The sequence below is a fragment of the Butyricicoccus sp. AM27-36 genome, from assembly GCF_003480945.1.
Classification (GTDB): Bacteria; Bacillota; Clostridia; order Oscillospirales; family Butyricicoccaceae; genus Agathobaculum; species Agathobaculum butyriciproducens.
Genome location: NZ_QUJR01000001.1, coordinates 171,596 through 229,266, shown reverse-complemented (window position 1 = coordinate 229,266; position 57,671 = coordinate 171,596). Strand labels below are relative to the sequence as shown.

The following is a 57,671-nucleotide window of genomic DNA, read 5'->3' as shown; positions in this document are numbered from 1 at the left end:
GAATTTGCCGGGCGCGTTCAACCGCCTCCCGTCCGTTCGCAACTCCCTCGATGAGTGCATCTGCGCCAAGCAAATCGCGCATCTGTCCGCTCAGATTCTGCAGGCTCAGCGGTTCGTCCTCCGCAATCAGTACCTTCAACATATATGCTCTTCCCCTTTCATGCGCAGTATGATGCGGGCGGTCGTGCCCAATCCGGGACAGCTTGCAATGCGGAAGCTGCCGCCGGACAGCGCAATGCGTCCCGCGATATTCTGCAGGCCGATGGACCTGTGTCCCTCGGCGGTGTTCTGTTTCATTTTGCTGCGCGAGAAGCCGCCGCCGTTGTCCGTAATCTGGATGCGGCAGCCTTCCGGTGCAAGCTGCGTCACAATGCGGATGCGGCCGCCCGCACTGCGGCTGCGCATACCATGTACAATGGAGTTTTCCACAATCGGCTGCAGTGTGAATTTCGGCAGTTCACAGGCCGCACAGCGGCTGTCGCAGTCCATCTCGAACGAAATGCGTTCACCGAACCGCAGCTCCTGCAGGGAAATGTAGTCGCGCAGCAACGCAAGCTCACGGTCGAGTGTTACCACGCTGTCGTCATGGTCGAGCGTGTAGCGGAAGAAGTTCGCCAGCCGCACCACCATGTCGCCGGTGACGGTCGCCTGCTCGATTCCGGCCATGTTGGCCACGCTCTGCAGCGTGTTGAACAGAAAATGCGGGTTGATCTGGCTCTGCAGCTGTGCAAAGCGGCTCTGCTCGATCAGCTGCCGCAGGCGTGCTGCCTCGCTCTCCTGCTGACGCAGGGATTTTTCCAGCTGTGCTTCGCTTTCCAGTGCGTGGATCGTCCGCGCGATCTGGTGCTTGAGGTGGTTAAACGAGTCAGCGAGCATACTGATCTCGTCCGAGCGTGCAAAGTTGAAGTCCTCAATGTCATATTCGCCATCCGCGACGCGGCGCGCACCGCGGCTCATCTGCTGCACCGGCAGCAGCAGGCTGCGTGCGTAGTACAGCATCGCGCCTGCAAACAGCACACTGCCGATCGCGGCTACGATGGTAAATACCATGTTCTGCGAGGTACCTCGCTGACCGAGGACCAGATAACCCTCGCGTCCCTCCATCAGAAAGGCCGCCGTCAGCTGGTCGGTGTATTGCGTCAGATAGCTGCCCTGTGTACGCAGAGCTTCGTAGTTCACCGCGTCAAATGTGCCGCCATGCAACTGCGCGATGAACGTCTCCTGACGGACTCGATAGCTTTTCATCGTGCGGTCGATGACCTGCTTGAGCACCTCGCTCTGCATGCTGCCGTCAGTCTCTGCGCTGCGCAACCGCTCCCACGCACAGGCGGTGTCCTGCACGGCGTCCGCATATTTGTCGATCGTATCGGACCCGGGCGCCGCAAGCGTCAGTTCGCTCAGAAGCGCATTTTCCTGCTCCATGGCGTTCATGTAGTCCGTGCAGCGTGCATATTCGGACAGGATATCATTGCTTTTCTCGCGGTAATCGTAAAAATCGTTCATTAACAGTCCCACCACCAGCAGAATGGGAATGACGAATGCGCAGCTCAGCACGATCGCCTTGTTCACAATAGACAGACGCACCCACCATTGACGTACTCCGTGCACAGGCCCACCTCCTTTGTCAGATTTTATCATAAGCCAATTGATAAGCAATGTAAACCTTTTATGGACAAAAAATGTAAAAAAATCCGCCGTACCGGCGATGTGCAAAGAAAAACGCAGGAAGGCATCCCTAACGGACGCTTCCTGCGTTTCCTATTCAGTCTGATCCAGCGGCTTCCTTGTCGAATAACGCAATGAAAATGAAAGCGTTACGGCGACAGCTTCTCCCGGAGCATCGTGAGCAGCTGCTGCATATCGAACGGCTTGGAAAGATGGCCGTTCATGCCTGCCTTCTCTGCGTTCTGCTTGTCCTCATCAAAGGCGTTCGCCGTCATGGCGACAATGGGCAGACCCGCCTTTTCGGCATCCGGCAGAGCGCGGATGGCACGCGCGGCCGCATAACCGTCCATGACCGGCATCTGAATATCCATCAGCACCAGATCATAGTACCCGGGCGCGCTCTCGCGCACCTTGTCTACCGCGACCTTTCCGTTTTCCGCCGTGTCCACCTCGAACCCGCCTTCCTCGAGCATCGTCACCGCGATTTCGCGGTTGAGGGCGTTATCCTCGACGACCAGCAGCCGTTTTCCGGCGAAATCCGCCTTTTTCTCCGTCTGCTCCGCAGGCTCTGCCGAAAGAAACGGCTCAGCCAGTACGCGGCGCAGCTCGGACATGAACAGCGGCTTGGCGCAGAACGCGGTCACGCCTGCGGCCTTTGCCTCAACCTCGATATCCGTCCAGTCGTAGGCGGTCAGGATGATGATTGGGGTGTTGCTGCCGATCAGCTTGCGGATGCGGCGCACGACCTCAAGGCCGTTCAGATCGGGTATCATCCAGTCGATGATGAAGACATAGAAGCCGTCGCCCTGCTCGATCGCGTCCTGCGTACGGACGACAGCCTCATGTCCCGAGGTCGTCCAGTCCGACCGCATGCCGATCATTCGCAGCATTTTGCTGACATTCAGACAGGTGTCGGTGTCATCATCTGCCACAAGCGCGCGCAGACCCTCAAGCTGGGGGATACGCTGCGGCACGGTCTGCTCTCCGCTGATAGGAAAGCGCAGGGAAACTGTAAATTCCGAGCCCTTCCCCGGCTCGCTCTCGACCGAAATATTGCCGCCCATCATATCGACCAGATTTTTCGTGATCGCCATACCGAGGCCGGTTCCCTGAATTTTGCTCACGGTTGAGGTCTCCTCGCGCGCAAACTGCTCGAAGATATGCTCCTGAAACGTCGAGCTCATGCGGATGCCGGTGTCACGGATATGGAATTCATAGTCCGCACTGCCATGCGGCGCGGTCTGCTTCTGAACGATGCGCAGGGTGATCATGCCGCCTACCGGGGTGAACTTGATGGCATTGGACAGGATGTTGAGCATGATCTGGTTGAGGCGCATGGGGTCGGCAACCACATTCTCGTCCTCCACATCGACCATGTCGATGAAAAGCGAGATGCGCTTGGCTGTGATGCTCGGCTGGATGATATCGCGCAGGTCGTGCACAAGCTCGGGCAACTGTACCGGACGCAGCTCGAGAGAAACCTTGCCGCTCTCGATGCGGCTCATATCGAGCACATCGTTAATGAGCGAGAGCAGATGCTGGCTCGCCGTTGCGGTCTTTTTCAGGTAGTCGAGCACCTGCTCGCGGTTGTCGATATGGGTGGCCGCAAGCGAGGTGAAGCCGATGATCGCGTTCATCGGCGTGCGGATGTCGTGCGACATATTGAACAGAAATTCGCGCTTGGCGCGGTTTGCCGCCGTTTCCTGACGGATGGCGCGTTCAAGCTCGGCGTTTTTCTGCTCAAGCGAGGTTTGATATTCCTTTTCGAGCGTTTTCTGCTGCTGGAGGAAGCTCTTTTCCGTGCCTCGGCGCACAAACAGAAGCAGCGTCAGAACGATCGCACAGGCGAGGAACGACACAGCCAAATTGACCGGCGTGTTCGTGTAGAGCAGTCTGCCCGGGACATATATATAGTAGTAGAAGTTGCGCCCGTGGCTGTACATGCCGTAGTATCGGGTCAGTCCCCTGCGTCCGGCATAGACCAGCCGGTCGGCATGGCCGCTCGAGCGGATGCGGCGGAGCAGATCATTTTCCGTGGTATCCGTACCGATGAGGGACAGATCGTCCGACGCGGTTACGCGGTTGCCGTCCGACAGGAGCACGGTTCCCGTGGTCTCGGCGTCGTAGCCATCGAGCAGATTCTGCACGGAGAGTACGGATTTCTTTGCGAACGCCGCCCCGGTGTGCCGCCAGCCAAGCACCGCGCCGCGGTCGTCCGAACAGCTGCGCACGGCAACGTCGGCAAACGAGCCGTCGGTCAGCTGCACGCGCCGAACATAGGTGCTCTGCGGATGACCGATCACAGCGAGCACGCGCTCGGCTTCCAAATCGGTTTGCAGGCGGGTATAGCCGATGCCGTCCGTGCTGTACTCGCAGATCAGCCTGCCGTTCGTGTCCAGCACCGAAATGCCGGTCAGCCCCAGCCGCTCCGCATACTGCCGCAGCTCATCCTCGCCGCAGTCAAGCGTCACGCCCTCCAGTTCCTGAACGGCGGTCGTTCCGCGCACGAGCGCCTTGGCCACGGCGGTCTCGTTATACTGCACATAGGAGGAGGACTGCTCCTTTACAAAGTCGATCAGTTCGGTCATGCGCTGCTCGCAGTCCCGCATATCCGCGTGCCGGGACAGCAGGAATACCGCGCCGAGGAACAAAAGCCCCGCTGCGAAGCACAGGCACCAGAACGTCCTTCGTAAGACAATGCGTCGGGAATTATTGTTCAAGCTGCTCCACCTCCAGACTGTGTGCGGGAACCTCGAGATATTTTCCGACCAGCTGTTCCATACTGCCGTCCTCGCGCATCTGCGCGACAACCTCGGTCAGCTGCGCCGCAAGACCGCGTGTGTCGTGCCTGGAAAACGCCACGCCGATGCCGGTCGTCAGCAGCGGTTCATCCAGAATGCGGAAGTTCGCGCCGTAGTCCTTCATATACTGCCGGATGGCCTCCTCGTGTCCTGCTACTGCGTCCACATAGCCGCAGTCCAGCATGGCATACTGCACACCGCGGTCAGCGAGGCTGATGATATTTCGGAAGGCCGGGACGTTTTCGCCTCCGCTCAGAAAGATCGCCTCCGGCTTGCCGGTAGCCTGCACCGCGATGGTCTTTCCGGCAAGATCGCTCATTTGCTCGATGCCGCTCTGCGCGCCGACGGCAATGACCTGACGGCTTACCAGATACGGTCCCGCCCACTGATAATCGTTCTCGCGGCCGTCCATGGAAAAGCAGCCCCAGATGCAGTCAATTTCTCCGTTATCGACCAGCTCGGTCTTTTGTTCCCAGTCGATCGTGGTGAATTCCGCGCGGTATCCCATGCGGCGGAATGCCTCCTCCGCAATATCCACGTCCAGACCGGTAATGTCGCCGTTATTATCCATATAAACATAAGGCGGATAGGTGTCGCTGCCGACGGTAATCGTCGGAAGTGCGCTGTCGGATGCCGCCTCCGAGGCGCAGCCGGACAGCAGACCCGCCGTCAGCATGGTCAAAAGCGCCAGAGCGCATCTTACCCGTTTGTGTCTGTTCATACCGATGATGGTGTCCTCTCTCTTGTTCGTTGTCTGTGCCGCAGGTCGGCATAATTTATCTTTTATTATAACATGCTGCCGCGCTCCTGCACAACAGAAATTTCCGCCGTTGGCGCTGACGGAAGTTTTCCTTTATTCTGCATCGCATTGGTAGTATAATATAATTGTGCAACCGGTCAAATTCCGGTAAACAAAGGGAGGGAGAGCGACCCGGCTGCGGTCGAACGACTATGAACCGACAGAAAATTCTGATTGTTGATGACTCAGAGCTCAACCGAGAAATGCTCAAGGCGATTCTCGGTGAGGAATATGACTACGCAGAGGCAGAGGACGGCGCGCAGGCCCTCCTCATGATCCAGCAGGATATGCACATCGACCTGCTGCTGCTGGATATCAATATGCCGAAAATCGACGGCTTCGGCGTGCTCGAGCGCATGAATCAGTTCCGCTGGATCGAGGAGCTGCCAGTCATCATGATCTCCGCCGCCGAGGACCGCGCGGTTATCGAACGCTGTTACAGCCTTGGCATTACCGACTATATCCGCCGTCCGTTCGACTCCTTCATTGTGCAGCGCCGCGTCAAAAACACGCTCACGCTCTACGCCAACCAGAAGCGGCTGATGGGCATGGTCTCCGACCAGATCTATCAGAACGAGAAGGACAGCCATGTCATGATCGGCATCCTCAGTCATATCGTCGAGTTCCGCAACAGCGAGAGCGCACAGCATGTGCTTCAGGTGCAGACCGTGACCGAAATGCTGTTGCGCAAGCTGACCGAAAAGACCGATGTATACGGTCTGACCGAGGACAAGATCCGCCTCATCACCACCGCGTCCGCCCTGCACGACATCGGCAAGATCAGCATCCCCGAGAACATTCTGAACAAGGCGGGCGCACTGACGCCCGAGGAATTCAACATCATCCGCACCCATCCCGCCATCGGCGCATCCATGCTCGAGGGGCTGACGCAGTACCGCGCCGAGCCGCTGGTCAAGGTCGCCATCGAGATCTGCCGCTGGCACCACGAGCGCTGGGACGGCGGCGGCTATCCGGACGGCCTGCTCGGTGAACAGATCCCGATCTCGGCGCAGGTAGTCGCACTGGCGGACGTATTTGACGCGCTGACCAGTGACCGCTGCTACAAAAAGGCATACACCCACGACACCGCCATCACCATGATCCTCAACGGAGAGTGCGGCGCGTTCAACCCGATGCTGCTCGACTGCCTGCAGGAGATCAGCATGCGCCTCCGAAGCGCACTGCCGACGCTTGCCGCCGATCAGGTGCTCCGCCGCGACGCCAAGCGCCTGTCTGCCGAGCTGCTGCAAAAGAGTGCTGTACCGCACAGCGACCGCGCCCAGCGCGAGCTGAATTATGTCAAGGAAAAGCTGGATTTCTTTGTCTCCTGCTGCGGCGATGTGCAGTTTGAGTATGACGTTCCTGCCGGTACCATCATAATAGCCGACCGGAGCCGTCCGCGTCAGCAGCAGTGCACGATACTGGACGTGCATGAAACGGACAGCCTCCGACTGCTGCGGCCGGCCGATATTGCGCGGCTCAGAGCCGCTCTCAGGGCCACAACGCCCGAGAACAACGAGCTTTCGCTCAGCCTGCTTCTGCCGGTCGGGCGCAAGCAGCACTGGCACAATATCCGGATGCACACGCTCTGGTCGCCGTTCTCCCCCGGTCACTATGTCGGCGTGATCGGCTGTCTGACTGATGCACAGAAGGTGCAGGGCGGCTATGCGCCCTTCCGCTGCACAGGCAAAAGCGTAACGGACGAGCCGTCGATCACCAACGATATCCAACGTCTGAGCACGGTCTTTGATGTCGTCCGTCTGGTTGACCCGACGAAATACGCCGTGCTCGATCTCGATGCGGACGGCATTCTGCACCGCACAGGCGAGCGCTGCGCCGCGTTCTGGGATAACGATGCGGGCTGCGCCAACTGCATCTCCGCACGGGCGTTTGCTGAGCATACTACGCTCAACAAGCTCGAATTTACACGAAATGAGATGTATTTCGTCATCGCCAAGTATATTACGATCAACGGCACGCCCTGCGTGCTCGAGCTGGTCTCGCGGCTCAACGAGGGCCGCTGGATTGACGCAAACGGCTCGCGTTTTCTGCTTGACCGCACGCGCGGCGAGGATATGCAGCTGTTCCTCGACCCGCTGACCAACGTCTATTCGCGCCGCTATTTTGAAACCTACCGCACCCACCTTGAGGGCATGGAGGGCGTGGCGCTGATCGACGTAAACAACTTCAAGCTCATCAACGATCGCTGCGGCCACGCCGCAGGCGATGCGGCGCTGCGCGACATCGCAAACGCGGTGCGCTCCTGCATTCGCAAGACCGATATTCTGATCCGCTACGGCGGCGACGAGTTCCTGCTGCTGTTTCCGCGCATGACCGAGGAAGCTTTTCTCGACAAGAAAAAGCAGATCCAGCAGGCCGTGCACGGCATCCGCATGTCGGAATTCGCGGATATCCAGCTTTCGGTCAGCATCGGCGGCATCTGCGGTGTGCATCCGATCACAGAGGCTATCCGCAAGGCGGATTATCTGATGTATCTGGACAAGGCAGAGCAGAAGTCCTGAAAAGCGAAATCCCCTGCCGGGGAGACAGAAAATCTGTCCCCGGCAGGGGATTTTTTTGCGTTTTTTCCAAGCGGCAGCCGCGGCAGCGCGACGGAGTCTGCGCAAGGAGCCGCGGCAGCGCGACCGGAGTCTGCGCAAGGAGCCGCGTCTTTAATTTTGTGCTGCCTCCGCTTTCTCGACCGAAATGATCGTGCCGTCAAACGAATCGACCTCGGAGACCGTGCCCGTATAAGTCACAGTGACCGAATCGCCCTCTGCGGCATCGTCCAGACCCTTCGGCGTATCGGAGGGATCGTAGGTAAATTCATAGGCGGCACCCTCGGCATCCGTTACAACGAACATGCCGTTCTTCTTCTCATCGAGCGAGCCGGTGAGCGTATTTTCCTGCTGCTGTTCGCTGCTCGAGGACGAGGCCGCCGCAGACGATGCTGTACCGGTATCCGTATTTTCGGCGGGCTTGCTGCCGCAGGCCGAAAGCGATGCAGCCAGCAGAGCCGTGCAGACAAATACCATCAGTGTTTTTTTCATGTAAAAAGCCTTCTTTCTAAGAGAGCAGTATCTGCTCTCTTTCTCTCTATTAGACGAAGCACGTCTAAAAAGGTTCCGGCTTCTGAAAAATTTTTTCACGGATTTTTCGGCGGTCCGCCGCATCCGGTCACAGCTGTTCGACGGCTTCCTCGGTCAGCAGCCGCAGCAGCTCGCCCGGCGGCAGAGGACGGGAGAAATAATAGCCCTGAATCATATCCACGTTCCAGCTCCGCAGCAGCTCCATCTCCTCCTGCGTCTCTACGCCCTCTGCAATGATGCGGTAGCCGAGACGGCAGAAGGCGGATACGATGCTCTGGTAGAAGAGCGCGGCGTTTTTGTCCGTGCAGATGTGGAACAGCAGCGAACGGTCGAGCTTGATGACCGAGAACGGCAGCTGCATGACCGTGTTCAGGTTGGCGTAACCCGAGCCGAAATCGTCCAGGCACAGGCCGATGCCGACCGCCTGAAAGCTCTCCGCTACCCGGGTCAGGCTCGCGGAATACTCGGTCGCAACCGTCTCGGTGATCTCAAACTGGAAGCAGGAATACGGCAGACCGTATTCGTCCAGAATGCGGATCAGGTGGCTTCCGCCATCGCTGTGAATAAGATCGAGCGGCGAAAGATTGATCTTGACGTTCGCAATGCTCGCGCGGAGCGCCAGGTTTTCGCGCAGAAAACGGCAGACGCGCCGCAGCTGAAGCTCGGTGATCTGACTGATAAGGCGGTTCTTCTCCGCAAGGCGGATAAAAATATCCGGTGAAATCCAGCCGAGTGTGGGATGCCGCAGGCGGCTGAGCGCCTCAAGGGTGACAAAGCGCTGCTGATGCAGCGAATAGACCGGCTGATAGTAGACCTCGAACAGATCCTCGTCGATCGCGCGGTGCAGGAACTGCTCGACCTGCTTGTTGTAGTAAAAACTGTCCCTGTTCTTGCGGTCGTTCTGGATGACCTCAGTCCCGCCGCGGCGTGCTGCGAGAGATTCGAGATATTCCGCATAATCCAGCACAAGACCGCCCGTTCCCAGCTTTTCCGCACCCACCACGCCGCACAGGATGACCGGCGAGGGAGCGGCCTGCGCGTCATCCGGCTGCGTGCGGAACACCTGCCGCAGACTCGTCAGACAGACTTCGTACTCGCGCAGCGAGAACGTCAGCAGCAAAAACCGCTTGCCTGTCACGCGGAACACGTTCCTGCCCGCGATCTCCTGCATGTGCTCTGCCGCGCGGCGCAGAAATTCATCGCCGCTCTGCACGCCCGAGACTTTGTTCATATGGTCAAGCTGGTAGGCGTAGACCGTGATGATGTGAAAGGCCTTGTGTGCGTCGGTCAGCTCGTTCATGCGGCGCAGCAGATACTGCTTGTCATTCAGTCCAGTCAGGCTGTCCATGCACGCGCAGGGATTATTGATGGTCAGATACATTGCAAGGATGCTGAGCGAAAGGCCGAAGCCGGTCGTCAGCACCGCGGGATTGACGGCCTGCGCGGCGATGCCGAAGGCGGCGAGCAAAAAGACCGTAAGCAGCGCCGTCAGATTGCGGCGGCTGACCGCATCCCGGTGCACCGCGACAAAAATCGCTGCCGCCGCGATGTGCAGCAGGGCGCTGATATACAGCAGCAGATACCACGGACCGTAGCAGTAGCCGGTGCTGTCGAAATAGAACAGCTTTTCGGTGAAGGGGTTGGTCAGAATGATAAAGACCAGAGCGATAGTCGGAATGCCCATGCGCAGCACGGTTCCGGTGGAGATCACGCGGCTCGAGCAAAGTGTACAGACATAGTACAGCAGCATGAGCGGCAGGATCGCCTGAAACAGATAGAACACGGTGTTCGAGAGCATGCGGCCGACACCAAAGCTGTACGGAACGTACAGAATGAAGCATGTACTGACCAGCTCAGCGAGAACGTCCAGACTGACGACGGTCAGCAGGCGGCGGAACATGAGGCTGTTCCGGTCATCCATCTGCCGCTGATGAGAATACTGCCACAGAACAACCAGCAGCACCGCCATCCCGGCGATCAGATAATGTAGATTGGTTGTCATTCCGTGTCCCCTCCCAGTCTGGTTTCATTTCTCTTCAAATAGGCGTCCGCCTCCGCCTTCCATGCGCTGATACTGCGCGATTTTCCGTCCTCATCGCACAGGCGGCTGAAGCCGTAGGTCATCGTGATGCGGGCGCGCGGCGCACAGGTGCGGTTGTACCGCGCGACGATCGCGCTGAACTGCCGGTGCAGCTGTCCCGAATTTGCACTTGGCTCGGGGCGGATAAGGGCGAACTCGTTTCCGCCGGTGCGGAAGCACGATACGCTTTCGCCTCCGTCCTCGCACGCGCGGCAAAAGTCTGCAACGCACCGCGCGGCGGCGATGACCGCCTCATCTCCCGCCTGAAGGCCGAAGCAGTCATTGCGCTCGTTCAGACCCTCCAGCCGGATATAGGTCAGCACCGCATCGCGGCATCCGACCTCGCCGGTGCGAATGCGCTCCATGTATTCCTCGAATGCGCGGCGATTCGGCAGACCGGTCATACGGTCCTCACGCTGCATCTGATGGCTGATACGGTGCTCCATGTGAAAGCGCATATCCTCGGTCGCCTGTCCGATCAGCTCACGGAAGAGCAGGATGATGAACAGCAGCACGCCAAACTGGAATATCGCATCGTACCAGTAGATGTGCAGCAGGCCGTACAGGACGAGCGCTGCCACGCCGAACACACCCAGTGCGGCAAACGCCGCAATATGCAGCCGAAGCTGCTGCGAGGGCTGCTCGCGGTACGACCGGAGCAGCACGATCAGCATCGCTGCGACGCCTGCCGCCAGAATCAGGTGCGTCAGCGGCAGCATATCAATAAACCGGATGCCGAAAAGCCGATACGCCGCGCCCTGTGCGAGCACGTTGGCGCAGAACAGTGCAATGCATATATCAGGAACAAGCTGCTGTCTGCCGCTTACCGTGTTGCGGACAAAATGCACCATCGGGATAGACATCAGCATAAAGGCGTAAAAGGAAACGACGCTTCCGGCGGCAGTATCCCGTCCGTAAATCTGATACAGAGCGGAATCGGTCAGGCACCACAGGCTGCACAGCAGCAGAAAGACCGCCACATCGAGGAAGCGGCACTCGCGGATGCCGCAGCTGCTCATGTAGCAGAAGATCAGCAGCGCCAGCACGGCAAGGATGACCATGGCGAGCATCATGACCAGAGAAAACAGTGAGGTCTGGATATGGTGGCCGGTGATGCTCCGCACCGAGCCGAGCAGAGGCGCGTCAAACCTGCCGGTCCGGTCGGAAAGCTGCGTAAAGGTCAGACTGAGCGTCTGTCCGCCGATGTTGTCCGGAAGTTCCGCATCCGCCCACAGGCGTCCCTTCATCTGTGTGTTTTTGGGAAAGGCGTTGTCCTCGTAGCGATAGAGCAGCGTTTCGCCCGCACGAATCTCGATGCCGTATTCCACACCGCGCGCGGACAGCAGCTTTCCGGCATCGCTGTCGGTCAGCGTGTCGTTATACAGGGTAAGCGTCTGTTCCGGCGCGGCCGGAAGCGTGACCGGGAGCGCAACCTCGTGCCGCACGCTGTCCGTCAGCTGATACCAGCCGGTATCGAGTGTGGAAAGCTCCCTGTCCGGCTCGTGCTGATGCAGTCCGGCAATGAGGAACGTCAGCATTGCCACGGTCAGCAGCAGGGCGGCTGTCTCTGCGGCGCACCGCAGGCTTTTGTGTTTCATGACTGTTCCTCCGTCCGGTCGTCTTCGTGATGGTGCTGCTTTTCCGTGTACATGCGGCTGTCCGCCGTGATGCGCACCTGCGAAGCGTCACCGTCCTCCGGATAGCAGGCGCAGCCGCAGCTGACGCCGACAGAAAGCAGTTTTCCTTCGATAACGATGGGCGCAGAGAGCATAGTCTGGATGCGCTCGGCCATGCGGCCGCGCTGCTCCTCGTCCATATCGGCGCTGACGATAAGCGCGAACTCATTGCCGCCGATGCGGAAGGCGTAGTCCCGGCTGCGGATGCAGCGCAGCAGCCGCGCGCTGATCTCCTTGAGCAGCCGGTCTCCCATGGCGTGACCGTAGGTGTCGTTTATCGGCTTAAAGCGGTCGAGATCGAGGTAATACAGCACAAACGGCAGCTTTTTCGCCTCACAGATGTTCAGGACCCGACTGAAATAGCGCTCGTTGAACAGGCCGGTCAGACCGTCCGTGTTTGCCATGTTTTCCAGCTCGACCTTCTGCCCGATATCCTGCACAACCTGCATGATCACGGAGACCGTGCCGTCCGCGTGCCACTCAACCGGGAGGACGGTCATCACCATATAGGCGTTCTCCGTCCGGCTGCAATACTCGATTTTGATGTTGTCATCCGGTTTGCGGAGCACACTGCGCAGATAGTCCGGCGTAAGCAGCCGCGAAAGCTTGGCGTTTTCCGTATCGATCAGCGCGACATAGCGTTTAGAGATGATTTCGACCATTTCCGAATACTGTCCGGAGGTCGGATAGAGCGGCTGATCGAACCGCAGCTCATAATAGCGGTAGCGTCCGGTATCCAGATTGACGATGGAATACCGATCGACGATGCGGCTCATGCTTTGCAGGAAACGGTCGCTTTTCATCTTTTCGCGCTCGAGGTTCAGCCGCTCCATTTCCTCGTTCTTAAGGCGCAGCCGGCTCTCCATCCCCAGCGCCAGCACCACGATGATGACGGTGAAAAAACAGAGTGCGCCGAGCAGGATGAGCGAGGAATTCTGCACGTCATACAGTGCACCGTCCACCTCATCCGCCTGGATGATGCCAACGAGTGACCAGTCCGGAAACGCGGTCGGCATCGCGACCAGATAGTTTCTCGTCCCATCGCAGGTGAACTGCGCGCTTCCGCTCTTGCCAAGCTGAATGCAGTCCTTAATATCGTCCATGCTGCCATATTTCCAGTCAGCGTGGTCGGACAGGTCATACAGGTTGGTCATTCCCGCGCACAGCTCGGTCTGCGGTTCAAACTCCAGCACGATGTCGCCGTTCGAGCGCACCACATAGCAGTCGCTCTGTCCGCCGTACATACTGCCGTCAACCAGATCATCGACCACGTCCGTATCATAGCTGACCGCGATACCGGTGTAGGTCACGCCGTCCAGCGTCAGATTTCGGCTCATCGGCATCGCGAACACGATCTTGGGCACGCCATAGGTCGCCGTATAGGTGGAGACGATTGGCTCGCCCTTGCTGTACATCTCCTGAAAAACGCCGTCGATGCTGTCGGCGCTGCCCTTTCGCCCATCTGCTGTTAGATACTGCGTGCTCTCGTTGAACAGATAGACGTCGCTGTAATGCCACGACAGCTTGTTGCTCTGCGCATCCGGCCAGATGCTGTCAACATCCGCATCCTCCTTCGCATTCTTCATCAGACTGTCCCACTGTCTCAGCACGGCCCAGTTTCTCTGCACGAACAGCGTGAAGGTCTTGGAGATTTGCGCATAGCTTTCGAGCAGATGATTCGAGCTTTCCTGATAGATCTGCATTCCGATGTAGTTGCTGTAAACGCTAATGCCTGCCGCGAACACTATGGCGAGAAGTGCGGTCAGCAGAGCAATTCTTGATCGCTTTTTCATGTTCTGCCCCTCCTTCGGTAAAATTTATTCATTCCTTTTTCCATGCCATAATTATACTATTTCCCGACCCAAAAAGAAAGCGAAGATTGCGGCGCAGCGGCATTTATTTTCCTCTGCATATCCGAAAAACCCGAAGTACCGTCAGCCGTTTTCGGCCGGTACTCCGGGTTTTGATGTATCCGCATGGCGCGGTCAGTGCATAATGCCCTTCAGCGCGTCGATCAGCTCCTCAACCACGATCGGCTTGGACAAAAAGCCGTTCATGCCGCAGTCGAACGCCTGCTTTCGCTCCTCCTCAAACACGTTGGCCGTCATGGCAACGATCGGGACTGCGGCGCGCGCCGGGTCCTTCAGCGCACGAATGCGCTGGGTGGCGGTGTAGCCGTCCATGACCGGCATCTGCACATCCATCAGCACCAGATCATAGCGACCCGGGTCCGAGGTGCGAACCTTCTCCACCGCGACCGCGCCGTTCTCGGCGGTATCGACCAGAAAACCATACTCGTGCAGGATTGTCATCGCAATCTCACGGTTCAGCTCGTTATCCTCAACCAGCAGGATATGCCGTCCGCGGAAGTCGGCGTTTTTCCCGGGCAGGATGTCCTGCTCATCTGCCGTCTGCATGTGTCCGATGGCTGTCAGCAGGGTGTCGCGCAGGTCGGACAGGAACATCGGCTTGGAGCAGAAGGCCGTCACGCCTGCCGCCTTCGCCTCCGCTTCGATATCCGACCAGTCGTAGGCGGTCAGGATGATGATGGGGGTGTCATCGTTCAGGCTGCGGATCTGGCGCGTGACCTCGATGCCGTTCATGTCCGGCAGCCGCCAGTCGATGATATAGGCGCGGCAGGGGTCGTCCAACTCGATGGACTGCCGCGCACGCAGCACGGCCTCCCGGCCGGAGAGCGTCCACTCCGCACGCATTCCCACACGGGTCAGCAGCTTTGCCACGCTGTCGCAGGTGTTGAAATCGTCGTCCACCACCAGCGCCTTGAGGCCGGCAAGCTCCGCAATCTTTTCCTCGCGGCGGCTACCGGTCTGCACGCGCAGCGGCAGGCAGATGATAAACTCGGTGCCTCGGTTCTTCTCGGTCTGCACCTTGATCGTGCCGCCCATCATCTCGACGATATTCCGGGTGATGGCCATGCCGAGGCCGGTTCCCTGTATCCGGCTGACCGTGGAGGTACGCTCGCGTTCAAACGGCTCAAAAATCTTCTGCGCGAACTCCGGACTCATGCCGATGCCGTTGTCGCGGACACGGAACTCGTACTGTGCACAGTCGCGCACGGTTCCGGCAAGCTGCCGGACACGCACGGAAACCGTGCCGCCCGCCGGCGTGAACTTGATTGCGTTGGACAGCAGGTTGAGCAGGATCTGCCCCATCCGTGTCCGGTCGCAGTAAACGTCCTCATCGGTAACGTCAAGCGCATCCATATAAAGCTCGAGCTGCTTGGCGTGCACCTGTCCGCCGACGATGGTCTTGATGTCGTGCAGCATCTCGGACAGGTTGACCTCGGTTTCCTCCAGCTGGAGCTTGCCGCTCTCGATGCGGCTCATGTCCAGAATATCGTTGATGAGCGCAAGCAGGTGGCGGCTCGAGGAGAGGGTTTTGGTCAGATAGTCCTTCACCCGTTCCTGATTATCGATATTGCTGACCGCAAGGGTGGTAAATCCGATGATCGCATTCATCGGTGTGCGAATATCGTGCGACATATTGGACAGGAAGGTGCTCTTGGCGCGGCTGGCGGCTTCGGCGGCCGCAACCGCCTCGGAAAGCGCCTGATTGATCTTCCGATCAGCCGTGCGGTCGGACATCACGAGGATGTACTTGGTCCGGCCTGCGACCTCGCTGCCCATGGCAACGATGTGGAACCAGCGGCGCTCACCAGTCTGCTGATGGGCATAATCGGCATCCCATTCGCTCTGCTCGCCGCACTGAATCCCCGCGAGGAAGTTCTTATCGTGGTCGGGAGAGTCCTTCGGGTGCAGCGCCCGCAGTGCACGGATGTCCTGCTGCACCTGCTTGAGCGGCACGCCCAGCAGCCGCTCGATGTTCGGGCTGACATAGTCCGTGCGGGAGGTTTCGGCATCCAGCATGAAGAAAACGTCGTCCACGTTGCGTGAGAGCCGGGTGAACAGCTCATCCTTGTACAGGATCTCGGTATCTCTCCGACGCAGCGCATCGCGGCTTCTGTGCACGATGAGCGCGATGAGCAGCACCATAAGCAGGCACGCAATAGCGGTCACGATCTCGACCGTCCGGTGCCACAGCGTATCCATGCTGGCGTTAACAACGCTGACCGGGACAAGGCTGAGCATGATCCAGTCCTGGATGCCTGTGTTCTCGTAGACCAGATAGTACCGGGTTCCATGCAGCGTCAGCATCAGACTGCCGTTCCTGCCCTGCGCGAAATCGTCACTCAGCGCGTCGAACGCTTTATCGGACAGATTGGAGCTGCTGCGCAGCTCCGCGAGGAAATTATAGACCGATTCCTCGCTGCCGTTCTCACCGTCAGCCTCGCTGTCGAGCACAACGCGCCCGTCCGGGTAGACAACATAGTTGTGGCTCGTGCCCTCGAAGGCGGAGTTGTCGATCGCGTTCAGCACCGTATCATTATAGTAGGCGATGGCGATCGCATCATAGGCGAAGCCGCGGTAGATTCCCTGTATCTCCGGGCAGGCGAACACGAGCATCTGCGGCTTTCCGGGCAGCACCGCATTCACAACGACGTCCTCTCCGGCGAAAAGCTGCGTGTCCAGATCGGTCTGCGAGCCAAGGCTGCTCTTTTCGCCGTCCTGCGTCATGCAGCTGCCGTCCGAGGCGAGGAAGTAGAGGGCGGCGCAGCCGGTCTCCTTCTGCATCTCGTTCAGACTAGAGCGGATCTGTTCTTCGCTCGAGGCGTTTTTCAGAAAATCGTTCCACAGATGCAGCAGCATCTGGTTTCGGCTGACCAGATGGTTCAGCATATTGTCGGATTTACGCAGGATCTCCGACAGATGCGAGGTGCTCTCCCGATAGACCGTCTGCGACATAAACAAGAAATACCGATAGCAGATGCCGCCGAGCAGCACCGCCAGAGCCAACAGTGCGGCGGCAGGGCGGCGCCATTTTTTCAGGAAGCGGTATTTTATTTTGCTTCCGCGTGTTTTATCTGCCATTTCCGTTTACCTCAATGTAATATAGTTTTCCGGCTCCGCCAGTACGGCATTCCCCTCGGAGACATACGCGCTCCAGGTGTCCCGAACTCTCGTGTCGCCACCCTCGAAGGCACGGCTCTCGTCCGCAAACAGCGGCGCCATGCTGCCCACCGTCGCCAGACAGGTTACGGTTACGGTCTCGTCCTCGCGGAGCGGTTTGCCGTCCCGCGTGATCCCGGTCAGCGTAAAGCCGCCGTTTTCCTCCTTGACCTCGATGGCGATGCCGCTGACCACCGGCAGAGAGCCGCGGTTAAACGGCGTAAAGCCGCCCTCGCAGCCCTCGACAAAGGCGCGGACGGTCTCGGTCAGCTCCGCACCGTTCATCGTGCGCTGATACGCGCGCAGATCGTTCGGCATGATCATAGAGGCAGCCATATTCTCGGTGTAGTCTGCCGCCAGCACGCTGCCGGTAAAGCTGTTCGCCGCAGCAATGAGCACATCGGTGTCATACACGCCGCGCAGCGTGTTCGCCATCACGGAGAAGGAGGCATTGCCGCTGTCCGCATGGAAAACGTTTGAATAGCCCTTGTCCAAGGTCAGCACAGCCGTATCCGCGGCAGGCTCATCCGCAAGCAGCTGCGCGTTGAACGCCTGATACGCCTGCTCTGCCGTATATTCTCCTGCGATCATGCGCGAGACCACATCCTTGGAGACCGAGAAGAAATCGTTGGAGGCGATGCGGATGTACATATGGTTCTGCTCGACCACCGGGCGCACGTCCTCAAGATAATCGGTCAGACGAAGGCTGACGTTCTGGCTGTAGCTCAGAATGTCCTGTCCGTCATAGACGATGCGGTTCTGTGCGTCCTCGGAGAGCATGACACGGAGCACCTGCATCGCCTTGTCGCGGCGGTTGCTGTCCTGCTCGAGATTGCGGCTCAGCGCAACCTGAAAATACGGGGTGGTCATCAGCCACTGCTGCCCGTCCTGACCGAAGAACGGCAGGAAGGTCGTATCAATGCCCTCATCCTGCAGGATTTTAACATTAGCAGAGCTGCCGAAGAACATGGCAAGCTCGCCGCTGCGCATCCGGTCCATGATGTCCTCGTAGATCAGTGTCAGGTCAGCGGCGTTCAGGCCGGTATCGTGGATGAACTGCTCGAGGTTCTTGAATGCGGTCGGCCAAACGGTGTCATCCAGACCGACTTTCTCGGTGCTGGCCGGGTCGCTGTAGGCGGTGCGCCATTTGCGGCCTTCCGCCGAGGAAAGCTCGGAAACCGAAAGTCCCTGAAGCGTTTCCATGCAGGTGTAATCGTAGAAATAGTCCGCATCAAAGCCGCGGATGCCGCGCTTTTCAAACGCTTGACAGGCGGAAACAAAGCTGTCGTAATCGGTGGGCAGCGGAATGCCGTATTTCTCGAACAGACTGCGGTTGACCACAAAGCCGTGCGCGTCCGCGCAGACCGGCAGCCAGTTTACGCTGCCGTCCTCGTTTTTGAAGCTGTTGAGGTAGGTGTTGTAGACCGCGCCCGCCTCGTTGGTCGTGGCGAGGTTCATCAGACTGTCCTTGAGCGGCGCAGCATCATGCAGCGAGAAGCGGCAGCAGGTAATGATGTCCGGCAGGCCGCCGTTCTCGTTCAGAAATTTGTAAAAATCCAGATCGTTATTGCCGACAATGAACTCAATATTCACATCCGGCAGCTGCGACTGGATATAGGGGGCATATTTTTCGTACAGCGTGGTGTTCCACAGATAGACCTGAATGGTTTCCGCGTCCTCCTGCGCTTCGCTCTTTTGTGTGCCGCAGCCGGTCAGCAGACATGCCGCTGTTACCAGTACCGCGAGCAGGAAGGACAGTCCGCGCTTCCGCTTTTTTGTTTTCATCAACCAATTCTCCTTACCCGTGACAGCCGCCTCTCCCCGACAGACTGCCCTTCTTTTTCCTCATTTCTCGCCGCAAAACGGCATTATATAAGAATAGCATAGCACTTCGCGGACGGTATTTCAAGGAATTTCACCTTTTTTCTGCCAAAACAGGCAAAAACACAGACTATATGCCGTATCCGGAGCGCTTTTGCGGCGAATATTCCTGTAAAACAAGTTGAAATGGGATACCGGCGTGAAACGCTGTGCAGCTGCAAGGCTGCGAAAAGAACACACCGCCGCGCCTCCGATGGGCAAAAAAAAGACCCGCCGATTTCTCGACGGGTCGATTGCCCAAATTCAATCTGTACATTTCCAAGGCTTCCTTTGCTGCAAGCCTGTGGTAATTTGGTGTAAGCTATCTGCAGAATCTCGCGTATACACGGTTATTCTGCCTTGTGCGCCCGCAATCAGTCCAGCGGCTTCATCGTCGGGAAATTATGACCTGAACGGACAAAGGTCTGCAAGCCCCTGTTGACCCTCTGCGGTCGCTCAACAGCGGTTAAATCGACCCCGATTAAAAGTCTGCGATTCCTTGTTGTTTACAATCCACTTGCTGGCACACGCTTTGGCATACGCGACATACACAGCGAAGTACCGCCTGCACTCACGCTTTGTTCGCATCTGTCTTCCTTTTACTCGTTCATTATACCACTTTTTCGGCGCTCTGCTACTTGAAATTTCAACTGTACCCATTCGCTCAAAATTCAAAAACCGCTTCCCGAACGCCTCAGCCTGCTTTTCCCAAAATCGCTGATTACTTATAATTCTTATATTCGACCCATTTCCGAACAATTCCCCCTAAAATAGAGCAAACACTCAAACTGACAAGCAGCAGATTTGCAAGTTCCCCAAAAGCCAGAAAAGCGGCTGCAACAAACAGGTTCATTACAAGAACTACTCCTGTTTTTGGTATCTTTGCCACAGTATACATATACGGAATCCAGTCCATAATAAAACCGCTAACACACCGAAACAAAGGATATGTCTCTATTTTTGGTAAAACCATAGATGTAGGTTAATCATGTTTTTTTAATCAGCATTTTGATACTCACTGTCTTCCCCAAATAGCTACCGAATTTGACCTCACGATCAATTCTTCGACAGGTAGACCAATCGGGCAAATGTTATGGCAAGCTAATGATTTCCCGCATCCCTCAAAATAATTTTCCTTATATTGAGTTGAAACATCGTTTCGATGGCTTATTTCCTGTTCTTCATTCAGAATCCGAAAAGCGTTGACCGCTGCAACCGCTCCAGCAAAAGTACCCTTTGAAGAAAAGTTTGGACAAACCTCAAGGCAGCACCCGCACATCAGGCAGCGAGCCGACTGATACCTCGGTTCGTGTGTAAATTCAATCATATAGGCTTCGCTTTCCAACCAAAGGTTTAGTTTCTTCAAGTTCTCAAACAGGAATGACCGGTCAACAATCAGATCCCTGACAAGAGGAAACTTACTGAGTGGTTCCAGCGTAACGGTACTGCTCTTTAGCATATTCAGAAATGTAGAGCAGGCCAGCCGGGGAAGTCCGTTGATCAGCATGGCACACGCTCCGCATTTACGTACCATACAACTGCATTCCCATCCAATAGGAGCAGCCGTATTCCCACATGCATCTGTCAGTGGGCTACGACTATTCAATTCGTTTAAGACAGCGGCAATAGAACTATTTTCACTTCCGCCAAACTCAAATTCCTGCCAATAGCTGTCTGATTTCTGATTCTCTTGTCGCCGAATCCGTACTTTATATACCAAGTTAATCACCGCCTCTCTGGAACAGACATAAAGGAAATTTGTATCTGCTTTCCGTCAAATCGTGCCACCGTCGTTTTGAGAAAATCCCTGTTGTTGCATTCAGGATAATCCTCCCGCCAGTGCGCTCCCCGGCTTTCTTTTCGGGCAAAGGCGCTTTGGAGAACTGCAAGACCAAGCAACGGCAGAGTTCCTTTTAGTTCCTGCACTTTCCGAATCCCTTTTAACAGGGAATTTCCATTTCTAACAACCCCAAGAGAATCCTGCATAGCCTGATTTAATTGTTTTGTTCCCACAATTTCCTGTACTGGTGGAATATCTATCTGCGCCGCACAAGATAAAACTACGCCGTCAGCTTGTTCGCAGGCTGACTTTGCCGCAACACGTCCTCCGTACAATGCGCCCAACAGGGAATTACCACCCAGACGGTTTGCACCATGATATTGGGCACAGCATTCCCCGGCAGCATAAAGATTCTGAATCGACGTTCTGTGCTGCTCATCCACAAGAATACCACCCATGAAGTAGTGGATTCCTGGCAAAACAGGCACAGGTTCCTTCCGAATATCCTTATGCAGATATGTCATGCAGTCATCTGCTAAGCCAGACAGCTTATTTGAAATGACCTCCTTCGATATTTCCGTCATATCAAGAAATACCTCGGATTCATGGCTGACCTTCCATATTTCTCTGGCGGTAATATCACGGGGCATCAGATTTCCAAGCTCCGGGTATTTTTCCTCCATGAAATACCACGGCTGATTGTTTCTGAGAGCAAACAGCCTGCCGCCTTCCCCTCTGGCTGCCTCGCTGATAAGCATACGTTTCCCGCCGCATTCCACAGTAGTCGGATGATACTGGATCATTTCACCATTTGCCAGAGGAACACCAAGCCGGAACAATTCTGCGGTTACTTCTCCCGTATTGGACAGCGAACCTGTTGTATTCCCAAACAATCCGTGCATACCACCGGAGGCAACAATGACCGCATTCCCCGGTAATTCCACAATTTCCTGACTGTATTCATCCCTAATTACACAACCACAGCAAACACTGCCGCACAGTCGAAGCGTCAGGAAAGAATGGTGGCTAAACCGTTCTACCATACCAGCCCCTTCTTTTCGACGAACAGCGTCAATCATAGCGGTCATAATCTGCTTCCCGGTGTCACTCTGTGCAAAGGCAGTCCGTTTCTTTTTCTGCCCGCCAAAATTCCGCAAATCCACATCATCATAGCCGCTCATGTTAAATTGAACTCCAAGTTTTAACAGCCAGTGCACCAGCTCCGGTGCTGCCTGTGTCATTCCCCAAACTGCATTTGGGTCTGCCAGACCGCAAGCCACCTTTATTGTATCTGTGAAATGTTCTTCGGGACTGTCGTTTTCATCTTTTGTATTCAAAGCTGCGTTGATACCGCCCTCCGCCATAACAGACTGCGCCCGCTCTGATGGAAAGGAGGAAACCAGTTTTACATTGCATCCATTTTCCGCTGCCTGCAAAGCCGCTGAAAGTCCTGCCAGTCCAGCACCTATAATAATAATTGTCTTACTCATAGATATTGCCATCCAATATAGTATAAAATGACTGCTCCAGCAATAAATAGGAGGAGCACCGAAAGGATCAGGTAAATATCGTTCCGGCGTTCTTTATAACTGATGATTCCCAGTGATACGAGCAATGGGCGGATATTGATAAAAATATGAACAAAGATTGCCGCTACGAACAAAAGCTGAGTTACCATCTTTACAGTTGTAAAAGGGAACAGAATATATATTCCGTTCTGCACTTTTCCAAACAAGCCGATGTGGAAGAACAGCAGAATTAGTATCGCCAGCCCGCTGGCACGTCTCGCCCAAAAGATATTGTTCTGCTTCAGATATTTTTGACCTGCTTGTTTAGCAGTTCGCAGGCTCCGAACCGTCAACAAAATGCCAATGGCGGTATGGACAACAAGAATCGCGACTCCAATCCAAGCAAGAACTTTCCCGGCGCTACTTCCTACCCCAACCAGCATAAAGCTGCCCATGATCCCATGAATCATAAAAATGAGAAGCATCAAAACAGACAAAAATGTATTCCATTTTCTCATAAGACCCACTCACCTCATTTCTTCGCTGTCCATAATTATGTAGTCCATCTGCTCAAGCGTCGTAATATCCATGAAATTATCCGATGCCAAGAACACGTCATACTTTCCGCTTATCACTCTGGACAGCAGCATGTTGTTACTGTACTCCGTCAAATCCACGGAAAAACCGGCCTGTTCCAACCTGTCGCAGAGTTTCTTAGCATAACTGACAAGCGGATAATCCGTCTCAGATACATATAACCGAAAACTAATGTCCGTTTTCATGAGATCTGTTTCATTTGTTTCCGAATCGTCCAGTGCCAATTCTTTTAATTTATTCCGGGTGTTCTCGTTGTCGAGACCATCTGACATCATATTAATACCGAGAACATAAGAGCCTTCCAACTGTGCGGAGGCTTGAGCCGCCTTTTTTGACTTCGGTGTTGCTCCTGTGATTGCATCAATCATAGAGGGCGGTGAGTGTAAAAGTGCACCGAAACCTGCAAGAAAAACAATTGTAACTGCTAACAGAATCAGTTTCCGTTTCACATTACCACCTCGTTTCTTATTTTTTCAAAATCCTCATTGCGTTCAAGACGGCAATTATGGTAACGCCTACATCACCAAATACAGCTTCCCACATTCCCGCAATACCAAGAGCGCCAAGAATCAGGAACACACTCTTAATCCCAAGAGCAATCACTATATTCTGCATGACAATCTGTTTTGTCGCTTTTGCTACTTCAATCGCGTCCACCAGCTTAGACGGTTCATCTGTCATCAGAACTACATCTGCTGCTTCAATGGCCGCATCCGAACCAAGCCCACCCATTGCGATACCAACATCCGCACGAGCAAGGACAGGAGCGTCATTGATACCATCACCAACAAAAGCTAATTTGCTTCCCTGTCTCTTTTTACTGTCTAAAAGCTCAACCTTTTCCACTTTTTGATCAGGAAACAGTTGTGCATAATATTCATCCAACCGCAATTCTTCCGCAACAGCCTTTCCGATTTTTTCATCATCACCAGTAAGCATGACTGTTTTTCCCACACCGATATGTTTCAAATCAGAAATTGCTTTTTTGCTGTCCGGCTTTACTTCATCTGTTATCAAAATGCATCCGGCATATTGACCATCTACTGCTATATAAACCTTTGTACCAACTTTTTCACAGGCTGTGTACTCCACATGCTCTGAATCCATAAGTTTCGTATTGCCAGCATAAACTTTCTTCTTTCCTGCCATGGCACTGATTCCATATCCGGAAATTTCCTTGTAATCAGAGATAACTGATTGGTCAATTTCTTTTCCATAAGCAGAGAGAATGGATTTTGCAATAGGATGGTTAGAAAAGCTCTCTGCCTGGGCCGCATACTCCAGAACCTGTTCTTTTGAAAATCCATTTGCAGGCAGAATATCAGTCACATTGAAAACACCCTTTGTAAGTGTTCCAGTTTTATCGAACACAATAATGCTGATATTATTAAGCGCCTCTAAATAATTACTTCCTTTTACAAGAACACCTCGTTTAGATGCCGCACCAATGCCTCCAAAGAAAGTCAGCGGGATTGAAATGACCAATGCACATGGGCAAGATACCACAAGGAAAACAAATCCTCTGCGAATCCATTCTGTCCAACCTCCACCAAGAAGGATCGGTGGCAGAATTGCCAGAATAGCTGCTAAGATTACAACAACAGGAGTGTAATAACGTGCAAATGTAGTAATGAAATTTTCTGTTGGTGCTTTTCTACTGGACGCATTCTCCACAAGATCAATAATCTTTGAAGCAGTAGATTCACCAAATGCTTTCGTTGTCTTAATCGTTAAAACACCCGTCTGATTCATACAACCGGAAAGTGCTTCGTCTCCTTTATGAACGCTTCTCGGAACCGATTCTCCAGTTAAAGCCCTCGTATCCAGCATAGAATCTCCATCCAATACCACACCGTCTAATGGGATTTTTTCACCAGGCTTTACAATAATAATCTCACCAATGGCAACACTTTCAGGAGATATGGTAATCAATTCTCCGTTCCTTCTGACTGTAGCACAATCCGGACGTATATCCATTAAATCTGATATAGATTTTCTGGAACGCTCAACAGCCAACGACTGGAAAAATTCACCGACTTGATAGAACAGCATAACAGCAACTGCTTCCGGATATTCACCAATGACAAAAGCACCAATCGTAGAAACGCTCATCAGGAAATGTTCATCAAACACACGTCCCTTTGAAATATTCCTCACAGCTTGCCATACAACATCTCCACCAAGAATAACATAAGAAACAATGAGAAAAGCTAACTCGATAGGCAGTGGCACTTTCGCAAAAACAGTCAATGCCATACCAATGGCATAGATTGCTGCACCAGTCGCTAAACGAACTGTCAACTTCTTATCCTCATTGTTATAGGATGTATTGGTATCCTGCTTTTTTGCAGGTATATAGTATTCCTGTGCAATTTCGGAAACTTCTACATCTGGCTCATGGCTGTGGACAATCGTTTCAATCTGACTGGCTATCGTATCTGCGGCTGTCTGAGCAACATTGATTGTAAGCGTCTGCTTCATCAAATTTACAACTGAGGATTGTACTCCATCCAATTCTCCGACTTCTTTTTCAATTTTTGCGGAGCAGTTCGGACAGTCCAAGCCCTTTAACAAATAACTCTTTGTAACGGGGATAATTGTTTCTTCCTGAACCTCCACACCCGGCTCATGGCTGTGGACAATCGTTTCAATCTGACTGGCTATTGTATTTGCGGCAACTGGAGCAACATTGATTGTAAGCGTCTGCTTCATCAAATTTACAACTGAGGATTGTACTCCATCCAATTCTCCGACTTCTTTTTCAATTTTTGCAGAACAATTTGGACAGTCCAACCCTTTTAATAGAAATATGCGTTTCATGATAATCTCCTTATAATTTGTTTAATTGTTTAATTACTCACTTAAACTTCCCACATAAATAGTGGGATTTGTACCTTGAAAACTCTATATTTCAGATCCTAAAAATACCACTTACGCCACCCGGAAGTCTTCACTTAGGGCGTTCTGCATGAATTCTGGCAGTCTGTTGAAGAAGTCGATATAGATTTTTTCAATCAGCTCGTCAGAAACGTGTAAGATTGCCTTGATAAACGTTCCATAGCAAGTACCTTGCCAGCCCCCAAGTGCTGCAACATGGTTTTGCAAGCAATAATCCGCAACGTTCGCTCCTCCAGTATTCACCTGTAATCTCCATACCGCCATCTTCTCATCTCCCCGCTTTCTTCTTTAGTGCTTATCCACCTTCCGCTTCGGGAACCATCCTTTTGCCACTCTTTTTTCCTGTTCTTTCAGTTCCTTAATGCTCCAAAAGCAACTGACGCCCAAAACACCCAGGGAAACCGACCAAAGTATTTCCTGCATTCTTACGGATAGAATCATACACAAAATGCCCACCAGCAAAAATACCGGCCAACAGCGGCTTCCAAAGTAATACTCCGCATATATAACAATAGGATGGAACAATCCAATCAGAAAAAAGGTAAGCACACCAATCAATATACCACTAAAATTCATCATAACTCCTTGTCCTTTTCCTTATACAAACAGCACATTATCGCAGACCGGCGCAACTTATCTTCTGCGTGCAACAGTCGCCCTCAACAACATATCCAATATGCGCAAAGAAGAAGTATTGCAATATAGAACTACAGCCTTCCTCTTCCATATTTTTTAAATATCTGACACATTTTTATGGATTGCATTTTTTACACGGATCATAACCTGCAGCAATCAGCGCATCCCTACTCTATAATTTGTTTAATTGTTCAATTACTCAACTATAATATTAAAAAATATTATTTCTGCCAAAGATGCTCAAATCCCTTGTCAATAATCTCTTTCACATGATCATCTGCCAGCGAGTAGTAAACTATCTGTGCTTCTTTACGGAATTTTACCAGATTCGCAAGACGCAATGCCTTTAACTGGTGTGAGATTGCGGATTTCGTTACCCCCAGTAGCACAGCAAGATCACATACACACATCTCACTCTGTTCCAGAGCGTGTAAGATTTGTACTCTGGTACCATCTCCAAATAGCTTAAATAAAGATGCTAACTGGATATAATCATCTTTGGGTTGCATCTTGGATTTCACATCATTCACAATATCCTCATGAATTACATCGCAATTACAAATATAAGACGGTTTAGGCATATACTTACCTCGTATAATTTTAGTTGAATAGTTGTTCAACTATGATTATATTCATTTATTTTTCTATGTCAATAAGATTAGTAAATATCTTCTTGGATTTTTGTTTTTAACTGCTTAATACTTTTATACCGCATCAAAGAATGTGTAGACGAGTTTGAATATAAATTCAAGGACTCCGAAACAGGAAAAATTAAAAAGTTCAAGATAACAGAAAAAAGGATTGTTACTTTTAATCCCAAACTGGCCAAGAAGCAGATATATGAGATTAATAAAGAAGTTGAAAAAGCAAAACTGCTGAAAGCTTCACAGGCAAAGTGCTCAGAATACGGCGACTCTGCAAAATATGTGATTTTTACCACTACAGGTGAACAGCGAATAAGTTTGTAAGGCTAAATTCCACACCCAACAGGAATTTACTTTTACAAATAATTGAACAGACGTTTTCTACATTCATCTATTGACTTTACTGCACAGAACGACTACAATACAGCCATATAAGGAAGTGTATTACTATGCCACAAACTGCTTTTCGCCCCAACCACATGCACATTGCGTGGCACGATTACACATCACATGATGCTACTCTACCGATCTCTGCCGCGCCCTTGCGCGAGAAGGCCTCCGTCATCGGCCGCACCGGCTTGATGCTGCTCTCATGCGGCACCGGTGCATGGCGTGTCCGCAGTTCGATGAACACGCTTGCGGAGGAGCTGGGGTTGGTCTGTGCAGCCGACATTGGCCTGACCTCAATCGAATACACCTGCTTTGACGGTGAACAGGCATTTTCGCAAACGCTCACGCTGACCAGCACAGGCGTCAACACCTCAAAGCTCAACCGACTCGAGCAGTTCGTCGCTGAGTTTGCCGACATCTGCTCCCGTATGACCGGCGAGCAGCTGCACACCCACCTTGACGAAATCGAGCAGGTGCACGGACTGTATTCGCCACTGATGCTCGGTCTGGCGGCTGCCCTCGCCTGCGGTGCATTTACGTTTCTGCTCGGCGGCGGCTGGGTCGAGATGATACTCGCATTCTTTGGCGCGGGTATCGGCAACGCCGTGCGCTGCAAGCTGTCCAAGCACCATCTGACGCTTGTGCTCTGCACGACTGTTTCGGTCGCAGCAGCCTGTCTGGTGTACGCGGGCTGTCTCAAGATTGCCGAGATGACCTGCGGCATCAATGTCCAGCACGAAGCCGGCTACATCTGCTCCATGCTGTTCATCATTCCCGGATTTCCGTTCATCACCAGCGGCATCGACATGGCCAAGCTGGATATGCGGTCAGGTCTCGAACGGCTCAGCTACGCGGTAATGATCGTATTGATTGCCACGATGGCCGCATGGCTGATGGCGCTCGCGCTGCACCTCAAACCGGTAGATTTTCTGCCGCTGAACCTCAGCATGCTGCAGTATATCGTATTCCGCCTGCTCACCAGCTTCTGCGGTGTGTTCGGCTTTTCGATCATGTTCAACAGCCCGGTACCACTGGCGATGTCCGCCGCGATTATCGGCGCAATATCCAACACGCTGCGTCTGGAGCTGGTTGACCTTGCATCTTTGCCGCCTGCGGCTGCCGCATTTTTCGCGGCCATGATCGCCGGACTGCTGGCTTCTGCGTACAAAAAGCACTCCGGTTTTCCGCGCATCGCGATTACAGTGCCGTCTATTGTGATTATGGTGCCCGGCCTGTATCTCTACCGCGCAATTTACAATCTCGGTATGATGAACCTGAGCATTTCCGCTTCGTGGTTCGCGTCTGCCACATTGATCATTCTCGCGCTTCCGCTCGGACTGATCTTCGCCCGCATTATGACGGATAAGATGTTCCGTTACTGCACCTGATTTTCTGCAGACAAGCCAAAACCGCTGCTGTGAGTTTTCCTCATAGCAGCGGTTTTGTTATGCTTTTTACAGCGGCAGCGAGTCCTTGCCAGCCTGATGGATCATCTCCTCACGACAGCGCAGCACAATGCCGTCCACCTGCTCGAGATGGTGCAGGATGTTATGTTCAAACTCCTTAAGCGGCAGCAGAACGCCCAGTTCATCGTGGCTTTTCTGCAACTTGTAGCCGGTGTCCTGACCGTAGAATACCATCGCGGTCGGACACTTCTGCTGGATTTCATTGAATGCGTCCCAGACGATGTTGTACGCCTGTGCTTCGGTCAGACCCTGCTCGACCGTATCCGGCAGCGCGTACAGCGTCAGCACGCCGCGGCGGGACGGCGAATACATCTCCCGCACCTGCATGTCCTTGGTGTACTTGTGGCGCAGATGACTGCCATCGGCCAGGTAGAGCGCCGCACGCGGTACAGACAGGTGCTGACGGTAAATATCGTGGAACTTGCGCAGTTCTCGTGCCGAGACGGCATTGCGGTATTCCTCGCGCACCTCACCGTTCGCATCGGTCAGCAGTCTGGGATTCCCGCCGTTTTTGCCATGAAAGCGATACGGAATAAGATAGGCTGTGCGCAGCAGATCGAACATCGTGTTATTGCATAGCGCAATCGTCAGCGCGGAAATATCGCGGTTCTCGTAAGCCTGCAAAAGCGCTTTCGCAAAGCTGCACTCTGCACCGCCGCCATCCTCAAACGATGCATTCTCCTGTTCCATGCAGAAGGTTTCGTACAACTGCTGCTCTGCACCCGGATTGCTCAGAATTCTGTGGAACAGTGCTTCGGCGTGTTCCTCTCTTGGAAAAAGTGATGCCATGATAATTCCTCCTCATGCACTGTCAAGAGCTTGCTTTTTCGCAATACAAGCATAGCCCTGTTTATCTCGTATGTCAATCGTATTTTTCAAATTATAACGTAACCGTCAAACCTCCCGCATCTCCTGTGGCCAACTATTAGGATAGCATTCACAAAAGAGTCTACGAATATGAACCGTCGTTTTTACTGAGAAATTACTGCCTTTTTCGGAAAGCACGCTTTCAATATCCACTTTCGCATTTCCCATATCCACTTTTTCTTCATTCAAAAGTCCACTTATATGTATTATGAAGCTCGTTCTTCTCGTTCAAAAGCAGATTTCTTAGGAACGCTTCCAGATACTCCGTTGTTTCGTGAATACCTTCCTGCAGGTTCGTATAGTTTGCACGGACAAGTGCATTTCTGAAATACCACGCATTTTCCGCAAATATATCATTGGTAGCAGAAAAACCAAGTGTCCTCAAACAGGATTTGAGTTGCATAATTCTACTTCAGCTTCATCTTTCCCTCCATTCGCATCATCTCATTCTGGGCTTGCGCTTTGGTCACGTTTGCATAAACGCGCATGGTTGTTTCGGCATTTGCGTGCCCCATAATAATCTGGACTGTTTTCAAGTCTATTCCGCCCAGAATCATCCTCGTACAGAACGTATGCCGCAACATATATGTTTTGATTGTAAAGAGGAGACACTGCTCCGTTAAATTTAATCAGTACGCACATACATCAATTATCTCTTTATGAGAGAAAGGAGTGTTTTGCTTGAAATTTCTTCATAAAAAGAATTCGAAAAAAGGAGCTATCCCAAACGGATAACTCCTTACTTTCTGTAAAGCCATTTTGTTCATATGTGGTGTCAAATTGGTGTCAAACCAATCCCACAATGCCCAAAAGTGACGGTATATCTAGACTTTTTAGTCCAGCGGCTTCATTGTCGGGAGCAAAATTCGGCTCCCTTCATCCTGTTCCATGCCGCTCTGTAAGGGTTCAAAACCCGCACAATACTCGATTCGTGAAATTTTTTTCATTCGTCTCGTGTCCTCTTGTGCCGTCCTTTTCGCTTCAAAAGTTGTAGAAAAGTTGTAGAAAGTTGTAGTGCGCCTGTTATGGCATATCGCTGGCATAGAAATGGCAAAAATTTGCTGCGTTACTCAGGATGCTATATCTAACATGATCTCTACACAAAGAACGGCTTGATTGTTTAACCGCAGACGCATACATTATTATATAATAACCTTCAATTCCATCTAAGTCAACGATTTTATCGAAACATTTTATTACTTTTATTGCCCCACCTTTAATACATAATACATAATAAAGAGGAGACTGTCATGCCAGAATACCAACTTCAAATTAAACAAGTGGTAGATTACCCACGATGCCGGATTTATCGTGAGTTCATCCACAAACTGATCAACGACCGGAGCATCCGCATAAACGGAGGCTCCGGCCTTTTTCATTTTACTGTACTTTGCAGCTATGCAAACTTCCGCACCTCATATCGCCGTATTGACGGGATCAGTTATACAGTCTCGCCCGGCGAATGGGTGTGCACCGTCAAGGAACTGTCTTGCTGGTTCCGCACCCGCTTTCATCGGCAGGCGCTGTCCATGCTGGATACCCTTCAGAAGCAGCACTTGATTTCCTATACACTGCTGGGCCGTGGCAATGTAGTAAAATATAAAATCCTCCACTGGGCCCGCCACAATTCCGCACTGGAGTACAATGCCCCATGCCAAAAGGATACCGGTTTTTTCTTCCTGCCAGTCTCTGTTGCCCTGGAACTGGTCAGCTCTGCCCGCTGCTCTGAAATGGACATCGTTCTGGATCTGTGGGTATCCGCTGTCTACAACGATACGCAGGTGCAGGGGTCAGAGGTCGGCCCGGTAGCCTACTTTCGCAATGGTACAGGAAACCCGTTGGTCAGTTATACCGAACTCTCCTGCCGCTGGGGGCTGTCACGCGCTACCGTATGCCGGATACTGAAAAAGCTGGACGGTCTTGGGTATATCTCTATCATGTCGTTTCCCGGCCGGCATGGAAGCGTGATCTACCTGCAGAACTACCTATCCACCATGTTTGAGATTTCCGATGTTTTAATCGACAAGGAGGAAGTTGCCATGACCTTAAACATTCATCTGGAGCTTCCGGAAACTGCTGAAACCGAAGAGAGCCATTCCATCTCTGAGCATGAGATCATTGTTTCGGATGCACTTTCCAGCGTTTCAAAATCGCACATTGAAACGATACTCCGCAAGATGGCTGACATCCTATCTACGCAAGGGATTTCCTGCTTTTCTTGCCCACTCTCCCGCTATAAGTTATATCCCTTATCGGACGACTGCTGGGAAGAGTTGATTCCGCGTGCGCGAGGGAAATCCACAGCCCACTTTGGTCTGACCATCCTCTGCGGCACAAACACTTCAATCGCCACTTTTGAACTTACACTCACTCCCTTTGAGGAGCACGAAAATAGGAGGAACTTGAAATGAGAAAATTTGTTGAACCTGATGTTGCTGATAATCCCCTGTACCATGATACCTGGAAACTGCTGAAAAAATACCGGGATGTTGTGTGGAGTCTGGAGCTTTCTGTCCAGCATGTCCGCACCAAGTTTGAGATCGAGTATGGCACCTCCATCGAGGATTTTCTGGATTCAGTCTATCTGGCCGGCGCCGATCTGGCCGGAAGTGACATTGAGCATCATGCCAAGTGCATTGAACGCAGCCACAAAATGCTCAAGCTGCTGGATTCCGCAGTCGAATTGCTGCGTACCAAGCACAAAAACGGTGAGGCATATTACTGGCTGCTGTACTACTCCTTCCTCTCGCCCCAGCAGCTCAAAAATGTTGAGGAAATCATCGAGACCCTGCGACCGCACATTCGTGACATCAGTTTCAGAACCTACTACCGCAAACGCCGGGAAGCTATTGAAGCCCTCAGTTCCGTCCTTTGGGGCTATACCTCCAAGGACAGTTTAGACATGCTGGAACAGTTCTTTCCAGAGACAAAATCACCTTCCGGACAATCGGGCAAATAATTGGCACAATTCGGGAACAAAATTGGCATGGTTCTGCTCTTTCAGTGTAAATACCGATGTGTTAAACTGAATATGCTCAAACTTGCACCCAAAACCGAACAGGACAGTAACGGCACCTTTCATCCGGGTGCTTTTTTGCTGCCCAGATGGCCGCCCGGCCATTTGAAAGCCCACATTTGTTTTGACAGGTGTGGGTTTTTCTGTTCCCTATTGAGCATCAAAAAATCATTCAGAATTGGAGGATCGCAAATTGAAGAAAACGAAAACCCCTCAAACTCCGCAGCTTCAGGAGCCGGATACCCAGTCCAAGCGCAGGCTTTCGCTGCCCAAAGTAGCTTACAGCGCCTTCCTGTGTGTGATGATGTCCATGATGTTCTGCCAGCCGGCTTATGCGGCAACAGATGTATGGACCAAGGCCAAAGAGATCATGCAGGATGTATACACCCAAATCCTTGCCATCTCCACTATCGCCGCCATCGTCACTGCTTCGGTAGCCTTGCTGCTCATGAACTTCTCCCGTTCCGGACGGACGGTGGATGAAAGCCGCGCCTGGCTCAAACGAATCTGTATCACCTGGGCTATCCTCAATGGCTTGGGCTTTATCATGGCGTATGTGACGCCGCTCTTTAGTGGCGGACAATGGACAGGCTGATTGACCGTCTGATTGCTCGCCGGAAAGGAGGCTTGCATTTATGGGCATTTTAGACGGCATAGTGGAATGGATCGCAGAACAGGTAATGGCCGGTCTTGATCTGGTGACCACATCGGTTTTGGGTGCGCTGGGCTGTGATATGGCTGTATTTCTGCGTTATTTTCCCGCAGCAGAGACTATGTACTCTGTTTTCGTGGCTCTGGCAATCGGGATCATCCTGCTCAACTGGGTCTGGCAGTTATTCAAAAACTTCGGTCTTGGCGCAGGTGTGGAAGCAGAAGACCCGGTAAAGCTGAGTATCCGTTCCGTTATTTTTATCCTGCTGACGCTCTTTTCAGATGAGATCGTCAATATTGTTCTTACCATCGGCGGCACCCCCTACCACTGGATCATGGAGTCCGACCTTCCTGCATTAAGCTTTGCAGACTTCAATTCCGTGATGCTGGTCATCATCGGTGTGTGTGCCAATGGGGCTGTGGCGCTGATTACCTTGATTTTGGTTCTCATCCTGGCCTGGAACTACCTAAAACTTCTATTCGAGGCAGCCGAACGGTATGTGCTGCTCGGTGTACTGGTCTACACGGCTCCTGTGGCTTTTTCTATGGGCGCCAGCCAGACCACAGCAAACATCTGGAAATCCTGGTGCCGGATGCTTGGCGGCCAAATTTTCCTATTGGTCATGAACGCCTGGTGCCTGCGCCTGTTCACAAGCATGGTGGGGTCCTTCCTTGCGAACCCGCTTTCGTTGTAAGGAGGTCTTATCCTTGAAGAAACTCAAAAAATTTTTGTTTGCGGCCTTTACAGTCGCAATTCTCTCCTGCCTGCTCTGCCAGCCGGCTTTTGCCGCTATCTCCGAAAGCGATGTGCAAGCTCAGGTAGACGCTGTGGGAAAAGAAGCCGTTTCCGGCAATGTGTTTATCTGGTTTCTCTGTGCTATCGGCTTTCTCAAAGTCGGCCAGAAAATCGATTCCTTCCTCTCCAGTCTTGGTGTCAATGTAGGACATACCGGCGGCAGCATGCTGGCTGAGGCTATGATCGCTGCCAGAGGCATCGGCGGCATCAAGAACTTTTCCAGTCACCACTTTGGCGGCGGGAGAAACAGCAGTTCCACCAATGTCAACGCAAACGGTGGTAAAGGCAGCGGCGGCTTTGGAGCAGGGTTTGCCAGCGGCGGTCTTGCTGGAGTGGTGAGCCGAAAAGTCACAAACAGCGCCATCAAAACAGCCACCACAACTCCCGGCTCCAAGCCTTCCGGTCTTGGCAGTCTTTTAGGCGATGCTGCAGCCGGAGGGATCGGCGGCCATATGTACGCTTCTTCCGTCAGTAAGGGCGGCAATTTTGCCAACAATGTAATCGGCAGCGTAGCCACGGGCAGTATCAGCCAGATGGGTTCCATTTCCGGTGAAAAAGCCGCCGAAGCCCTGCACTCTTACATGGGATATGCGGCACTGGAATCCGGAGCTGAAAATGTTCCGACCTTCCAAAATGTCGAAATCGGCGGCGGCCACATCACCGGCACAGAAGTGACTGCGGAGCATCCCGAAGGCATCTCCTTTGGTATGTACCACGCAGACCAATATGTTGCCCCGGAAGGCCAATACACCACCGTTCATGCCGTGGATGGCACAGCATGGTATAAGCAGTACGCTGTGGATGCTGTTGACAAATCGCCCTATATGGCTCCTGACGGTTCTATCGCCTTCAACGAGTCCATTGTCAAAAAGCTGCCTCCAGCCCCGAGGAGAAAGGACAAGATATAAATGCCAGAAGATCAAAAAAGCAGTTTTTCCGAAGCTGTGGAGACCGGCACCTCCGCAGCGCATACCATCTGCGGCGCAATCAAAACTGGAAAAGCTATTTCCTCCGCTGCCAAAGGCGCTGCCGCAGGCGGTCCTTACGGTGCAGCTGCAGGCGCAGTGTGGGCAGGTCGGAAGCATATCGGAAAAATCATTGTGGCAGTCATTGCCCTGCTTATGCTGCCGGTATTATTTGTTCTCATGCTCCCTGGTCTTATTTTCGGTGGACTGACCAATGCCTTTTCGCCATCTGACTCCGAAATTCCGATTTTGAATAGCGAAACAGCGATTATTGAGAACGCCAACGAGATCACCTTTACCCTCAACGGCATCTTGGGTGAGGCACTGGATGATGTACTTGCCCGGATCGAAGCTGACTTTGCGGCATCGGGAGCCGACCATATGGAGGTCAAAAATGCCTATTCCGGCGGTCCTATTTATAACGCCAACCTGTTTATCTCTCAGTATTGTGCGGCCAAAGACAAGGATTTTGAAAGCATTTCTCTGAATGACCTTGCCGCCACCCTGCGGGAAAACAAGCAGCATCTATATTCCTACACCAGCAAGCAAGAGATTCGTGAGAGCACCGTGACTGATCCGGAGACTGGGGAAGAAACAACGGTGTCCGAAACATGGATGGTCTATACTGTCCGTTACAACGGTGAGTCCTATTTTTCTGATGTTGTATTCCAGCTTACCGATGACCAAAAGGAGCTTGCATCTGATTACGCTTCCAACCTAAGCCTGTTCTTGGGCGATGGTCTGCTGCAAAATCTGGAAGCGTGGACCGGAAACAGCATCACCGCTCTGGGCGATGTTACTTTCACCGACGGGATCACACCTGTTGTTTACTACAATCAGCTGGATGAACGCTATGCCGGTAAAGCATATGGTACGGACAATATTGGCGGTTATGGCTGCGGCCCTACCGCTATGGCAATCGTGGTGTCCTCTCTGACGGACGATATGGTTGACCCTGTGGAGATGGCCGAGTGGTCTTACAACAACGGCTACTGGTGTAAAAGCAGTGGTTCTTACCATGCGCTGATACCTGCCGCCGCTGGGGAATGGGGGCTTCCGGTTTCCGGCTGTACCACTGCGGAACCACAGCGCATCACAGACGCACTGGCTAATGGTAAACTGGTAGTAGCAATCATGTCTGAAGGCCACTTTACCTCTTCCGGTCACTTCATTGTCCTGCGTGGCGTAAAAGACGGCAAGATCATGGTGGCTGACCCTGCCAGTTACACACGGAGCGAACAGCTCTGGGATCTGTCCATTATCTTAAATGAGGCCAGCCGGCGCGCTGGAGCTGGCGGTCCGTTCTGGATTATCGGCTGATGTGCCCGCCCGGCTTCGGAAACGAGGTTAATCATGAATCATAAAATCGACCGAGATACCTACATAATACCACCGAATTTCATCGAGTCAGGCACCTTCTTCGGTGGTATGTTCAAAGCCCGCAATGTAATTGAAGCCGGCATCCTGGCATTTGCCATTGGTGTGCCGGTTTTTTCATTGCTTCCTCTTGGCCTGACTGCCCGTATCATCGCTTTGTGCCTGACCGCACTGCCAGCAGCATTGGTGGCGCTTATCGGAATTTCCGGTGAGAGCCTTTCCTCTTTTCTGCTGATTTTCATAAAGTACCTGCGAAACCGCCGCATTGTAGGCGGTAACAGCGCAGAAGATGCGGTTTCTGCGGCAGAGCATGGCGGCAAGCATATTAAAAAGAAGGCACACAAGCCCGATAAGGCTCCCAGGCGGTCACGGCGCTCCGGCAGAGAGGATTTCCCAGCGGAGTTTGATGAAGTTCGTAGCTACGAGATCCGCCAAAAACTCCGTCCTGTGAAAAAGCAGAAGCCTGCCAAGGAGAAGAAAGCCGCCAAGCAAAAAAAGAAGGTCTCCAAGGAGCGCAAAGTAAAACGCCCTATCCGCACTCAGGAGCCGAAGCCCGCCTGCCTTAACCCGGTAGCAGATTATCTGCCGATTTCCAAAATTGAAAACGGCATCATCTACACGAAGGACCACCGCTATGTCAAGGTCGTCGAGGTAGTACCCATCAATTTTATGCTGCGCAGCGCCCAGGAACAGCGGAACATCATCTATTCCTTTGTATCCTACTTGAAAATCAGCCCCATCAAGCTGCAAATCAAGGTACTGACACGTCGGGCAGAGATCAACCGCCATCTGGATACCGTTCGGAAGGAGATGGAACAGGAGACCAATGAACAGTGTCTGCTCATGCAGGAAGACTACCTCCAGTTCGTTCAGCAGATCGGTTCCCGTGAGGCAATTACCCGACGTTTCTTCCTGATTTTTGAATATGAGCCGTGGAGCAACACCAAGCGCTCTGATGAAGAAGGCGAGGCAATCAATGCCCTGCAAAGTGCAGTCCATACTGCTACCAACTACCTCCGTCAGTGCGGTAACGAGGTCATCGTTCCGGAAAACTGGGATGAGTTTACCGTAGATGTCCTCTATAACCTGCTCTGCAGAAATGAAAGTGCTGTAAAGCCGCTCTCCGTCCGGGCACAGGAGGTTGTGGCTGAGTACCTTGCCAAAGGGCGCGACAGTGAGATCGACCATATCCCTGCCACCGAATTCTGTGCACCAAAAAGCATTGACTTCACGCATGGTCACCATATCTGCATTGACGGTCTGTATTATGCTTATTTGCTGGTGCCCTCTGATGGCTACAAAACGCAGGTTCCAGCCGGCTGGCTCAGTCTTATCGTCAATGCCGGTGACGGGATCGATATGGATATGTTCCTCTCCCGTCAGCCCAAAGAAACCATCATCCAGAAAGTCGGACAGCAGCTGCGTATCAACCGTTCCAAAATCAAGGACACCAGCGACACCAATACCGACTTTGATGACATTGATGGCGCTATCCGAAGCGGGTACTTTCTCAAAGAGGGCCTTGCCAACAACGAGGACTTCTATTACTTGAATTTGCTGATTACCATTACTGCCTCCAACGAGGAAGACTTGGAATGGAAGGTCAGCGAAATGAAAAAGCTCCTGCTCTCACAGGACATGAACGCCTGCACCTGCCATTTTCGGGAGGAACAGGCGTTTTTATCTGCCCTGCCATTGGTGGCAATGGAAAAGAAACTGTATGAGCGGGGTAAGCGCAACCTGCTGACAGGCGGTGCGGCAAGCTGTTATCCCTTTACATCCTATGAGATGTGTGATGATAACGGTATCCTGCTGGGTGTCAACAAGTACAACAGTTCCCTTATTATCGTGGACATCTTCAATTCTGCGGTCTATAAGAACGCCAATATGTCGATCCTTGGCACGAGCGGAGCCGGCAAAACCTTTACCATGCAGTTGATGGCGCTGCGAATGAGGCGGAAAAATATCCCCATTTTCATTGTTGCGCCCCTAAAAGGCCATGAATTCCATCGCGCCTGCTCCAATGTGGGCGGCTCCTTTATCCAGATTTCACCGGCCAGTCCCCACTGCATCAATGTCATGGAGATTCGGCGGGTAGACCGCTCGGTGAATGAACTTCTGGACGGTCCAGGCATCCAGTTATCTGAACTTGCAGCAAAGATCCAGCAGCTCCACATATTTTTCAGTCTGCTGATCCCCGATATGTCTCACGAGGAACGACAGCTTTTGGACGAAGCCCTTGTTCGTACCTATAACACAAAAGGCATCACTCATGATAATGCCTCTTTGGAAGACCCTGCAAAGCCCGGCCAGTACCGTGAGATGCCGGTGCTTGGTGACCTGTACGAAATTTTGAAAACCTCCAAGGAAACGATGCGCATGGCCCACATCCTAAATCGTCTGGTAAACGGAAGCGCCAGCACCTTCAATAAGCAGACCAATGTTCGGCTCGACAACAAGTACACTGTTTTGGATATTTCCTCCCTCACCGGAGACCTGCTCACCGTAGGTATGTTTGTGGCGCTGGACTTTGTTTGGGACAGAGCCAAAGCCGACCGTACAGAAGAAAAAGCCATCTTCATCGATGAGTGTTGGCAGCTTCTATCCGGCGCCGGTGCTGCTGGTGTAAGATTGGCCGGCGATTTTCTTTTGGAAATTGCCAAAACCATACGCGGTTACGGTGGCGCCTCGATTTTTGCAAGCCAGGATCTTGCCGATTTCTTTGACCTTGACGGCGGCAGATTTGGTAAGGGCATCATCAACAACTCCAAGACCAAGATCATTCTGAATCTGGAGGACGACGAAGCCCAGCGGGTACAGGAAGCCCTGCACCTGTCCGATGCTGAAACAATGGAGATCACTCACTTTGAAAGAGGTCACGGTCTGATTTCTACCAATAACAACAATATTATGGTGGAGTTCAAAGCCAGCCCTCTGGAAAAGGATCTGATCACTACCGACCGCCGCGAGCTGCGTGAAATCGTAGAGCGAAAACGCCGTGAACAATCCACATCTGCCGAACAGCAGATATAACAATTTGAAAAGCGAGGTGATTCCCATGTGCAACTTTCCTTCCAGACGCCGCTATGCGTCTGCTTTGCGTCTGTATTACGCCTAAAAACCAGTTTTGCCAGCCAGATCATCTTTTTGGCTTACACTGACTGGCTTTCCTTCCTATTTAATGCGTCTTGAATACGCCTATATTACGCCATTGGAGGTGATACCCATGAAGACCAGGGCTGAAATCTATGGAAATGAAGCTGCGGCTCTGCTGCGGATCGTCACGATGTATCCCGGTCTCAATATGCAGCAGCTTCTTTGCTTTCACCCTGACAAAGAAGAAATCATCAAGACCCTGCTCTCCCATCTGCAAAAGCAGGGCCGTATTTTTCAAACTGATACAGGCGGTTACTTTCCGTCTGGTTGGGCAGCAAAATCAGACAACTCTCTGATACGGGCTGCCTGGGTACTCTTGGATTTTATCGGGCAGGTGGAATACCATGCTCCCGGTGATTTTCCGGTCAAGCTTATCTTCTTTGCAAACGGTGAACTATACGAAATCGTCTACGCAGCTTCCGGCCAGGAGGCCCTGATCAACCATGCGCTTCGGGATGACCGCAGCGGTGGACGCCGCATCATTTTGGTCGATAATCCGGAAGACATTCGCCGCATTGACTGCCCTGGCATTTCCGGTTTCTGCACCGTGGATGCAGCGGGCCAGGTGCATTACTTTAAGAAAACAGGAGGAACTTGATTGGAACGAAAAATCATCTCACACCGGATTGGAAGCATTCTTGATGATATATCCCGTTTGAGCAATGCTCTTTACGCGATGGATACCACGGATATTCAGCGCTATCCGGACAACTATGAAGTCTTATCCACTGACGCCGCCCTACGGGCAGAGAAAATTGCCTGCAGGCTGCGGCATTTGATATATTCCAGCACCACCATCCACAAAGGCGATTACCTGACATCCGCCGGTATTGTACACGGAATTGAGGTTGTCTATGAGGACGGTGTACTGGAGGTCACCCTGCCCGGGCTGCTCCCAAAACGCAAGCAGAGACAAAACACTGAGTTTCTGCTCGACCCGTTCTACTTCTCATTGGAGCAATACGCCAAAGAGCATCCCATGCCCCACTTCAGCGATTGTGTGGTGTGCTTTACGCAGGTTTATGACCAGTGCCTTCCCACCCGGCGTATCCGTGACTACGACAATCTGGAAGAAAAGCAGCTTCTGGATGTCCTCTCCACCTTCGTCATGGCTGACGATACCGGCCTGCTCTGCGATGCCTACAACACCGCTGCGCTGGGCGAAAAGGACTGTACCAGAATCAGTGTCATGGAAAAAAAGCGGTTTCCCGCCTGGCTTGCTGAGCATGAAAACACCCTAAAATCCATCTCGGATTTTTGAGCATTTTCAGCCATTGCTTGTCCGACCTGCCGCAACATCGTATTTCGCCCCGGATTTCGGGGCTTTTTTCTGTCGTTACACCACGGATTTTTACCGAAGTTCCTTGCAGTCTCGGTAAAAGCCACACACCACAAGGAGGTGATCACTTGGGAAATTCCCACAGCCAGACACGATGGCGTACAGGCTTCTCTCTCTGACTGCCATCTCCGGCGAGTTCCCCACAGACCAGCTTAACAGACTTCCCGGCAGTCCATATTATCTGGAGTCTGTTGTCACTGCACTGAAAAAAGACGGGCTGCTGCGTACCTATTACCGGGATAAACTACGCGGCTACCGTCTGGGGCCGCGAGCCAAAGCCACTCTGCTGGAAAGCCGGCCGGACAGGTTTGCCAGCTACCTGACAGGAGATACCGACACCAACCGTTTGAAATGCGAAATTGACCGAAGACTCCGGCTACACCGCCTGGCAGAAACCTATGTGACCATGGATAATGCGGGTGTATGTGTGTATCGGGATGAAAAACCGGCAATTTTTGCGCCGGAGGGTTACGCTGGTGGCAGGATTGTCTATCCTGCTTTTTTCAGTTCCAGAGAAGTGAAAGAAATGGGGATTGACACCACGAAGATCCGCAGTTCCCGCTCCACCGGAATACTCCTTGCGCCCTCCGGCATCTTCGTGACCTACAACAGCAGTAGCGCCCTGATGAAATGGCGCTACAAATCGGAAATGCGGGTCAAAGCATTGATCTGGAGTGTAATCTGCCAACAACGCCTGTCCTCACAGTTTCGCCATGAGGATGTTCATGGACTGATTCTGGGCAACAGCATGGATCTGGCTTATCAGATTTTGACCAGCACCGGAGGTCGCAAACATGATTTCTTCATGCTGGATGGCAGCTATGAGCATTTTCTTTATCTTACCAACGACCATCAGGGGGAGGTGACACTGGCACTATTGTGCGACCCTGGGAAAACTGCGGAGCTGGACCGTATTCTGCTCCAAGGTCTTACGGCGAGGCAACCCGGGCTGGCTATTGAGCATGACGGCATTTCACCAGATGGCTCACCAGTCCTGTTTGGCTATTTCTGCGATCTGCCCCGTATCGCACGCTTTAACACCTCTCTCGAACTATCCGAGCGCCCGGGCACACTGATCTGCTTTGACTTCCAGACAGAGGTACTTCGCAGTTACTGCGGTTCCCGAGTGCGCTTCCAGACCATTGACTTCACAAAATTCGAGGGGAGGTTGTTCCCATAAACAAGAAAAAACTGATCGTGAGCCTGATTGCAGCGCCCTTTGCCATTCTTGCAATCCTATACGCAGGCGGCTTTCTGGCACAGCTTTTGGGTAACTATGCAACCTGGAAACAGGGCGGCGGCATTCCCGGCGATGGTACTTCACCGCTGGCCGCTTCGCCCGACTTCCTTCTCTGCCTTTCCTCTGTGCTCCGACCGCCTTATGGCGTGTATGGCATTTTGATCTGCATTGGCTTGTTAGCAGTGCTGCTCATCATGGTCATGCGCATGGGATATGGTGATGCCGGCGAGTATGATGAAGACCGTAATTTCTCCTACTCCGCCAAAGGCACTTATGGCACCTCCGGCTGGATGTCCCGCAAAGAGATGTCCGGCGTACTGGATCTGGTGCCCGACCTGCGCAAGCACAAGGGTATTGTACTGGGTATGCTGGATGGCAAAGCAGTCTGCATACCGGAAGATACCAGAATCAACGGCAATCTGGCAGTCTACGGCGCCAGTGGCTCCATGAAAACCCGTTCGTTTTGTATGAATCGTATTCTTCAGGCCACTGTCCGAGGCGAAAATGGCGCCGGAGAATCGCTGATCATCTGCGATCCCAAATCGGAATTGTACGAGAAGTCAAGCGAATTTCTCCGCAGCCGGGGCTATTGTGTCAAGGTATTCAACCTCGTTTCGCCTGAAAACTCAGATTCCTGGTGTTGCCTTGCCGAAGTTGAGGGACAGGAACTAATGGCTCAGCTTTTTGTAGATGTCATCATCAAGAACACCACGAACAACGGCAAGAGCGACCATTTCTGGGATGCCTGCGAGATGAATCTGCTCAAGGCCTTGGTACTGTATGTGGATCAAGGCTATGCGGAAGAAAACCGCAACATTGGCGAAGTCTACCGGCTGCTGACCCTCAATGGGGAATCCCAACTTGACACATTGTTCGAAGCGCTTCCTTCCACTCATCCTGCCAAAGCACCCTACAGCCTGTTCAAGCAGGCCAGCGACACAGTGCGAAGCGGCGTGATTATCGGTCTGGGCAGCCGCCTCCAGGTATTCCAGTCTGAACTGATCAAGAAAATTACCGCTAAGAATGAGATCGATCTGGAGCTTCCGGGTCAGCAGCCTTGTGCCTACTTCCTCGTTACCAGCGACCAGGACAGTACCTTTGATTTTCTGGCCTCGCTGTTTCTATCTTTCTGCTTCATCAAACTGGTGCGATATGCAGACCACAACTGCGAGGGTGGCAAACTGCCTGTGCCTGTCCATATCCTTGGGGAAGAACTGACAGCGTGCGGCACGATCCCCGACCTCTCCCGCCGTCTCAGCGTAATACGCTCCCGGAATATCTCCATGTCCTGTGTATTCCAAAATCTCGCAGGATTGCAGAACAGATACCCGCAGAATTTGTGGCAGGAGATTATTGGAAACTGTGACGCGCAGTTGTTTTTGGGCTGTACAGACCAGCTTACTGCCGAATTTATTTCTGCCAGGACAGGGCTTGCCTCCGTAGCAGTATCCAGTAAGTCCAAACAACTGGGCACCTGGCGTATCTCCAACTATACACCGGAGTTTCGTGAAACCTCCGGTGTTGGAAAACGCCCTGTACTTACTCCTGATGAAGTCCTGCGACTCCCGCTGGATCAGGCACTCATCATCATCCGCGGCAAGAAGGTTCTGCAGGTAGACAAAATGGATTACTCCAAACATCCGGAAGCCAAGTATCTGCGTTCCTGCAAAGCATCTGCCCATGTGCCGGAATGGCGCCGCTTGGAAGAAGAAGCCGCCAAAACACCGCAGCCCGCGCCGAAACCGGCTCCGGCAGCAAAGAAACCGGCAAAGCGCAAAACCACCAAACCGGCATCCCCCACAGATAAATCACCCAAAGAGGCTCCGGCTCCCAAATCTGCCGGTACGCCGGAAGGCATTATTACCACAGACAAGGATTCCATCCTGTCTTAAACAAAACTATCAAATTCATAGGAGGTTTAATCTATGGCAACCAAGAAAAAAGAACTTCTGGAACAGGACGCTCCTGTTACCGAAACCGTTATGTCGGAAAGCGAAACTCTGCTGGTCGATACCGCTCAACCTGAATCCCTTCCTGCTGACGCTGGCGATGGTCTGGATTTGAACGAACTGCTGGGGCTGATGGATCAGCCCCAGCAGGACACCTCTGGCGAAGATATGAATGAAGATCCCCTTCCTGAACTCACCGAGGAGGAAATGTTCGGGGATGCGCCTGCTGAAACAGACGATCAAAGCGCTGCTCCCACTGATATGCCGGAAGACTCTGATGTGCAGCCGCCTGATGTTTACGAAGATAACGCCGACGCTTTGCAGGAACCCCCTGCATCTCCAAAGCCCAAGCGTACCAGCCGGAAGAAGAAAGAAGCTGCTGCTCCTGAAGAACCTGTCTCAGAGGAAGTTCCTACCGAAACAACAGTGTCGGCGGATACAGCCGAAACCCTTTCTATTGCGGAGGAACCTGCTGTGGAGCCTGACGTTCCTGCTGTGGAAGAAGTTGCCGCTCCTGCACCCATTCCCTCTCCTCCCCGGCGCCAGCCCCGCCCCCAGCGCGGCGAGGCTCCCGTCCTTACCATCCGCAACCGGGATGATGTCGAGACTGCCGAAGACCGAGATGATGTAATCTGGCATGAGATCCATAATGCCTACCGTACCCGCAAGATCATCACCGGCAAGCTGGGCGGCATTGAACAGCTGGACAACCGCAAGACAGTGGCAGTTGTGGATTACAAGGGGTTCCGTGTCATTATCCCTATCAAGGAAATGATGATCAATCTGGGCCGCAGCCCTTCCGGTCAGGAATATACCGACCTTATGCTGCGCCAAAATAAGATCCTTGGCAACATGCTGGGTGCTGACATTGACTTCATCGTGCGTGGTATCGACTCCAAGACTCGCAGCGTAGTTGCCAGCCGCAAGGAGGCCATGCTGCGCAAACGCCAGATTTTCTATCTGGATACGGATGCTGCCGGTATGTACCGTGTCTATGAGGGCCGCATCGTCCAGGCGCGTGTGATTGCAGTGGCTGAAAAGGTTGTGCGCGTGGAAGTTTTCGGCGTTGAAACCTCCATCCTTGCCCGTGACCTTGCCTGGGACTGGATCGGTGACGCCCATGAGCGTTTTTCCGTAGGCGATGAGGTTCTGGTCCGTATTCTCAGCGTGCGGCGCAACAGTCTGGAGGACTTGGGCATCAAGGCTGACATCAAGAGTATTTCCGAGAATACCGACAGGGACAACCTGCAGAAGTGCCGTATCCAGGGCAAGTATGCCGGTCGTGTCACAGATGTCCACAAGGGCGTTGTCTATGTGCGCCTCTCCAACGGTGTCAATGCGGTAGCTCACTCCTGCTATGACTACCGGATGCCCGGCAAAAAGGACGATGTATCTTTTGCCGTCACCCGTCTGGATATGGAGCGGGGTGTGGCCGTAGGTATTATCACCCGGATCATCCGTCAGAACCTGTAAGCAAAGCAATGCCAGAGGAGCAGATAAACCGCTGCTCCCCTGGCTAATTTTTGTCCACAGTTTTTATGACACCAGTGTCATACTGCACTTACTCAAGCGCAAGCAATACCTCTCCAAGTTTCTTCCACTGCTCTACCACAAAACCAAAAGACAATGCATCTTCTTCCGCAAAAACATAGTTGCGCTGCATATTCTGATAGTCCTTACGAAGTGCCTCATTATCAGAAAACCCTCTGAGCAACTGAAAATCAGAAAACTTCTTTTCCGCCAGATCACTGCCTGTTCTTCGGGTCTCTTCCAGTCTTTTATACCCCAGCATCTCAAGGAATGTCTGCTGATTTTGAATCATTTCCTGAATCTGCTCTAAATCAAACATGACGCTGACATCGTAAAGATGTTTTGCCACATCAAAATACATCTTACGCTCATAATAGAATTCAGCAGCAAAAATCTTGTCGGCAAAAATCCTCTCTAACCGAATTGTGTTAATCATGAAAGGGGCAACATTATATTGTGACTGAAGAATATTTCGCTGTTCTTCGGTAGCATAAGTGTAAAGTATCGGTTCAATTTCAAGCGGTGTAAAAGGCTCGCTGACGGTAAAGGATGTACCTTCTACTTTGACATACCCAAACCGTTGGAGCGGATCATCCGAGTCAACGCCTACAAGCGGAGTATAATCATAGACAGTTGTGATACTACCTTTCCGATCATCTTCGAGATCCTTTCTGGATGTGCGTGGTAGGGCCTGATATTTCTTTGTTGCCATCTCCAGCCGTTTCTTAGCCTGGCTGTTACTGCAATTATCGATGCACACCGTCAAGTCAATATCCTCTGAAAACCGGCGGATACTTTTCTGTGCTTTATACAAGGCCGTTCCGCCTTTAAAATAGGCTGGCAGCGTTACCTGTTTCCCTGCTAACTCCCTCAACAGTAGTGTAACATAATAGTCCTTCTCCAAAATATCAGTCCTAATGCTGCTAGCCTCATGGATTAAATTGATAATATTCAAAAAAGCAAATTTATCCTCGTGCAATTTCATAACTACCCTCCAACAAAATGTCTATGGTCCGAAGCAAAGTTTTTTGCCCATAATATTTTCTGGCCATCAGAATCAACATCTCAGTTTTCAATGTGAATTCCTCAACAGTAGCTCTTACCACATCAATCGGCTTTGCAGTATCTACTGGTGCCATATCCAGTTCTCTGATTGCATCCAAAATTTGCAAATACCGAAAATTGTCAGAATTAACTACGATAGGCGGTTTCCGAATCTCAATCTGCATTCCTTCCGGAACTCGTTTTGTATGCAGGTTGGTTGCAATGCATCTCCTTCTTGGCATTTGAGAAACAAGACCAATGCGATTTAATGCCGACAATCCTGTTTCATATCCAATTATCTCGTTTTCTTTCCGAAGTAATTGCTTACAAAAAAGTGTTTCTTTATCCGGAGTATAATATCCAAATGCTGTTTTCACCCTCCTGCAGTAAATCCCTTTGGTTAGACGCATAATCTGCCCCTCTTTTTCAAGCCGGGCCATATTTACATTGACTGTCTTTTTTACCATCGCCGCATCAAGTAAAAGTCGCTCCGCCACATACTGTGCGACCTGTTCGGTTGTAATTGTTTGATCTGGCTCCAGAGCAGTCAGATACTGCATGATCAAATCTCGGTACTTTATCTTTTCCATACAGATCTCCTTTCTGTTGCACTTGTTATTATAATACTCAATTTTTCTTTATTTTATGTATTCATAATAACACTTTTTCTTGTTGCAGTCAATGGGAGAAAAAAACAGATATACTCCAAGTCCAGTTTCTCATTTTCAGTTACATCTTCCTACACACTGAACATGGCAGAGGAATCTGATGGCACCAACAGTTATTTCAAACTGATTGGCATAGTAAAAGAGGTGCTGGATGAAGGAACACCCCTTGTAGTAGACGAACTGGACGCTCATCTGCATCCCCTCCTGACAAAGCATCTAGTCTCACTTTTTAACAGCGTGGAATTCAATCCAAATGGGGCCCAGTTGATTTTCACATCACACAATACCAATCTTCTTGACTTGGATGTGCTGAGGAGAGATCAGATCTGGTTTGCCGAAAAAGATGAACTGACCGCTGCTACCGATCTGTTCTCTCTCCAAGCTTTTTCTATTCGTAAAGATACCAAGCTGGAAAAAGGCTATTTGATTGGACATTATGGTGCGATTCCTTTTATTAAGGGTGGGCTGTAATTGGCAGAAAATTGTCTCTACATTGGCACAGTCCTGCCCTTTCGCCGTAAATCCATATCTGTTATACTTGGTACAGTCAAAACTTTGCATAGCAGCCGCTCCGGTTTGGAGCGGCTGTTTTCAATTTAAGTAAAGGTGGTGGTTTCTATTCTCTTTCAAAAAGCCCGGAAGATGCTGAACAACGAGCGGGGCGAGGCCAACTATTTCAGTACGGTGGTCTTTATCTTCATTGCCGTCCTGCTTCTTGCCTTCATTATTGACCTGTTCAGCATCATTTCCACCAAGCAGGAACTTGACCATGCCGCCGATCAGATGGTCAAACAGATCCAGCTTTCCGGCGGCGTCAACGGCGAGACCGATGAGCTGTTTGAATTTTTGAGTTCTCAGATCGAAGGAGCCGAAAATATTTCCTACTCCATTGACGCTACCTACACATCACCCAGGCCATCCGGTATGACAAATGCCATCCAGTTGGGCACCCCCTTCTTCATTACTATCGAGGGAGATGCCAAACTGGGTGGGTTCTGGAATTTTGACCTGGTAAACATCACAGTGGTTGCCCGTGGCAGCGGCGTCAGTGAGCACTACTGGAAGTGAGGTGACCTATGAAACGCATATTCCTGCGGCTGAAACAGTCGCTGCGAAACGAACGGGGCGAGATCACCTTTTTCGCCTGCTTTTTTGTGGTAGGTATCGTGATGCTGATCTCCTTCCTGCTCCTGTACGCTTCCATCCGGATCACCTGCATCAACATCCGCAATGGCGCTAAAATGGAGTTAAATAACCTCAGCGGCACAATTTATGCAGACACCTACCGCTCCCAGCGTGAAACCAACTTTGAAGAGTACCTAAATACCCTTTACTCCAGCAATGATTATACCGACATGCTGGAGGCTACAGTAGCAGGCGGCCTGGACTCCAAGATTCCGCTTTCAACGGAGGATTACAAGGTTTCCGACATCAGCCTGGAGTTCAATGTAGAGGATGGACGGGTTGAGTACATCTTTTACTGTGATGTGGAGTTCTATGTGCAGATGTTCGGTCACAGTTATCCGGCTATCACCCAACGGGTGGAGCTGACAGGCTACCACAACACAAAATTCTAACAATACTGTTGAAAGCCCGGCACATTCTACCGTATAGGCTTTATATAACAGCAAAAAAGGAGTGTATGTAAAATATGAAGAAGTTTTTCCAATCCAAAGGCTTTATTGTTTCCTCGCTGGCTCTCCTCTGCGTCTCTATTCTGGGTGTCTGCTGGTTCGTAAGCCGCGACCGTACCGGAGATTTTAGACCGGATGAATCTCCACCCAGCAGCGTCACCGGCGATTGGTCAGATGGCGGCACACAGACAGATGGTGATAATGGAGCAGATGCTTATGCCCCCGGCCAGTCCACAGACGCCAAAGAAGAATATCCCAAAGTAACCTCCCAAACGGAGGATGAGGTTGTGATCGACTTCACTGACACCGAAAAGCCTAAAGAAACACCTCCTCCGGTGCCGGAAGGTAAGACCGAAATCAAAGATCCTGGTCAGGAGCATACCGTCAATCCTGACCCGTCAGTTCCGGAGGTCACTGCCCCACCCGCCGAGCAAACGCCGCCCAGCAATGACCCGGTTCCCGGCTCCAGCAACGGAAATGGAGCTGTATACGATCCAGTGTTTGGCTGGGTTGTTCCCGGCAATGTACAGCAGTCCACCGGTGACAGCGATGGGGATCTGAACAAACAGGTCGGCAATATGGGCTGATTTACTACAACTGAATATGACACTACTTGGCCGTCACAGGATTGTGGCGGCCTTCCTATTTTCAAAAGGAATGGAGCGTGATGTATTTGAAACGACTTCTCGCCTTCCTATGCTGCTTTACCCTTGTTTTCTGTCTATTCCCCTCCTCTGCCTTTGCATCGGGCGGAAATGGAAACATAGATGGCGGCGGTGGCAGCATGGGTCAGGGCACAAGCAGCAACTTCTGGAACTCAGGCAACGATGGCGTTCGCATTACTGTTGTTGACGCATCCAGTGGAACTGCCGTATCTTCGCCGCTGGACTTTTCAAACCGGACGCAGAAAACCAGTCTTCTCCATTTTGGTAAAGTCAACAAGCTGCAATATCTGGGCGGCACCGGCCTCTCCCTTCAGTCCGGCGTTGCCTATTCCTGCATTAGACCTACACAGTCTATGCCCACCATCGTCAGCAGCAAGGGGCAGAGCAACATCGAAGCCATCAAACGGTATTTCTGTTCTGAATATGCGTGCATGATGGTCGCTCAGGCAGCCGGCGTCGATTATGAACGGATGATTGCCGGCGAGTACAAGCTTCTGATTGAACCCATTGCCTACTTCACTCACAACGGTCAGTATTACTGCATGACAGCTACTGAGGCCGGCCTGTATGATCAGATGTCCGGCGGCAATCTGCGGAAAACCATGACCTCGCTTACCCATAAAAATCTGCCGCTGTCAATGTTCCTGGAATTCAGCGACCTTGGCATCTCCGTCTGGACAGGCAACACCACTGGAAAGCAGAACAATTCCGACATCATCAGCACCCTTGGCGTTGGTATCGTCTGGTTTGATGAAGCTCCGCCGGAAGGAGAAATTGAGGCCCCTGATGTTGAATACCGAGTGGACACGGATGTGATCACCGCCGTCACACTACGGACGGACCAAGATCTGACGCCGGATAATCCGGCATCGGTTACCTTCCATATCCTCGGCACCACCTACCGGGTCAATGATATAGTGATCCCCGCCGGTGACAGTCAGGTAGTCTGGGTCAAATGGCATACTCCCTCCACACCCCAGACCATAACCATTACAGTATCTGTCAGCGGCGCCTATACCGCCCAGGATACCTTTGTCGCAAAGATCGTGGACCTGAATGAACACATTCCGCCTGACCCTGTGGCAACCGACACGAATCCCGGCTACTCTGTGCCGCCCCTGCCCAATGAAACGCAGAAGCTCACTGCCAACTGGGGCGTCTGGAGCTGCTACTGGGTGCCTGTATGGGTATGGTGCGACCACGGTGAAGATGGCGGTCACTGGGTCGATGAAGGATATTGGGAATACGAATATACGGGCTACTCCGCTTCCATCAGCGGCGAGATGTCTCTAATGCCAGATGATATTGTACCCACAGCATCCGGCAAGACGATGAAAAGCGGGTACGGCGTTAAAACCGAAGTGCGGGCAACGCTGTCAACAGATGCCCCGACCAGCCACATTACTTATCCCCAAACTGCCTTTTCCGTATTTCCTGAGTTCCAGTATCAGACCTATCTGCGGCTTCTGCAGCGTTCCGGCGGCCAAAGTGCAAAATTCATCTTTAAGCCCAACGAGTTTTCCACCTATGACCGGACAGTGCATTTCACACCGCTGTGGTTCCCCGATGCCACCGACTACACCATCTATACACAGGTGTGGGATACCTGGACTCCTGACGGTATGTTATCCATCAACCTAAATGACTATGTTTCGATCCAAGGGAGCCTTTATGATGACTGGTATACCAATCGAGAATAACCTCTGGACAGCTTACCTGCTTACCATATTTTTTGTGGTGGCCGGCTTTGCTGTCTACGATGTGCTTTACAGACGGGTGCCTGACCGGGCACTCGTCTTTTTTATCCCCTTAGCTGCCCTGGCGCCGGTCCTTCAAGGGTATTTCCTGTTAAATCATGGACTTCCGCCGCTCTTTCTCTGGCCGGTCGCTACCCATGCTCTGGTAGGTGCCCTGCTCGGCTTTTGTATTCCATTGGCAGCTGCACTGGCAACAAACGGCACTGGTCTGGGCGGCGGGGATATCAAGTTCTGCGGGATATTAGGGCTGGTCTACGGTCCTTCCGGCATGGCGCTGGTCTTTCTGACTGCAGCTGTTACCGCAATGCCTGTGATCTTTCTTCTCAGGCGGCTTTACCGAACCGGGCAGCCCCTTGCTATCCCGTTCCTGCCATTTCTCGCCTGCGGCTGCTGTACAGCGACCTTGGCCCAACTATTTTTAAGATAGGAGACAACGCTTATGAAACTCAATAACCGATTCATCTTCGGTATCCTTTCTCTGCTGCTGGCGGCGGTTATCGCCTTTGTGGCACTTCCAACCATCGCCCGTCAGACCAATGGAAAGGAGGAAATCGTCCGCATTACCCAGCCGGTATTGAAAGGCGAACAAATCTCGTCAGAAAATGCCGAGGTGGTTGAGGTAGGCGGCTATAACCTCCCCTCCAACATCGCCCATCAGCTCTCTGATGTAAATGGTCTTTACGCTACCGCCGACTTGGCTGTGGGTGACTATATCCTTACCAGCAAGATCAGCTCTGTACCGGTTTCGTCCGATGTGGCGCTCAACAGCATCCCTTCCGGTAAGGTCGCTATCTCGCTGACCGTTAAAACACTTGCTTCCGGCCTCTCTGACAAGCTTCAGCCCGGTGACATCATCCGTATTTACCACTTTCTTGATACGGCGGCCGAAGTACCGGAACTGCGTTTTGTCAAAGTATTGTCCGTCACAGACTCAGACGGCATCAATGTGGATAATGCCAAGGAGCCCACGGAGGATGAAGAAAAGCAGCAGTCAGCCACCATCACTGTGCTGGCAAGCCCTGAACAGGCGAAGATCATTACCGGTCTTGAAAATGACGGCGTAGCTCATGTGGCTCTTATCTCCCGCAACAATGACAAACTGGCAGATGAGCTGCTTGCCGAGCAGGATAAGACTCTGCAGGAAATCTACTTCCCCGAAACTTTGATTGAGGAAGAAGCTGCAGATGCGGAAAATTCTGATGTTGAAAGTGAACCCCAGGAAACGGAAACTGCAGAGTCTGCACAATCCACTAATGAAACTGCACCCTCGGCAGAATAATCAAATCAAGGAAGGAGGATCTTCGTTATGGGTAAAGTTATCACCGTCTGGGGAAGCCCCGGCAGCGGCAAATCCATGTTCTGCTGTATTCTGGCCAAAGCCCTGACCCGGGACAAGCGGAAAGCCATCATTATCAATGCCGATATGAATGTCCCTATGCTGCCGGTCTGGCTACCGGAGCAGATCATCCAGACCAATACCTCTATCGGCCAGGTTTTGAGCAGTGTGGAGATTGATACATCTCTGGTCGCCAGTCATGTGACAGTGCTGAAAAACTATCCCTTCATTGGGATGATGGGCTATGCGGCAGGAGAAAACCCGCTGAGCTACCCAGAGGTCAAATATACCATGGTACTGCAGCTCATTCATGCTGCCGCCAAACTGGTAGATTTCGTCATTCTGGACTGCAGCACCAGCATGACCAATGTGTTCACTCCCGCCGCCATTGAAGCCGGCGATGTGGTCATCCGTATCCTCACCCCGGACCTAAAGGGCATCAACTACCTGAAAGCCCATCAACCTCTGCTTGTGGACGAGCGCTTCCGGTTTTCTGAGCATATGACATTCGCCGGTCTGGCCCGTCCCTTCCACGCCTTGGATGAAATGGGCTATATCATTGGCGGGTTTGACGGCCTGCTTCCCTACAGTAAGGAGATCGACCGCTGTGCTACCGAAGGCGGTATGTTCAAGGCTATCACCTACTGTAACCCCAAATACACTGCTTCACTGAACAAGGTACTGGAAATTCTGGAGCAAATGGAACTGGCCGAACAGTCAGAGGATGATGCAGCGTATGAATGTGAGGAGGATGCCGATGAGTAATTTGAATGATATATTCTTCACACCGGCCGCCAATCAGGAGCTGACCTATGACCAGGTACTGGAGGATGTACAGCGGTATTTTGCCGAAAACCATGCCTCCACCATTGCTGAAGCTGGGGAAGGCAATGCAGAGCGTGCCACAAGCCTGCTGAAAGAACTGATGGAACACTACATTGTCAAACGCAAATATGCCCTTGACGGGCTCTCTACAAAAGAACTGTGTTCCAAGCTCTATGAAGACATGGCCGGCTACTCCTTTTTGAAGAAATGGATCTATAAGCCTGGTGTTGAGGAGGTCAACATCAACGCCTACAACGACATTGAAGTGATCGAATCCAGTGGGCGCAGTATCAAGATCTCTGATAAATTCAGTTCGCCCCAGCACGCCATCGATGTGATCCGCCGAATGCTCAACGCCTGCGGCATGGTCATTGATGATACTATGCCCAGCATTGTGGGATTTCTGGACAAAAACATCCGTATTTCAGTGGACAAAACTCCCATTGTGGATGCAGATGTAGGCGTCAATGCCTCCATCCGTATTGTCAACCAGCAGACCGTCAGTGAAGAAAAACTGCTGAACTCCGGCAGTGCCACCGCTGAAATGCTTCACTTTCTGACTGCCTGTATACGATATGGGGTGTCCGTCTGCATTGCCGGCTCCACCGGCTCCGGCAAGACCACGATCATGGCCTGGCTGCTGTCCAATGTGCCCAATAACCGGCGCCTTATTACCATTGAAGAAGGCAGCCGCGAATTTGATCTGGTCAAGCGGGATGCACAGGGCAATATCCTCAATTCCGTGGTACATCTGCTGACCCGCCCCAGCGAGAACCCTGCGCTGAACATCAATCAGGATTTTCTTCTGGAGCGGGTGCTGCGTAAGCATCCGGATGTCATCGGTGTAGGTGAAATGCGGTCAGCGGCAGAAAGCCTGTCCGCAGCCGAAAGTTCCCGCACCGGCCATACCGTATGTACCACCATCCACTCCAATTCCTGCAACAGTACTTACCGCAGGATGATGACCCTTGCCAAACGCAAGTACAACATGGATGACTCCATCCTCATGCAGATCATGGTAGAGGCGTATCCCATCATCGTCTTTACCAAGCAGCTGGAGGACCGTTCCCGTAAGATCATGGAAATCATCGAGGGCGAGGACTACCAGGACGGGCGGTTGATCGCCCATTCCCTATACAAATATGAAGTGGAGGACAATGTAACTGATGACCGTGGTGAAACCCGTGTGGTGGGGCACCATAAAAAAATCGGCTTGATCTCCGATTCCTTGAAGAAAAGGCTGTTGGACAATGGCATTTCCAACAAGGAATTGGAAGAATTCATGCAGCCGCCAAAGGAGGTGGGTTAATTGCAATGGATCTATCTTATCTGTTTTATCCTGCTCAGTGCTGGGCTTTTGGCTCTGTTTGGTGTGAAGCCGGGTGATTTTATTGACGCCCTCTTCCGCTCCCAGCGAAAATCCGCCACCTTGTCTGATGAACTGAATGTTCTTCTGGGCACACCAGCCAAGGGTTTTTTTAATCAGGATTACGAACTGAAACAGATCTTGAAGGGTACCGGACGGGCGGACCGCTATGAGGCAATAAAACGACTGTCCCTGATTCTGTTCGCTGTGGGGGCTGTGCTGGCTCTTTTGATTGGGAATGTGTACATGGTGCCCATTCTGGGTATCGGTTTTTCCCTTATACCGATCTGGTATCTGCGCAGCACTGCCGCCAGCTATAAAAAGCATCTGAATGAAGAACTGGAAACCGCTATTTCCATCATCACGACTTCCTACCTGCGCACCGAGGATCTGATCCGTTCTGTCAAGGAAAACCTGCCCTATATCAATGAGCCGGTAAAAGCCAACTTTGAAGCCTTCGTTTATGAAGCGGAATTGATCAATGCCAACATCACCAGTGCTATCAACAGCCTGAAGATGAAGATTCCCAACCGGGTCTTCCATGAATGGTGCGGTACCCTCATCCAATGCCAGTCCGACCGCAGTATGAAGAATACCCTGCCTACCATCAACCAGAAATTCTCCGATGTGCGTGTGGTGCAGTCGGAACTGGAGGCAATGATGCAAGGACCGCGGCGTGAAGCCATCACCATGATATTTCTGGTTATCGCCAATGTGCCGATGCTCTATTTCTTGAATGAGGATTGGTTCCACACCCTTATCTTCACCACACCGGGCAAAATTGCACTGGCAATCTGTGCAGCCATCATCCTGTTTGCGCTGACCCAGATTATGAAACTGAGCAAGCCCATCGAATATGGAGGTGATAGCGTATGACCTTTCTGGCGCTCATCGCCATCATCTTCTTCGGTTTTGCTGTCTACAACCTGACCTGTGCCTTTGTGGACATCCCGACCAAGAAGACCTCACAAATGATGATGCTCTCCCGCAAACAGCAGGGCACCAAAAATGAAAAGCTGCTTGATGTCTATGTGACAAAAATCGCCGGTTGGATCGCCCCTTATTTGCGGCTGGACCGGCTCAAGCGCAATAAGGTGCAACGCGCTCTGGACATTGCAGGTCTGCAGCTTACCCCGGAGGTCTATACAGCCAGAGCCTGGGTAACTGCAGGGGCAGTTGGCCTGTGTGCCATCCCCATGGCATTTCTTATTCCGCTGCTGGTACCTATTTTGATTGGCCTTGCGGTAGCGCTGTGGTTTTCAACCTACTATGCAGCCTTTGATTTTGTTAAAAAGCGCCGCAAACTGATCGAGGGAGAGATCCCCCGATTTGCTTTGACCGTCGGCCAGAGCCTTGAAAATGACAGGGATGTACTTAAAATTCTGACTTCCTACCGCCGTGTGGCTGGGAAAGACTTCGGCGCCGAGCTGGATCAGACCATTGCTGATATGAAGACCGGCAACTATGAAAATGCCCTCATTCGATTTGAAACCCGCATTGGCAGCCCCATGCTGTCCGATGTGATCCGTGGCCTGATTGGTGTCCTGCGCGGCGATGATCAGCGGATGTACTTCAAAATGATTACTTTCGATATGCGCCAGATCGAGCAGAACAATCTGAAGAAGGAAGCTGCCAAACGTCCCAAAAAGATTCAGCGTTACTCTATGATGATGCTGATTTGCATTATGATTATCTATCTGGTGGTGCTCTGTACCGAGGTTATGAGTTCGCTCGGGGCGTTCTTTGGCTAATTGGTATCCGACCCGGTACTTCCGGGCGTTTTCATACCTGCTCCTCATATGGAAGACAAATACACAGGGAGGTGAGCGTTTGTACCCAAGCGATTTTCCATAGCGACAGGCACATTATTTCCATTGGTCCTAACTGAGCCGGTCTGTTTCATCAGCACGGCTTCATTTTTTACAGGAGAATGCCTATGCCCAAAAAGAAATTTTATCCGCCGAATGATACCGGCACCAAAAAACGCCGATTTCGTTGCTTGCTGTTCCAGCGGCCTAAAGCATATCCGAACCGGCCCCGTTCCAACAAAAACAATCTGATCAAGCCTATCCGCCGCGCTTAACAGACGGTGGACTTGATATACCTACCCAACCACAAATCAAACACATAACAGGAGGTTAACCATGAGAAAATTCACGACCCGTATCTATACCAAAGCCAACTATCTGCTCAACCGCGGCCGTATGGCATTGTCCAATCAGCGCGGCGATTTTTACATTTCGGATGCCGTCAAGATCATTATCGCCGTAGTTTTGGGTGCGCTGCTCCTGGCGGCTCTGACCCTCATCTTCAACGATACGGTCATCCCCCGCATCACTGAAGAGATTGAAAGTCTGTTCTCCTAAGCACCAAATCAGGGGCCAGTTTGCAGAACTTCTGCAGCTGGCCCCTTTTTTATTTGCAGATAACGACTAATGGAGGTGAAAGCATGAATCAAAAACCGTGTCAGTTCTATTCCTTTCTGCAGGCAGTCCGGGGTAACTGGCGCAACGCCCTGTTCATCCGCTGCAGCGGTTCACTTTGTCCAATGATCCGGCAGGCATCCTGTGAGGG

General features: G+C 52.1%; 51 protein-coding genes (2 of these 51 running past the window's edge). 28 read left to right on the top strand and 23 right to left on the bottom strand.

The genetic code is table 11. The features are described 5' to 3' along the window. From DW724_RS01060 to DW724_RS01045, 4 genes are all read right to left on the bottom strand, one after another. Positions 1–142, bottom strand: partial view of a response regulator transcription factor gene (locus DW724_RS01060; protein ID WP_118646188.1) — the beginning only. Its footprint begins 584 nt before the window's first position; 142 of the gene's 726 nt are visible here — the first part of the coding sequence; the start codon lies at positions 140–142; the stop codon falls past the left edge of the window. Further along, a complete protein-coding gene (locus DW724_RS01055) occupies positions 136–1,608 on the bottom strand; it encodes a sensor histidine kinase (RefSeq protein ID WP_158580176.1) in 1,473 nt (490 codons plus the stop codon). Before DW724_RS01055 ends, DW724_RS01060 begins: the two co-directional genes overlap by 7 nt. Before the next feature lie 206 nt (positions 1,609–1,814). After that, the gene (locus tag DW724_RS01050) at positions 1,815–4,385 is read right to left on the bottom strand and encodes a hybrid sensor histidine kinase/response regulator (RefSeq protein WP_243105662.1); all 2,571 of its coding nucleotides are present in this window, start codon (positions 4,383–4,385) and stop codon (positions 1,815–1,817) included. Beyond that, positions 4,375–5,187, bottom strand: coding sequence for a substrate-binding periplasmic protein (locus DW724_RS01045; RefSeq protein WP_118760370.1), 813 nt, complete (start codon positions 5,185–5,187; stop codon positions 4,375–4,377). The genes DW724_RS01050 and DW724_RS01045 overlap by 11 nt, the downstream gene beginning before the upstream one ends. A 230-nt stretch (positions 5,188–5,417) precedes the next feature. Between DW724_RS01045 and DW724_RS16285 the strand changes: the two genes are divergently transcribed. Beyond that, the gene (locus DW724_RS16285) at positions 5,418–7,787 is read left to right on the top strand and encodes an HD domain-containing phosphohydrolase (protein WP_118760369.1); all 2,370 of its coding nucleotides are present in this window, start codon (positions 5,418–5,420) and stop codon (positions 7,785–7,787) included. A gap of 150 nt (positions 7,788–7,937) precedes the next feature. On the opposite strand, the gene DW724_RS01035 is transcribed toward DW724_RS16285, so the two are convergent. The 15 genes from DW724_RS01035 to DW724_RS00965 all read right to left on the bottom strand — a co-directional run bounded on the left by DW724_RS01035 (position 7,938) and on the right by DW724_RS00965 (position 26,997). Continuing rightward, positions 7,938–8,315, bottom strand: a complete 378-nt coding sequence (locus DW724_RS01035) for a hypothetical protein (protein ID WP_118760368.1) — start codon at positions 8,313–8,315, stop codon at positions 7,938–7,940. A 127-nt stretch (positions 8,316–8,442) separates the two neighbouring features. Then, on the bottom strand, positions 8,443–10,356 hold the full coding sequence (locus DW724_RS01030) for an EAL domain-containing protein (RefSeq protein WP_118760367.1): 1,914 nt from the start codon (positions 10,354–10,356) through the stop codon (positions 8,443–8,445). After that, entirely contained in the window at positions 10,353–12,032 is a 1,680-nt protein-coding gene (locus DW724_RS01025) for a sensor domain-containing diguanylate cyclase (protein WP_118760366.1), read from the bottom strand. The genes DW724_RS01030 and DW724_RS01025 overlap by 4 nt, the downstream gene beginning before the upstream one ends. Next, the gene (locus DW724_RS01020) at positions 12,029–13,903 is read right to left on the bottom strand and encodes a sensor domain-containing diguanylate cyclase (protein WP_118760365.1); all 1,875 of its coding nucleotides are present in this window, start codon (positions 13,901–13,903) and stop codon (positions 12,029–12,031) included. Before DW724_RS01020 ends, DW724_RS01025 begins: the two co-directional genes overlap by 4 nt. 192 nt (positions 13,904–14,095) lie before the next feature. Further along, positions 14,096–17,059, bottom strand: a complete 2,964-nt coding sequence (locus DW724_RS01015) for a hybrid sensor histidine kinase/response regulator (protein WP_118760364.1) — start codon at positions 17,057–17,059, stop codon at positions 14,096–14,098. Between the two features lie 6 nt (positions 17,060–17,065). Beyond that, the gene (locus DW724_RS01010) at positions 17,066–18,922 is read right to left on the bottom strand and encodes an ABC transporter substrate-binding protein (RefSeq protein ID WP_118760363.1); all 1,857 of its coding nucleotides are present in this window, start codon (positions 18,920–18,922) and stop codon (positions 17,066–17,068) included. Between the two features lie 796 nt (positions 18,923–19,718). After that, positions 19,719–19,970 carry an MptD family putative ECF transporter S component gene (locus tag DW724_RS01005; protein WP_118760362.1) on the bottom strand — a complete coding sequence of 84 codons (252 nt, stop codon included), beginning with the start codon at positions 19,968–19,970 and terminating at the stop codon, positions 19,719–19,721. A gap of 42 nt (positions 19,971–20,012) precedes the next feature. Next, positions 20,013–20,726: a 2Fe-2S iron-sulfur cluster-binding protein gene (locus tag DW724_RS01000; RefSeq protein ID WP_442861181.1), complete on the bottom strand. Its 714-nt coding sequence runs from the start codon at positions 20,724–20,726 to the stop codon at positions 20,013–20,015. Continuing rightward, positions 20,723–22,267, bottom strand: coding sequence for an FAD-dependent oxidoreductase (locus DW724_RS00995; RefSeq protein WP_118760361.1), 1,545 nt, complete (start codon positions 22,265–22,267; stop codon positions 20,723–20,725). Before DW724_RS00995 ends, DW724_RS01000 begins: the two co-directional genes overlap by 4 nt. Next, positions 22,264–22,803 carry a pilus assembly protein PilX gene (locus tag DW724_RS00990; protein ID WP_118760360.1) on the bottom strand — a complete coding sequence of 180 codons (540 nt, stop codon included), beginning with the start codon at positions 22,801–22,803 and terminating at the stop codon, positions 22,264–22,266. The genes DW724_RS00995 and DW724_RS00990 overlap by 4 nt, the downstream gene beginning before the upstream one ends. Before the next feature lie 9 nt (positions 22,804–22,812). Next, positions 22,813–23,331: a DUF6921 family protein gene (locus tag DW724_RS00985; protein ID WP_110436408.1), complete on the bottom strand. Its 519-nt coding sequence runs from the start codon at positions 23,329–23,331 to the stop codon at positions 22,813–22,815. Positions 23,332–23,347: 16 nt separating this feature from the next. Continuing rightward, the gene (locus DW724_RS00980) at positions 23,348–25,702 is read right to left on the bottom strand and encodes a heavy metal translocating P-type ATPase (RefSeq protein WP_118760359.1); all 2,355 of its coding nucleotides are present in this window, start codon (positions 25,700–25,702) and stop codon (positions 23,348–23,350) included. Between the two features lie 111 nt (positions 25,703–25,813). Further along, on the bottom strand, positions 25,814–26,044 hold the full coding sequence (locus DW724_RS00975; RefSeq protein ID WP_118760358.1) for a hypothetical protein: 231 nt from the start codon (positions 26,042–26,044) through the stop codon (positions 25,814–25,816). A 24-nt stretch (positions 26,045–26,068) separates the two neighbouring features. Next, positions 26,069–26,359 carry a DUF4491 family protein gene (locus DW724_RS00970; protein ID WP_015552777.1) on the bottom strand — a complete coding sequence of 97 codons (291 nt, stop codon included), beginning with the start codon at positions 26,357–26,359 and terminating at the stop codon, positions 26,069–26,071. A 278-nt stretch (positions 26,360–26,637) separates the two neighbouring features. Further along, the gene (locus DW724_RS00965) at positions 26,638–26,997 is read right to left on the bottom strand and encodes an ArsR/SmtB family transcription factor (protein ID WP_118360372.1); all 360 of its coding nucleotides are present in this window, start codon (positions 26,995–26,997) and stop codon (positions 26,638–26,640) included. A gap of 512 nt (positions 26,998–27,509) precedes the next feature. On the opposite strand from DW724_RS00965, the gene DW724_RS00955 reads away from it, so the two are divergent. Continuing rightward, a complete protein-coding gene (locus tag DW724_RS00955) occupies positions 27,510–28,838 on the top strand; it encodes a threonine/serine ThrE exporter family protein (RefSeq protein WP_118760357.1) in 1,329 nt (442 codons plus the stop codon). A 66-nt stretch (positions 28,839–28,904) separates the two neighbouring features. On the opposite strand, the gene DW724_RS00950 is transcribed toward DW724_RS00955, so the two are convergent. Further along, positions 28,905–29,705 carry a DUF4866 family protein gene (locus DW724_RS00950; RefSeq protein ID WP_118760356.1) on the bottom strand — a complete coding sequence of 267 codons (801 nt, stop codon included), beginning with the start codon at positions 29,703–29,705 and terminating at the stop codon, positions 28,905–28,907. 485 nt (positions 29,706–30,190) lie between these two features. Continuing rightward, complete coding sequence (locus DW724_RS16335) at positions 30,191–30,367, bottom strand: tyrosine-type recombinase/integrase (RefSeq protein WP_117489343.1); 177 nt, start codon at positions 30,365–30,367, stop codon at positions 30,191–30,193. A gap of 666 nt (positions 30,368–31,033) precedes the next feature. Here DW724_RS16335 and DW724_RS00935 point away from each other — a divergent pair. The 12 genes from DW724_RS00935 to DW724_RS00875 all read left to right on the top strand — a co-directional run bounded on the left by DW724_RS00935 (position 31,034) and on the right by DW724_RS00875 (position 45,745). Beyond that, positions 31,034–32,194, top strand: a complete 1,161-nt coding sequence (locus tag DW724_RS00935; RefSeq protein ID WP_003499594.1) for a hypothetical protein — start codon at positions 31,034–31,036, stop codon at positions 32,192–32,194. Then, a complete protein-coding gene (locus DW724_RS00930) occupies positions 32,191–32,742 on the top strand; it encodes a hypothetical protein (protein WP_118024152.1) in 552 nt (183 codons plus the stop codon). The genes DW724_RS00935 and DW724_RS00930 overlap by 4 nt, the downstream gene beginning before the upstream one ends. 250 nt (positions 32,743–32,992) lie before the next feature. Continuing rightward, positions 32,993–33,394, top strand: coding sequence for a hypothetical protein (locus DW724_RS00920; protein WP_003499603.1), 402 nt, complete (start codon positions 32,993–32,995; stop codon positions 33,392–33,394). A gap of 40 nt (positions 33,395–33,434) precedes the next feature. Then, on the top strand, positions 33,435–34,145 hold the full coding sequence (locus DW724_RS00915; protein ID WP_003499607.1) for a hypothetical protein: 711 nt from the start codon (positions 33,435–33,437) through the stop codon (positions 34,143–34,145). 13 nt (positions 34,146–34,158) lie between these two features. After that, positions 34,159–35,154, top strand: a complete 996-nt coding sequence (locus DW724_RS00910; RefSeq protein WP_118760354.1) for a hypothetical protein — start codon at positions 34,159–34,161, stop codon at positions 35,152–35,154. Further along, entirely contained in the window at positions 35,155–36,531 is a 1,377-nt protein-coding gene (locus DW724_RS00905) for a C39 family peptidase (protein ID WP_118760353.1), read from the top strand. A gap of 33 nt (positions 36,532–36,564) precedes the next feature. Then, positions 36,565–39,621, top strand: coding sequence for a VirB4 family type IV secretion system protein (locus tag DW724_RS00900; protein WP_118760352.1), 3,057 nt, complete (start codon positions 36,565–36,567; stop codon positions 39,619–39,621). A 193-nt stretch (positions 39,622–39,814) separates the two neighbouring features. Further along, positions 39,815–40,342 (top strand): DUF5697 family protein, encoded by a 528-nt coding sequence (locus tag DW724_RS00895; RefSeq protein ID WP_202183492.1) that lies wholly within the window; start codon positions 39,815–39,817, stop codon positions 40,340–40,342. Next, complete coding sequence (locus DW724_RS00890; protein WP_003499617.1) at positions 40,343–41,005, top strand: DUF6100 family protein; 663 nt, start codon at positions 40,343–40,345, stop codon at positions 41,003–41,005. It begins immediately after the preceding gene. A 172-nt stretch (positions 41,006–41,177) separates the two neighbouring features. Next, the gene (locus DW724_RS00885; protein ID WP_118760350.1) at positions 41,178–42,263 is read left to right on the top strand and encodes a hypothetical protein; all 1,086 of its coding nucleotides are present in this window, start codon (positions 41,178–41,180) and stop codon (positions 42,261–42,263) included. Positions 42,264–42,280: 17 nt separating this feature from the next. Continuing rightward, positions 42,281–44,215, top strand: a complete 1,935-nt coding sequence (locus tag DW724_RS00880) for a VirD4-like conjugal transfer protein, CD1115 family (protein ID WP_118760349.1) — start codon at positions 42,281–42,283, stop codon at positions 44,213–44,215. Positions 44,216–44,248: 33 nt separating this feature from the next. Then, the gene (locus DW724_RS00875; RefSeq protein ID WP_003499623.1) at positions 44,249–45,745 is read left to right on the top strand and encodes a S1 RNA-binding domain-containing protein; all 1,497 of its coding nucleotides are present in this window, start codon (positions 44,249–44,251) and stop codon (positions 45,743–45,745) included. 88 nt (positions 45,746–45,833) lie between these two features. Here DW724_RS00875 and DW724_RS00870 read toward each other — a convergent pair whose 3' ends face one another. Both DW724_RS00870 and DW724_RS00865 read right to left on the bottom strand, forming a co-directional pair. Further along, entirely contained in the window at positions 45,834–46,787 is a 954-nt protein-coding gene (locus DW724_RS00870; protein ID WP_118760348.1) for a nucleotidyl transferase AbiEii/AbiGii toxin family protein, read from the bottom strand. Beyond that, positions 46,768–47,436: a DUF6088 family protein gene (locus DW724_RS00865; protein ID WP_003499627.1), complete on the bottom strand. Its 669-nt coding sequence runs from the start codon at positions 47,434–47,436 to the stop codon at positions 46,768–46,770. Before DW724_RS00865 ends, DW724_RS00870 begins: the two co-directional genes overlap by 20 nt. Here DW724_RS00865 and DW724_RS16195 point away from each other — a divergent pair. The 14 genes from DW724_RS16195 to DW724_RS00800 form a co-directional block, all read left to right on the top strand. Continuing rightward, complete coding sequence (locus DW724_RS16195; RefSeq protein ID WP_049941638.1) at positions 47,374–47,985, top strand: AAA family ATPase; 612 nt, start codon at positions 47,374–47,376, stop codon at positions 47,983–47,985. The two genes, DW724_RS00865 and DW724_RS16195, sit on opposite strands and share 63 nt — an antisense overlap. A 171-nt stretch (positions 47,986–48,156) precedes the next feature. Continuing rightward, the gene (locus tag DW724_RS00855) at positions 48,157–48,582 is read left to right on the top strand and encodes a DUF4320 family protein (RefSeq protein WP_044911222.1); all 426 of its coding nucleotides are present in this window, start codon (positions 48,157–48,159) and stop codon (positions 48,580–48,582) included. A gap of 8 nt (positions 48,583–48,590) precedes the next feature. Further along, positions 48,591–49,091 carry a hypothetical protein gene (locus tag DW724_RS00850; protein ID WP_003499630.1) on the top strand — a complete coding sequence of 167 codons (501 nt, stop codon included), beginning with the start codon at positions 48,591–48,593 and terminating at the stop codon, positions 49,089–49,091. A 74-nt stretch (positions 49,092–49,165) separates the two neighbouring features. Next, entirely contained in the window at positions 49,166–49,735 is a 570-nt protein-coding gene (locus tag DW724_RS00845; RefSeq protein WP_003499631.1) for a DUF6550 family protein, read from the top strand. A gap of 80 nt (positions 49,736–49,815) precedes the next feature. Then, a complete protein-coding gene (locus DW724_RS00840) occupies positions 49,816–51,513 on the top strand; it encodes a hypothetical protein (protein WP_044911223.1) in 1,698 nt (565 codons plus the stop codon). Continuing rightward, positions 51,485–51,997, top strand: coding sequence for a prepilin peptidase (locus DW724_RS00835; RefSeq protein ID WP_003499633.1), 513 nt, complete (start codon positions 51,485–51,487; stop codon positions 51,995–51,997). Before DW724_RS00840 ends, DW724_RS00835 begins: the two co-directional genes overlap by 29 nt. Before the next feature lie 12 nt (positions 51,998–52,009). After that, positions 52,010–52,849 (top strand): Flp pilus assembly protein CpaB, encoded by an 840-nt coding sequence (gene cpaB / locus DW724_RS00830; RefSeq protein WP_003499634.1) that lies wholly within the window; start codon positions 52,010–52,012, stop codon positions 52,847–52,849. Positions 52,850–52,876: 27 nt separating this feature from the next. After that, a complete protein-coding gene (locus tag DW724_RS00825) occupies positions 52,877–53,671 on the top strand; it encodes a hypothetical protein (RefSeq protein WP_003499635.1) in 795 nt (264 codons plus the stop codon). Continuing rightward, complete coding sequence (locus tag DW724_RS00820) at positions 53,664–55,040, top strand: CpaF/VirB11 family protein (RefSeq protein ID WP_003499636.1); 1,377 nt, start codon at positions 53,664–53,666, stop codon at positions 55,038–55,040. Before DW724_RS00825 ends, DW724_RS00820 begins: the two co-directional genes overlap by 8 nt. Further along, positions 55,041–55,973, top strand: a complete 933-nt coding sequence (locus DW724_RS00815) for a type II secretion system F family protein (protein WP_003499637.1) — start codon at positions 55,041–55,043, stop codon at positions 55,971–55,973. Then, on the top strand, positions 55,970–56,848 hold the full coding sequence (locus DW724_RS00810) for a hypothetical protein (RefSeq protein ID WP_050624192.1): 879 nt from the start codon (positions 55,970–55,972) through the stop codon (positions 56,846–56,848). The genes DW724_RS00815 and DW724_RS00810 overlap by 4 nt, the downstream gene beginning before the upstream one ends. A 185-nt stretch (positions 56,849–57,033) precedes the next feature. Then, positions 57,034–57,180 carry a hypothetical protein gene (locus DW724_RS15740; RefSeq protein WP_006873413.1) on the top strand — a complete coding sequence of 49 codons (147 nt, stop codon included), beginning with the start codon at positions 57,034–57,036 and terminating at the stop codon, positions 57,178–57,180. A gap of 61 nt (positions 57,181–57,241) precedes the next feature. Then, on the top strand, positions 57,242–57,463 hold the full coding sequence (locus DW724_RS00805; RefSeq protein WP_003499639.1) for a DUF6133 family protein: 222 nt from the start codon (positions 57,242–57,244) through the stop codon (positions 57,461–57,463). An 83-nt stretch (positions 57,464–57,546) separates the two neighbouring features. After that, positions 57,547–57,671 carry the start of a hypothetical protein gene (locus DW724_RS00800; RefSeq protein WP_118760347.1) on the top strand. Its footprint extends 223 nt past the window's final position, so only the first 125 of its 348 coding nucleotides appear in the window; it begins with the start codon at positions 57,547–57,549; the stop codon falls past the right edge of the window.

Coding starts and splice junctions, on each gene's coding strand:
- DW724_RS01045 (WP_118760370.1), bottom strand. CDS start 5,187: ATGAACAGACACAAACGGGTAAGATGCGCTCTGGCGCTTTTGACCATG.
- DW724_RS16285 (WP_118760369.1), top strand. CDS start 5,418: ATGAACCGACAGAAAATTCTGATTGTTGATGACTCAGAGCTCAACCGA.
- DW724_RS01035 (WP_118760368.1), bottom strand. CDS start 8,315: ATGAAAAAAACACTGATGGTATTTGTCTGCACGGCTCTGCTGGCTGCA.
- DW724_RS01030 (WP_118760367.1), bottom strand. CDS start 10,356: ATGACAACCAATCTACATTATCTGATCGCCGGGATGGCGGTGCTGCTG.
- DW724_RS01025 (WP_118760366.1), bottom strand. CDS start 12,032: ATGAAACACAAAAGCCTGCGGTGCGCCGCAGAGACAGCCGCCCTGCTG.
- DW724_RS01020 (WP_118760365.1), bottom strand. CDS start 13,903: ATGAAAAAGCGATCAAGAATTGCTCTGCTGACCGCACTTCTCGCCATA.
- DW724_RS01015 (WP_118760364.1), bottom strand. CDS start 17,059: ATGGCAGATAAAACACGCGGAAGCAAAATAAAATACCGCTTCCTGAAA.
- DW724_RS01010 (WP_118760363.1), bottom strand. CDS start 18,922: ATGAAAACAAAAAAGCGGAAGCGCGGACTGTCCTTCCTGCTCGCGGTA.
- DW724_RS01005 (WP_118760362.1), bottom strand. CDS start 19,970: ATGGTTTTACCAAAAATAGAGACATATCCTTTGTTTCGGTGTGTTAGC.
- DW724_RS00995 (WP_118760361.1), bottom strand. CDS start 22,267: ATGAGTAAGACAATTATTATTATAGGTGCTGGACTGGCAGGACTTTCA.
- DW724_RS00990 (WP_118760360.1), bottom strand. CDS start 22,803: ATGAGAAAATGGAATACATTTTTGTCTGTTTTGATGCTTCTCATTTTT.
- DW724_RS00980 (WP_118760359.1), bottom strand. CDS start 25,702: ATGAAACGCATATTTCTATTAAAAGGGTTGGACTGTCCAAATTGTTCT.
- DW724_RS00975 (WP_118760358.1), bottom strand. CDS start 26,044: ATGGCGGTATGGAGATTACAGGTGAATACTGGAGGAGCGAACGTTGCG.
- DW724_RS00970 (WP_015552777.1), bottom strand. CDS start 26,359: ATGATGAATTTTAGTGGTATATTGATTGGTGTGCTTACCTTTTTTCTG.
- DW724_RS00965 (WP_118360372.1), bottom strand. CDS start 26,997: ATGCCTAAACCGTCTTATATTTGTAATTGCGATGTAATTCATGAGGAT.
- DW724_RS00955 (WP_118760357.1), top strand. CDS start 27,510: ATGCCACAAACTGCTTTTCGCCCCAACCACATGCACATTGCGTGGCAC.
- DW724_RS00950 (WP_118760356.1), bottom strand. CDS start 29,705: ATGGCATCACTTTTTCCAAGAGAGGAACACGCCGAAGCACTGTTCCAC.
- DW724_RS16335 (WP_117489343.1), bottom strand. CDS start 30,367: ATGTTGCGGCATACGTTCTGTACGAGGATGATTCTGGGCGGAATAGAC.
- DW724_RS00935 (WP_003499594.1), top strand. CDS start 31,034: ATGCCAGAATACCAACTTCAAATTAAACAAGTGGTAGATTACCCACGA.
- DW724_RS00930 (WP_118024152.1), top strand. CDS start 32,191: ATGAGAAAATTTGTTGAACCTGATGTTGCTGATAATCCCCTGTACCAT.
- DW724_RS00915 (WP_003499607.1), top strand. CDS start 33,435: ATGGGCATTTTAGACGGCATAGTGGAATGGATCGCAGAACAGGTAATG.
- DW724_RS00905 (WP_118760353.1), top strand. CDS start 35,155: ATGCCAGAAGATCAAAAAAGCAGTTTTTCCGAAGCTGTGGAGACCGGC.
- DW724_RS00900 (WP_118760352.1), top strand. CDS start 36,565: ATGAATCATAAAATCGACCGAGATACCTACATAATACCACCGAATTTC.
- DW724_RS00895 (WP_202183492.1), top strand. CDS start 39,815: ATGAAGACCAGGGCTGAAATCTATGGAAATGAAGCTGCGGCTCTGCTG.
- DW724_RS00885 (WP_118760350.1), top strand. CDS start 41,178: ATGGCGTACAGGCTTCTCTCTCTGACTGCCATCTCCGGCGAGTTCCCC.
- DW724_RS00875 (WP_003499623.1), top strand. CDS start 44,249: ATGGCAACCAAGAAAAAAGAACTTCTGGAACAGGACGCTCCTGTTACC.
- DW724_RS00870 (WP_118760348.1), bottom strand. CDS start 46,787: ATGAAATTGCACGAGGATAAATTTGCTTTTTTGAATATTATCAATTTA.
- DW724_RS00865 (WP_003499627.1), bottom strand. CDS start 47,436: ATGGAAAAGATAAAGTACCGAGATTTGATCATGCAGTATCTGACTGCT.
- DW724_RS00855 (WP_044911222.1), top strand. CDS start 48,157: ATGCTGAACAACGAGCGGGGCGAGGCCAACTATTTCAGTACGGTGGTC.
- DW724_RS00850 (WP_003499630.1), top strand. CDS start 48,591: ATGAAACGCATATTCCTGCGGCTGAAACAGTCGCTGCGAAACGAACGG.
- DW724_RS00845 (WP_003499631.1), top strand. CDS start 49,166: ATGAAGAAGTTTTTCCAATCCAAAGGCTTTATTGTTTCCTCGCTGGCT.
- DW724_RS00840 (WP_044911223.1), top strand. CDS start 49,816: ATGTATTTGAAACGACTTCTCGCCTTCCTATGCTGCTTTACCCTTGTT.
- DW724_RS00835 (WP_003499633.1), top strand. CDS start 51,485: ATGATGACTGGTATACCAATCGAGAATAACCTCTGGACAGCTTACCTG.
- cpaB (WP_003499634.1), top strand. CDS start 52,010: ATGAAACTCAATAACCGATTCATCTTCGGTATCCTTTCTCTGCTGCTG.
- DW724_RS00825 (WP_003499635.1), top strand. CDS start 52,877: ATGGGTAAAGTTATCACCGTCTGGGGAAGCCCCGGCAGCGGCAAATCC.
- DW724_RS00820 (WP_003499636.1), top strand. CDS start 53,664: ATGAGTAATTTGAATGATATATTCTTCACACCGGCCGCCAATCAGGAG.
- DW724_RS00810 (WP_050624192.1), top strand. CDS start 55,970: ATGACCTTTCTGGCGCTCATCGCCATCATCTTCTTCGGTTTTGCTGTC.
- DW724_RS15740 (WP_006873413.1), top strand. CDS start 57,034: ATGCCCAAAAAGAAATTTTATCCGCCGAATGATACCGGCACCAAAAAA.
- DW724_RS00805 (WP_003499639.1), top strand. CDS start 57,242: ATGAGAAAATTCACGACCCGTATCTATACCAAAGCCAACTATCTGCTC.